At 69.1% G+C, this 50,951-nt stretch carries 44 protein-coding genes, 2 tRNA genes and 1 pseudogene (1 of these 47 cut by a window edge); 15 read left to right on the top strand and 32 right to left on the bottom strand.

The genetic code is table 11. The annotated features are described in order from the left end of the window. Positions 1-167: 167 nt before the first annotated feature. The 6 genes from ACZ5XZ_RS09935 to ACZ5XZ_RS09910 form a co-directional block, all read right to left on the bottom strand. Entirely contained in the window at positions 168-911 is a 744-nt protein-coding gene (locus ACZ5XZ_RS09935; RefSeq protein WP_468975946.1) for a class E sortase, read from the bottom strand. A gap of 25 nt (positions 912-936) precedes the next feature. Further along, entirely contained in the window at positions 937-2,373 is a 1,437-nt protein-coding gene (locus ACZ5XZ_RS09930; protein ID WP_468975943.1) for a class E sortase, read from the bottom strand. Beyond that, entirely contained in the window at positions 2,370-3,026 is a 657-nt protein-coding gene (locus tag ACZ5XZ_RS09925) for an aminodeoxychorismate/anthranilate synthase component II (protein ID WP_468975941.1), read from the bottom strand. The genes ACZ5XZ_RS09930 and ACZ5XZ_RS09925 overlap by 4 nt, the downstream gene beginning before the upstream one ends. Then, on the bottom strand, positions 3,023-3,199 hold the full coding sequence (locus tag ACZ5XZ_RS09920; RefSeq protein WP_384424213.1) for a hypothetical protein: 177 nt from the start codon (positions 3,197-3,199) through the stop codon (positions 3,023-3,025). Before ACZ5XZ_RS09920 ends, ACZ5XZ_RS09925 begins: the two co-directional genes overlap by 4 nt. Before the next feature lie 81 nt (positions 3,200-3,280). Further along, entirely contained in the window at positions 3,281-3,982 is a 702-nt protein-coding gene (locus ACZ5XZ_RS09915; protein WP_468975938.1) for a class E sortase, read from the bottom strand. A gap of 37 nt (positions 3,983-4,019) precedes the next feature. Continuing rightward, positions 4,020-4,790 carry a DUF881 domain-containing protein gene (locus tag ACZ5XZ_RS09910; protein ID WP_468975936.1) on the bottom strand — a complete coding sequence of 257 codons (771 nt, stop codon included), beginning with the start codon at positions 4,788-4,790 and terminating at the stop codon, positions 4,020-4,022. 179 nt (positions 4,791-4,969) lie between these two features. Here ACZ5XZ_RS09910 and crgA point away from each other — a divergent pair, with 179 nt between their 5' ends. Continuing rightward, the gene (gene crgA, locus ACZ5XZ_RS09905) at positions 4,970-5,224 is read left to right on the top strand and encodes a cell division protein CrgA (protein WP_384424216.1); all 255 of its coding nucleotides are present in this window, start codon (positions 4,970-4,972) and stop codon (positions 5,222-5,224) included. 236 nt (positions 5,225-5,460) lie between these two features. Here crgA and ACZ5XZ_RS09900 read toward each other — a convergent pair whose 3' ends face one another. Further along, positions 5,461-6,369 (bottom strand): rhomboid family intramembrane serine protease, encoded by a 909-nt coding sequence (locus ACZ5XZ_RS09900; RefSeq protein WP_468975934.1) that lies wholly within the window; start codon positions 6,367-6,369, stop codon positions 5,461-5,463. A 139-nt stretch (positions 6,370-6,508) separates the two neighbouring features. Further along, positions 6,509-7,036 (bottom strand): peptidylprolyl isomerase, encoded by a 528-nt coding sequence (locus ACZ5XZ_RS09895; protein WP_384424218.1) that lies wholly within the window; start codon positions 7,034-7,036, stop codon positions 6,509-6,511. A gap of 298 nt (positions 7,037-7,334) precedes the next feature. On the opposite strand from ACZ5XZ_RS09895, the gene ACZ5XZ_RS09890 reads away from it, so the two are divergent. Further along, positions 7,335-8,057, top strand: coding sequence for a DUF5324 family protein (locus tag ACZ5XZ_RS09890; RefSeq protein WP_468975931.1), 723 nt, complete (start codon positions 7,335-7,337; stop codon positions 8,055-8,057). A 183-nt stretch (positions 8,058-8,240) separates the two neighbouring features. Here the strand turns inward: ACZ5XZ_RS09890 and ACZ5XZ_RS09885 are convergent. After that, positions 8,241-8,313: transfer RNA gene (locus ACZ5XZ_RS09885), tRNA-Ala, on the bottom strand. Positions 8,314-8,440: 127 nt separating this feature from the next. Here ACZ5XZ_RS09885 and ACZ5XZ_RS09880 point away from each other — a divergent pair. Together ACZ5XZ_RS09880 and ACZ5XZ_RS09875 are read left to right on the top strand one after the other, a co-directional pair. Further along, the gene (locus ACZ5XZ_RS09880; RefSeq protein ID WP_384424220.1) at positions 8,441-8,989 is read left to right on the top strand and encodes a helix-turn-helix domain-containing protein; all 549 of its coding nucleotides are present in this window, start codon (positions 8,441-8,443) and stop codon (positions 8,987-8,989) included. Between the two features lie 48 nt (positions 8,990-9,037). Beyond that, positions 9,038-10,348 carry a serine/threonine-protein kinase gene (locus ACZ5XZ_RS09875; RefSeq protein WP_468975928.1) on the top strand — a complete coding sequence of 437 codons (1,311 nt, stop codon included), beginning with the start codon at positions 9,038-9,040 and terminating at the stop codon, positions 10,346-10,348. A 30-nt stretch (positions 10,349-10,378) separates the two neighbouring features. On the opposite strand, the gene ACZ5XZ_RS09870 is transcribed toward ACZ5XZ_RS09875, so the two are convergent. From ACZ5XZ_RS09870 to dnaA, 12 genes are all read right to left on the bottom strand, one after another. Continuing rightward, positions 10,379-11,773, bottom strand: coding sequence for a hypothetical protein (locus tag ACZ5XZ_RS09870; protein WP_468975925.1), 1,395 nt, complete (start codon positions 11,771-11,773; stop codon positions 10,379-10,381). Positions 11,774-11,805: 32 nt separating this feature from the next. Next, entirely contained in the window at positions 11,806-13,734 is a 1,929-nt protein-coding gene (locus ACZ5XZ_RS09865) for a vWA domain-containing protein (protein ID WP_468975923.1), read from the bottom strand. Positions 13,735-13,966: 232 nt separating this feature from the next. Beyond that, positions 13,967-14,101, bottom strand: a complete 135-nt coding sequence (locus ACZ5XZ_RS09860) for a DLW-39 family protein (RefSeq protein WP_003958712.1) — start codon at positions 14,099-14,101, stop codon at positions 13,967-13,969. Positions 14,102-14,290: 189 nt separating this feature from the next. After that, positions 14,291-14,364: transfer RNA gene (locus tag ACZ5XZ_RS09855), tRNA-Ile, on the bottom strand. A gap of 88 nt (positions 14,365-14,452) precedes the next feature. After that, on the bottom strand, positions 14,453-15,157 hold the full coding sequence (locus ACZ5XZ_RS09850) for a DUF3566 domain-containing protein (protein WP_468975921.1): 705 nt from the start codon (positions 15,155-15,157) through the stop codon (positions 14,453-14,455). A 15-nt stretch (positions 15,158-15,172) separates the two neighbouring features. Continuing rightward, positions 15,173-17,764: a DNA gyrase subunit A gene (gene gyrA / locus ACZ5XZ_RS09845; protein WP_468975918.1), complete on the bottom strand. Its 2,592-nt coding sequence runs from the start codon at positions 17,762-17,764 to the stop codon at positions 15,173-15,175. A gap of 50 nt (positions 17,765-17,814) precedes the next feature. Next, positions 17,815-19,869 (bottom strand): DNA topoisomerase (ATP-hydrolyzing) subunit B, encoded by a 2,055-nt coding sequence (gene gyrB / locus ACZ5XZ_RS09840; RefSeq protein ID WP_468975990.1) that lies wholly within the window; start codon positions 19,867-19,869, stop codon positions 17,815-17,817. A 297-nt stretch (positions 19,870-20,166) separates the two neighbouring features. Then, the gene (locus tag ACZ5XZ_RS09835) at positions 20,167-20,730 is read right to left on the bottom strand and encodes a DciA family protein (protein WP_468975916.1); all 564 of its coding nucleotides are present in this window, start codon (positions 20,728-20,730) and stop codon (positions 20,167-20,169) included. A 43-nt stretch (positions 20,731-20,773) separates the two neighbouring features. Further along, positions 20,774-21,910 carry a DNA replication/repair protein RecF gene (recF, locus tag ACZ5XZ_RS09830; RefSeq protein WP_468975913.1) on the bottom strand — a complete coding sequence of 379 codons (1,137 nt, stop codon included), beginning with the start codon at positions 21,908-21,910 and terminating at the stop codon, positions 20,774-20,776. A gap of 59 nt (positions 21,911-21,969) precedes the next feature. Beyond that, positions 21,970-22,848 carry a phosphogluconate dehydrogenase (NAD(+)-dependent, decarboxylating) gene (gene gnd / locus ACZ5XZ_RS09825; RefSeq protein WP_468975911.1) on the bottom strand — a complete coding sequence of 293 codons (879 nt, stop codon included), beginning with the start codon at positions 22,846-22,848 and terminating at the stop codon, positions 21,970-21,972. 172 nt (positions 22,849-23,020) lie between these two features. Next, positions 23,021-24,151, bottom strand: a complete 1,131-nt coding sequence (dnaN, locus tag ACZ5XZ_RS09820) for a DNA polymerase III subunit beta (protein ID WP_468975909.1) — start codon at positions 24,149-24,151, stop codon at positions 23,021-23,023. Between the two features lie 1,002 nt (positions 24,152-25,153). Then, the gene (gene dnaA / locus ACZ5XZ_RS09815) at positions 25,154-27,067 is read right to left on the bottom strand and encodes a chromosomal replication initiator protein DnaA (protein ID WP_468975906.1); all 1,914 of its coding nucleotides are present in this window, start codon (positions 27,065-27,067) and stop codon (positions 25,154-25,156) included. 376 nt (positions 27,068-27,443) lie between these two features. On the opposite strand from dnaA, the gene rpmH reads away from it, so the two are divergent. The 9 genes and pseudogenes from rpmH (at position 27,444) to ACZ5XZ_RS09770 (ending at position 34,293) form a co-directional block, all read left to right on the top strand. Next, entirely contained in the window at positions 27,444-27,581 is a 138-nt protein-coding gene (rpmH, locus tag ACZ5XZ_RS09810) for a 50S ribosomal protein L34 (protein ID WP_003949374.1), read from the top strand. 24 nt (positions 27,582-27,605) lie between these two features. Beyond that, positions 27,606-27,965: pseudogene (gene rnpA / locus ACZ5XZ_RS09805) on the top strand (ribonuclease P protein component); the annotation flags it as partial. Between the two features lie 95 nt (positions 27,966-28,060). Further along, complete coding sequence (gene yidD, locus ACZ5XZ_RS09800; protein WP_384424230.1) at positions 28,061-28,378, top strand: membrane protein insertion efficiency factor YidD; 318 nt, start codon at positions 28,061-28,063, stop codon at positions 28,376-28,378. 3 nt (positions 28,379-28,381) lie between these two features. After that, a complete protein-coding gene (gene yidC / locus ACZ5XZ_RS09795) occupies positions 28,382-29,509 on the top strand; it encodes a membrane protein insertase YidC (protein ID WP_468975902.1) in 1,128 nt (375 codons plus the stop codon). 14 nt (positions 29,510-29,523) lie between these two features. Next, positions 29,524-30,030, top strand: a complete 507-nt coding sequence (locus ACZ5XZ_RS09790) for a Jag family protein (RefSeq protein ID WP_033267001.1) — start codon at positions 29,524-29,526, stop codon at positions 30,028-30,030. A 136-nt stretch (positions 30,031-30,166) separates the two neighbouring features. Continuing rightward, a complete protein-coding gene (gene rsmG, locus ACZ5XZ_RS09785; protein WP_468975898.1) occupies positions 30,167-30,892 on the top strand; it encodes a 16S rRNA (guanine(527)-N(7))-methyltransferase RsmG in 726 nt (241 codons plus the stop codon). Positions 30,893-31,199: 307 nt separating this feature from the next. Continuing rightward, positions 31,200-32,270: an AAA family ATPase gene (locus tag ACZ5XZ_RS09780; protein WP_384484924.1), complete on the top strand. Its 1,071-nt coding sequence runs from the start codon at positions 31,200-31,202 to the stop codon at positions 32,268-32,270. Beyond that, a complete protein-coding gene (locus ACZ5XZ_RS09775; RefSeq protein WP_468975896.1) occupies positions 32,267-33,367 on the top strand; it encodes a ParB/RepB/Spo0J family partition protein in 1,101 nt (366 codons plus the stop codon). Before ACZ5XZ_RS09780 ends, ACZ5XZ_RS09775 begins: the two co-directional genes overlap by 4 nt. A gap of 308 nt (positions 33,368-33,675) precedes the next feature. Further along, entirely contained in the window at positions 33,676-34,293 is a 618-nt protein-coding gene (locus tag ACZ5XZ_RS09770) for a GNAT family N-acetyltransferase (protein WP_468975893.1), read from the top strand. A gap of 84 nt (positions 34,294-34,377) precedes the next feature. Here ACZ5XZ_RS09770 and trxA read toward each other — a convergent pair whose 3' ends face one another. From trxA to ACZ5XZ_RS09735, 7 genes are all read right to left on the bottom strand, one after another. Then, positions 34,378-34,704, bottom strand: a complete 327-nt coding sequence (gene trxA, locus ACZ5XZ_RS09765) for a thioredoxin (protein ID WP_384424235.1) — start codon at positions 34,702-34,704, stop codon at positions 34,378-34,380. Positions 34,705-34,751: 47 nt separating this feature from the next. Further along, positions 34,752-35,726 carry a thioredoxin-disulfide reductase gene (gene trxB / locus ACZ5XZ_RS09760; RefSeq protein WP_468975889.1) on the bottom strand — a complete coding sequence of 325 codons (975 nt, stop codon included), beginning with the start codon at positions 35,724-35,726 and terminating at the stop codon, positions 34,752-34,754. A gap of 114 nt (positions 35,727-35,840) precedes the next feature. Then, positions 35,841-36,773 carry an anti-sigma factor family protein gene (locus tag ACZ5XZ_RS09755; RefSeq protein WP_468975887.1) on the bottom strand — a complete coding sequence of 311 codons (933 nt, stop codon included), beginning with the start codon at positions 36,771-36,773 and terminating at the stop codon, positions 35,841-35,843. 2 nt (positions 36,774-36,775) lie between these two features. Continuing rightward, on the bottom strand, positions 36,776-37,453 hold the full coding sequence (gene sigM / locus ACZ5XZ_RS09750; protein ID WP_468975884.1) for an RNA polymerase sigma factor SigM: 678 nt from the start codon (positions 37,451-37,453) through the stop codon (positions 36,776-36,778). A gap of 550 nt (positions 37,454-38,003) precedes the next feature. Next, positions 38,004-39,719, bottom strand: coding sequence for a protein kinase family protein (locus tag ACZ5XZ_RS09745; RefSeq protein ID WP_468975881.1), 1,716 nt, complete (start codon positions 39,717-39,719; stop codon positions 38,004-38,006). Positions 39,720-39,826: 107 nt separating this feature from the next. Continuing rightward, complete coding sequence (murJ, locus tag ACZ5XZ_RS09740; protein ID WP_468975878.1) at positions 39,827-42,061, bottom strand: murein biosynthesis integral membrane protein MurJ; 2,235 nt, start codon at positions 42,059-42,061, stop codon at positions 39,827-39,829. Positions 42,062-42,107: 46 nt separating this feature from the next. Continuing rightward, positions 42,108-44,378, bottom strand: a complete 2,271-nt coding sequence (locus ACZ5XZ_RS09735) for a DUF6049 family protein (protein WP_468975875.1) — start codon at positions 44,376-44,378, stop codon at positions 42,108-42,110. 249 nt (positions 44,379-44,627) lie between these two features. Between ACZ5XZ_RS09735 and ACZ5XZ_RS09730 the strand changes: the two genes are divergently transcribed. Continuing rightward, entirely contained in the window at positions 44,628-46,103 is a 1,476-nt protein-coding gene (locus ACZ5XZ_RS09730) for a CCA tRNA nucleotidyltransferase (protein ID WP_468975872.1), read from the top strand. Between the two features lie 123 nt (positions 46,104-46,226). On the opposite strand, the gene ACZ5XZ_RS09725 is transcribed toward ACZ5XZ_RS09730, so the two are convergent. The 4 genes from ACZ5XZ_RS09725 to ACZ5XZ_RS09710 all read right to left on the bottom strand — a co-directional run bounded on the left by ACZ5XZ_RS09725 (position 46,227) and on the right by ACZ5XZ_RS09710 (position 50,048). Beyond that, positions 46,227-46,784 (bottom strand): LppU/SCO3897 family protein, encoded by a 558-nt coding sequence (locus ACZ5XZ_RS09725; RefSeq protein ID WP_468975870.1) that lies wholly within the window; start codon positions 46,782-46,784, stop codon positions 46,227-46,229. A gap of 116 nt (positions 46,785-46,900) precedes the next feature. Then, positions 46,901-48,160: an MFS transporter gene (locus ACZ5XZ_RS09720; protein WP_468975867.1), complete on the bottom strand. Its 1,260-nt coding sequence runs from the start codon at positions 48,158-48,160 to the stop codon at positions 46,901-46,903. 78 nt (positions 48,161-48,238) lie between these two features. Beyond that, positions 48,239-49,321, bottom strand: a complete 1,083-nt coding sequence (locus tag ACZ5XZ_RS09715) for an inositol-3-phosphate synthase (protein WP_468975865.1) — start codon at positions 49,319-49,321, stop codon at positions 48,239-48,241. Positions 49,322-49,367: 46 nt separating this feature from the next. Then, the gene (locus tag ACZ5XZ_RS09710) at positions 49,368-50,048 is read right to left on the bottom strand and encodes a PadR family transcriptional regulator (RefSeq protein WP_384424246.1); all 681 of its coding nucleotides are present in this window, start codon (positions 50,046-50,048) and stop codon (positions 49,368-49,370) included. A gap of 361 nt (positions 50,049-50,409) precedes the next feature. On the opposite strand from ACZ5XZ_RS09710, the gene ACZ5XZ_RS09705 reads away from it, so the two are divergent. Beyond that, positions 50,410-50,951 carry the 5' end (the start) of a transglycosylase domain-containing protein gene (locus ACZ5XZ_RS09705; RefSeq protein ID WP_468975862.1) on the top strand. The gene runs 2,125 nt beyond the window's last position, so 542 of the gene's 2,667 nt are visible here — the first part of the coding sequence; its start codon is at positions 50,410-50,412; the stop codon falls past the right edge of the window.

Genomic DNA, 50,951 nt, shown 5'->3' with positions numbered 1-50,951 from the left:
GACGCTCGGCTGGGAAACACCAGCCGAGCGTCTATCTAAACTGCTCACCACCACACGTCAGTGATCACGTGTTGCGACGATCCCTTGAATCCAAGTGGAGGGCGGCCGGGGCTTCCTCGTGTGTGCGCGAAGGTCCTGGCAGGCGCTTGCGGGGTTCTGCGGGCCGGTCAGCCCAGTTCCTTCGGCGGTGTGCGGTCCGCGTCGACCTTCTCCGTGCGGACCAGCTCGCCCCAGACGACGTAGCGGAAGGTCGAGGTGTAGACCGGGGTGCAGGTCGTCAGGGTGATGTAGCGGCCCGGCTTGCGCTTGCCGGACTCCTTGGGGACCTTGTTGAGGACGTCGACGTTGTACTTCGAGGTCTGGGGGAGCGTCGCGTAGACCTTGTAGACGTACCAGGTGTCCTTGGTCTCGAAGACGATCGGGTCGCCGTCCTTGAGCTTGTCGATGTTGTGGAACTTCGCGCCGTGACCGTCGCGGTGCGCGGCGAGGGTGAAGTTGCCCTTCTTGTCCTGAGGCAGCGCCGACTTGACGGGCTTGGTGTAGTAGCCGGCCACCCCCTCATTGAGGACGTCTTCGGCGGTGCTCTTCTTGACCAGCACCTCACCGTTGTTCATCGCCGGTACGTGCAGAAAGCCGATGCCGTCCTTGGTGTCCAGCTCCCCCGGCCCCTTGGGTCCGCTGCTCGCCCAGTGCTGGCGCACCTGGTCGCCCTGTTTGTGCGCCTCGCGGTCGGCGAGGACATTGGTCCACCACAGGGAGTAGGCGACGAAGAGGCCCATGATCAGGCCGGCTGTGATCAGCAGCTCGCCGATGACGCTGACGATGGCGGCAATGGTCCTGCGTACCCGGCGTCGCGGCTTGGGTGGCGGCGCGAACCGGTCGCTGTCCTCGTCGGTTCCGGTTGCAGTCACCGCGTAGTACCCCTTTTGTGTTCGCTCAGCCGGCGAGCGCTTCCGGTTTGCCCTTGCTCCGCGGCCGCTCGTCGACCATCTTGCCCCAGACGATCATCCGAAAGGTACTGGTGAACTCCGGCGTGCACGTCGTCAGGGTGAGGTAGCGCCCCGGCCCCGTGAATCCCGAGCCGGGCGGTACCGGACCGATCACGCTGGTGTTGCTCGGAGACGTCTGCGGGAGGATGCTCTCCATCTCGTACGTGTAGTACGAGCTCTGCGTCTCGACGATGATCTTGTCGCCCTTGGTGAGCTTGTTGATGTACCGGAACGGCTCACCGTGTGTGTTGCGATGGGCGGCGACCGCGAAGTTGCCCTTCTTGTCCCAGGGCATCGCCGTCTTGAGCCCGCTGCTCTTGTCGTAGTGCCCGACCATGCCGTGGTCCAGCACACTGGGCTTGTCGATGCCCTCGGCGATCGGCGCCTTCACATCCAGCTTGGGGATGTACATGATTCCGAAGCGCTCGCCGGCCGCGAGATTCTTCTTCTCCCCGCCGCCCTTGTCCCACTCGTGCTGGAGGTTGTTGGCGGCGCCGCCCGCCTCCTGCTCGGCCATCACATTCGTCCACCACAGCTGGTAGGTGACGAACAGCAGCATCAGTACGCCGAGGGTGATGAACACCTCGCCCAGCGCGCGGCTGACGATCAGGCTGGGGCTGTCCTTGGCGGCACGGGCGGCCCGTCGGGCCTCCAGCCGGGAGGTGGGAGCGGGAGCCGGTTCAGCGGCCTTCGCGGCGGCCGCTGTGGCGGTGGCGGCATCGCCGCGCCGGCCACGCCTGCCGCCTCGCTTGGCGGCCTCCTGAGCGGCCTTACGCCGGGCCGCACGGCCCCCGACTGCCGGGGTGGACACCGATGTCGATGTTTCACGTGAAACGGCCGTCTCGGTTTCACGTGAAACGGTGCCCCCGCCGCGCTTCTCGGCCTGCCGCAGTGCCATGGTCTCGTCGTCTGGCCCCTGTGGGGCGGGCACGGGAGCGGGCGTGGAGAGGGAGGCGGGGCCGAAGGGCTGCTGCGGTCCCCGTGGGGCCGGGGGAGGCGCCGGGGCCGGCCGTTGCGGCGTCTGCTGCGGCCTCTGTTGCGGCGTCTGCTGCGGCCGGAACCACGGTGAGCCCGGCAGCCCCTCCTCCGCCGGCTTGCCCCGGCGGCGCCCCCGGCCCGGTTGGTCGAGCAGACTCGGCGTGGGCGCCGGTGCGGGCGTGGACGCGGGTGCGGGCGTGGACGCGGGGGCCGGCGTGGGCGGCGGCGAGGCCCGGCCCGGGAGCGGGTCGTTCAGCGGGTCGTCGAGCTGCCCCACCGCCGCCTCGAACGCATCGGGGCGTCCGTGCGGGTCCTGCGACCCGTACGGCTCCTGCGACGCGTACGGCGCTTCCGGCTCGTACGGGTCGTAGGGTCTCCCTTCACGCTCGGGGCGCAGGGCGGTCACGCGCCGGCCTTGCCGACCACCGGGGCGAGCCCCGTCGAGCGCTCCACAGCCCCCTCATCGCCGCATTCGACGAGCCAGTTGGCCAGCATCCGGTGTCCCCACTCGGTCAGTACCGACTCGGGGTGGAACTGCACACCCTCCACCGGAAGTTCACGGTGCCGCAGGCCCATGACGATCCGTCCGCCGGGGACGTCCTCGGCCTCCGTCCAGGAGGTGACGATCAGCTCGTCGGGGACGGTGTCGGGCTCGACGGCCAGCGAGTGATAGCGGGTGGCGGTGAAGGGGGAGGGCAGACCGGAGAAGACGCCGACGCCCTCGTGGAGGACGGGCGAGGTCTTGCCGTGCAGCAGCTCGGGCGCGCGGTCCACCACGCCGCCGTAGGCGACCGCCATCGACTGCATGCCCAGGCACACGCCGAAGACCGGGACGCCGGTGTCCGCGCAGTGCCGGACCATGTCGACGCAGACGCCGGCCTGCTCGGGTGTGCCGGGACCGGGCGAGAGCAGCACCCCGTCGAAGCCGTCCTGGGCATGCCGGGGCGCGACCTCGTCGTTGCGCAGCACCTCGCACTCGGCGCCCAGTTGGTAGAGGTACTGGACGAGGTTGAAGACGAAGCTGTCGTAGTTGTCGACGACAAGAATCCGTGCGGTCATCGGACGGCTGCCATCCCTTGGTCGACCGTGACGTCATTGAAGGGCAGCAGCGGCTCCGCCCACGGAAAGACGTACTGGAAGAGCACGAAGACGATCGCCAGCACGAGCACCAGGGAAATCAGCGCCTTGACCCATGTGTTGCCCGGCAGATGCCGCCAGATCCAGCCGTACATGCTGTCGCTGTCCCCTTGCCGATGCCGATGACGATGTCGATTGCGACACCAGAGTAAAGGGCGAGGGCGGGCGCAGGGGGGTCAGCTCGTCAAAGCCGACGGCCTTCCCTGTGCCACGGGTTGGGTGGAGTCGAGGTGTGCCCAGGCGATCAGCCGGTGGCTGTGGCCCCATTCCGGCTCGCAGGTGGTCAGCGTGAGGTAGCGCCCGGGGCCGTTGAATCCGGACTTGCGAGGTACGGGGTCGATCACGCCGATGTCGCCGGGCAGCGTGGTGTAGGGCCGGTTGTCGATGCGGTAGGTGAACCAGGTCGTGCCGTCGGTCAGCACCACGGCGTCGCCGGGCCGCAGCCGCGGGAAGTCCTTGAAGGGGTCGCCGTAGGTGCGGCGGTGGCCGGCGACGGAGAAGTTGCCGACCTCGCCGAGGCGGGCGGTGCGGGCGTAGTGGCCGAGGCCCCGTGTGAGGACGTCGGTCCCGGTGCCTTCCAGTACGGGCTTGGCCCAGTCCGCGCCGAGGCGCGGGACGTACATGACGGCGAAGGAGCCGCCCGGCACATAGCGGCGGGGCCGCGGGGCCTCGGTGGGCTCGCCGGCGGCGGGCGCGGGGCGGGGCGTGGTGGCCGGCCCGGACGACCACTGGTGCCGGAGCTTGCCGATCTCGCCGTCCATGGCGCTGTCGGCCCGTACGCCGGTCCAGAAGAGCAGGTAGACCACGAAGAGGACGATCAGCGCGCCGACGGTGACACAGGTCTCGCTGAGCGTCCGCACGATCCACCGCAGCGTCATCGACCCCGCCCCTCCCCGCCGCCCCGCGGCGCGCGGGCTACGGCTTCACAGGCTGTGCGTAGTGGAGATCTACTGTGCCGGAGTAGCCGGGAAGAGTCATCGCCTCGTGCTGGTCGACTTTCCAGCCCAGTCCGTAGGCGTTGACGTACTGCAGGTAGTTCTGGATGGCGGGGGAGGCGGTCAGTGCGTTGTTCAGCGCTTCGCGGTCGCCGACGGCGGTGACCTTGTACGGCGGGGAGTAGACCCGGCCCTGGAGGATCAGGGTGTTGCCGACGCAGCGCACCGCGCTGGTGGAGATCAGCCGCTGGTCCATGACCTTGATCCCCTTGGCGCCGCCCTGCCACAGCGCGTTCACCACGGCCTGCAGGTCCTGCTGGTGGATGACCAGGTCGTTGGGCTGCGGCTCGGGAACACCGGGGATCTTGGCGGTGGCGTTCGGCGGGGCGTCGGTGAGGGTGACGGTCACGCCCTGGCCGGACAGCGCCTTGGTGCCGGCGCTCTTCTCCAGCGCCTTGAGCTTGGCGTCCTCGGCCTTGGAGCTGCCGTTGTCGCGCTGGGCGAGGGCGTCGACCTCCTCGCGCAGGGTGGCGTTGCGGTCGTCCTGGGCACCGTTTTTGTGGCTGCGTTCCTGGATGAGGTCGGACAGCCGCAACATGGAGTCGTCCGAGCGTAGATTGGTGCCACGCGCGGTGTCGAAGCTCAGCCAGAAGAGCAGCCCGGCGAGCGCGAAGACGACCATGGTGAGCAGCCGTACGGGCCGCAGTCGCAGCCGGGCGGGGCGGCCGGAGGAGTCGGCGGAATTACTCAACGTACCCTTACTCCTTACGACGCCGCGGAAGCACTACGCTAACGGACGCCCGGGAAAGGAATCCGCTCCCCATCGCGTCCACAGCCCGGCGCACACCTCGTACCTCCCCCGCGCGGACAGGTCAGCCGCTCGAGCGATGTCGAGAGTGGGGGAGCAGCACATCGACAGGAGAGTTCCTCGTGCCGAAGTCACGGATCCGCAAGAAGGACGACTTCACGCCGCCGCCGGCGAAGACCACCAACCTGAAGATGGCCTCGGGCCGCGGCTGGGTGGCGCCGCTGATGCTGGCGATGTTCCTGATCGGGCTCGTGTGGATCGTGCTGTTCTACGTGTCGGAGGGCGATCTGCCGATCGCCGCCATGGGCAACTGGAACATCGTCTGCGGTTTCGGCTTCATCGCGGTGGGCTTCGGCGTATCCACACAGTGGAAGTAGCGCAAGCCCTGCCCAAGGCCATCCACACAGTTATCCACAGCCGGGGAAAACTTCAGAAGATCTGTGGATAACCCTCTGGAGGTTGACGCCGGTGTGATCGGCGGCATCCGCTCCTGACCTCCGCCTCCCCCCGTCCTTACTGGGGAAACGCAGGTCAGGGCGGCTTGGAACACCAGTTCCGCACAGCATGCACAAGATCGGCCACGTACTGTGGACAACTTGACGGGACGGGACCCTCAGCCCACCAGCTGAAGGGTCCGTACCCACACCACCGCGCCGATCGCGAGCAGCGCCACCGCACACGTCGCGAGATGGACCGCGTTGCGACGGTCGCGCGGCGCGTGCACCATCCCGAACGCCACCGCGGCGCCCACCACCAGGCCGCCGACATGCGCCTGCCAGGCGATGTGCGGCCACAGGAACGTGAAGGCCAGGTTGAGGGCGAGCAGGATCAGCACCGGCTTCATGTCGTAGCGCATCCGCCGCATCAGCACCGCGGTCGCGCCCAGCAGCCCGAAGATCGCGCCGGACGCGCCCAGCGAGGGCTGGTTCTGCGCCGCGAGGAGGTACGACAGGGCGCTGCCGCCCAGACCGGCGAGCAGGTACAGCACGGTGAACCGCAGCCGGCCGAGCGCCGCCTCCAGCGGCGGCCCCAGCCACCACAGCGAGAGCATGTTGAAGGCCATGTGCGGGATCTGCTGATGCAGGAACATCGCGGTCAGCAGGCGGTACCACTCGCCCTCGGCGACGCCGACGAGCTGGTAGCGGCTCGGGTCGAAGGCGAGCCCCAGCAGGTCGAGTCGGCCCACCAGCTCGTCGCCGGTCGCCAGCACGGCGAGGAAGACGGCGGCGTTGATGCCCAGCAGGATCTTGGTGACCAGCCGCGGATCGGCCGCGATGGTGCCGCCGGCGATCGTGCGCGGTGCCGTCGCCCCCGGGGCGTGGCCGGTTCCGCTGCCGCCGCGTACGCAGTCCGGGCACTGGAAGCCGACCGAGGCGCTGACCATGCAGTCCGGGCAGACCGGCCGCTCGCAGCGGGTGCAGCGGATGCCGGTCGGGCGATCCGGGTGGCGGTAGCAGCCCGGCAGGCCGTCGTCGCCCCGCGCGTTCTGCGGCTCCTGTGGGCTGCCTGGCACCTGGTCCATCGGTCCCCTCGTCCTCTTGCTGGGTGCGGGGCGCGGCACACGCCCCGGAGGCGTCAAACACACCGCCCCGCCCGGAGTACGACCGGGCGGGGCGCAATGGTTCCCCCGGACCTGGCCGGGGCACAAGACGCGAGGCGGCTCAGCGGGTCTCGATGACCACGGACTCGATGACCACGTCGTTGACCGGGCGGTCGGTGCGCGGGTTGGTCTGGGTGCCGGCGATCGCGTCGACGACCTTCTTGCCCGCCTCGGTGCTGACCTCACCGAAGATGGTGTGCTTGCCGGTCAGCCACGCGGTCGGCGAGACGGTGATGAAGAACTGCGAGCCGTTGGTGCCCGGGCCGGCGTTGGCCATGGCCAGCAGGTACGGCTTGTTGAAGGCGAGGTCGGGGTGGAACTCGTCCTTGAACTCGTAGCCGGGGCCGCCGGTGCCGTTGCCCAGCGGGTCGCCGCCCTGGATCATGAAGCCGCTGATCACGCGGTGGAAGACGGTGCCGTCGTAGAGCCGGTCCGTGGACTTCTTGCCGGTCGCCGGGTGGGTCCACTCCCGCTCGCCGTTGGCGAGCTCGACGAAGTTCTTGACCGTCGTCGGTGCGTGGTTCGGCAGGAGCCGGATCTCGATGTCGCCCTGGTTCGTCTTCAGGGTGGCGTAAAGCTGCTCAGCCACGATCAACCTTCCATAAGTCTTCTCTGACGGTTCCTGATCCTCGCATGGACCGGCCCAGGGGGCGCACGACCACCACCTCTTCCCCGCCTTCGCACTGATTTCGGGCGCCGGACCGGCGTACCGCGCGATCGTCGTCGCCGACGGCCTCGGAGGGGGGCGCGCATGACCCGGATGGCCGCTCGCACATGCCGTACGGGCGCCGAGCGGGCATGATCTCCAAACGGGTGGACAGGCGACACAGCAGACATGGGGACCAGACCCCCCAGCCCCCGGAGACGCCACCGAGGAGGAGGATCCCGTGACCCGCAAGGACAGCGTGCGCGCCGCGACCAGCACGGCCAAGGACAGCGTGCGGCACGCCGCGGAGGCGGTGGCACCGTATGCCGGTACGGCCAAGGACGCCGCCGTGCACTACGCGCACGAGGCCCGTACGCGCGTGGGCCCGAAGGTGGCCGAGGCCGCCCACCAGGCCCGCTCGCAGTACGACACCCATCTGCATCCGCGCATCGAGCACGCACGCGGCACGCTGCCGCCCAAGGTGGACGCCGCGGCGACCCACGCGGCCCGCCGGACCCGCAAGGCGGCACGGCACGCGGCCGAGTACACCGCGCCGCGGCTGGAGCACGCCGTGACCAGCGCGCGGGCCGCGGCCGAGCCGGTCCGCGAGGAGGCCCTCGCCCGCGGCAGCGCCGCGCTCGCCGCGCTCCGCGGCCAGGTGACCGCCGCCGAGATCACCAAGCTGCAGAAGAAGCACAGCCGCCGCGCCAAGTGCGGCAGGGCCACCAAGCGCCTCGCCGTGCTCGGCGTCCTGGTCGGTGGCGCGATCGCCGCCTGGAAGTGGTGGGACAAGCAGGCCAACCCGGACTGGCTGGTCGAGCCGCCGGCCCCCACCGAGGTCGGCGACCGCGGGCGGCTGAGCGCAGTCGACGGCAGCGAGGGCGCGCCGCTCGACCCCGAGGTCCAGTCCAAGCAGGCCGAGGCGGAGGCCGACGAACGCCGCGGCGGAGGCAACACGGCCTGATACCCGGACGGCCGGAAACCACCGGGCCGTGCCCAGCGCCGTAGGAGGGCGGTGGGCACGGCCCGTTCGCGTACCGCCGCACCGACCCCGCGGGACGTGGGTGACAGCCCGTCAGCACGGCCCGTCGGGAATGCAAAAAGCCCCTCTGACCAGCGGTGCCGCGGATCGGAAGGGCTTTGGGAGTGGAGCCTAGGGGAGTCGAACCCCTGACATCTGCCATGCAAAGACAGCGCTCTACCAACTGAGCTAAGGCCCCTTCGCGCACCAGGGTACCCGGTGTCCGGCCGCTTTCCCGACCGGGTATCGCCGCACACCGTCGCTCTCCGTAGGATGCTTCGCGAGATTCGCGGCAGCGAAGCGACCGGGGAGACAGGGGACACGGCATGGACGCAGCACAGCAGGAAGCCACCGCGCGGGCCCGGGAGCTCCAGCGCAGTTGGTACGGGGAGCCTCTGGGTGCGCTGTTCCGCCGTCTCATCGACGACCTCGGTCTCAACCAGGCCCGGCTGGCCTCGGTGCTCGGCCTGTCCGCGCCGATGCTCTCCCAGCTGATGAGCGGGCAGCGCGCGAAGATAGGCAACCCGGCTGTGGTGCAGCGGGTCCAGGCGCTGCAGGAACTGGCCGGTCAGGTCGCGGACGGCAGCGTCAGCGCCGCCGAGGCCACCGACCGCATGGAGGAGATCAAGAAGACGGCGGGCGGCTCGGTACTGAACAACACCGCGCAGCAGACCTCGTCGACGGGGGCGACCACGGTGCGGCGCGTGGTGCGTGAGATCCAGTCGCTGCTGCGATCGGTCTCCGACGCCGGGGACATCATCGATGCGGCGAACACCCTCGCCCCCACTCACCCCGAACTGGCAGAGTTCCTCCGGGTCTACGGTGCCGGTCGTACCGCGGACGCGGTCGCCCACTACGAGGCGCACCAGAACTAGACCCGCAGCCACAGGGGACGTCGTGAGTTCAGAAGCGGACGGGGCGCAATGGGTGAGATCTTCGCCGGTCGGTACGAGCTGATCGATCCGATCGGTCGGGGCGGGGTGGGCGCGGTCTGGCGCGCCTGGGACCACCGGCGCCGCCGCTATGTCGCGGCCAAGGTGCTGCAGCAGAGCGACGCGCACACGCTGCTGCGGTTCGTCCGCGAACAGGCGCTGCGGATCGATCATCCGCATGTGCTGGCCCCGGCGAGCTGGGCGGCGAACGACGACAAGGTGCTGTTCACCATGGACCTGGTGAACGGCGGCTCGCTGGCGCATCTGATCGGCGACTACGGACCGCTGCCGCCGCGGTTCGTGTGCACGCTGCTGGACCAGCTGCTGGCCGGGCTCACCGCGGTGCACGCCGAGGGCGTGGTGCACCGCGACATCAAGCCGGCGAACATCCTGCTGGAGTCCACCGGCACCGGCCGGCCGCATCTGCGGCTGTCGGACTTCGGCATCGCGATGCGCAAGGGCGAGCCGCGCCTCACCGAGACCAACTATGTGGTGGGCACGCCCGGTTACTTCGCGCCGGAGCAGATGCTGGGTGCCGAACCGGACTTCCCGGCGGACCTGTTCGCGGTCGGTCTGGTCGCGGTGTATCTGCTCACCGGCACCAAGCCGGACGCCGAGGCCCTGGTCGGGCACTTCGCGCAGCACGGCATCCCCAGCGCGCCCGAGGGCGTGCCGGAGCCGCTGTGGCAGGTCCTGGCGTCCTTGGTGCACCCGAACCCGGACTCCCGGTTCAAGACGGCCACGGGCGCGCGCAAGGCGGTCCTTGCGGCGGTTGAGATGCTGCCGGACAGCACGATCGAGGACGAGGTCGTCGAGGTCTTCGACCACATAGGCCCGCTGCCGGCCGGGTTCGGACCGGACGGGCCCCTGGCGGCCGAGGAGCCTTTCGGGACGCCGACGTCCGGCGCCGCGGTGGGCGGCGGTGCCACCGGGCACGGCTCCATGTCGGACACCGGCAGCTTCCAGCTCGCGCCGCCGGGGCCGAGCACCCCGCCGACGCCGACACCGGCACCGGCTTCCACCCCGGCTCCCGTGCCGATGCCGGCACAGACTCCTCCCCCGCTGCCCGCGTACGAGCCCACGGCAGCCGTCCGCCCGGACTACCCCGCGACCCGTCCCTACACGGCCGGGCCGCACCCTGTCCCCGGGCCGTCTCCGTTCGGCGCGACCGTCGCCACCCCGGCCGCGGCGACGCCCGCGCCGTACAGGAAGCCGGGACCGCCCCCGAAGGTCGCGATCCCGGTGCTGATCGTCGCGCTGCTGTGCATCGCGGTCGGGGTCTGGGCGTTGGTCTCCGCCTGACACGCCGCTGCGGGGCGCCGCCGCGCCCCGCTACCAGCCCTGTGGGGGCCCGGACTGCTGGGTGTGCTGGGCCTGTTGGGCGGACTGCGTCGGCTGGTGCGGCAGCACGGGCTGTGCACCCGATCCGCCCGCAGCGCCCGGAGCCGCGGCCGCCGAACGCCGGGCCAGCAGCGTCCACGCTCCCAGCCCCACCAGCAGCACCACACCCGTGCCGATCCCGGCGTAGGCCACCGTCAGCAGCGTGCCGCTCTGTGCCGCCTCCTGCGCGGTCTGGCCCTTCCGCGCTGTCTCCTGGTCCTCGGGCGTCACGGAGAACACGCTGGTCGGCTCGGCGTAGCCGGGCCCGGCCTTGGCGGCGCCGCGGACGTCCACCCGGAGGGTGAACGGGGTGCCCTTGGGGAAGTACCGCGCGGCATCGGGGTGCAGGCTGACCTCGAGGTAGTACCACCCGGCGAACCGCATCGCACTGATCTCGCGGGACGCGTGGAAGCGGTTGCCGTAGTCGACGGGAGCGGTGAACTTTTTGGCTCCGGACGGCTTCCCGGTGAACGAAGCGAAGGTGCCGTCGCCGACCGCGCCGCGCGCCGGGTTGTAGACGGCCAGCCTGAGCGCCCTGGCGAGGAAGCCCGAGGAGGTGCCGGCGGAGGCGTTCGGCAGCTCCGCGCTCAGATTGAGCCGCTGCCCCCAGTCCACCGGTACGCGGTAGAAGCGGGTCTCGCCCGGCCTGATCCGGTCCCGCCAGACGCCGGTGGCGACCGAGCCCGCATCGTTGAAGCCGGTGCCTCCCTTGGCGCTGCGCTTGGTGGGGTCCGTACGGAAGGGCGGCGCGGCGGTGCTCCAGGTTCCCGCGCCCGGCTGGGCGGGGGTGTTGCCCTTGAGCGGGGGCTCTTCGAGGTAGTCCAACTCGACCGGCCAGGTCTCGGGTCCGGAGGTCGCTGATCCCTTGCGGGTGACCACCAGGTAGTACGGGCCCGCCTTCTGGCAGCCCGCACGGTCGGCGCCGATGCGACGGGTGGCGTAGTCGGCGACCGGATAGACCATGCCGCCGCCGTTGAAGGTCGGGCTGGCTTCGCTGTCGCAGGTGGCGCCGCTGCTGTCCTGGACGTTGAGGGTCAGCTTGTCGCCGAAGTCCTCGACCTTGGTACCGGGCTTGGGCGCGGCGGTGACCGAGAAGTACGCACTGTGCTTGGCGTCGAGCGTGACGGCGTAGTACTTCTGCTCGCCGCGCTTGAGGGTGTCGGTGTGCAGCCCGGGCTTGAGCTGCGGTGCGTCCGTGGCGCTGGCGGCGCCCGTCACGGACGTGGCGCCGTCCGCCGTCCGGTAGCCCGGGACTTCGTCGGCCGAGGCCACCCCCACCGTTCCCGGCAGCACCGTCACCGCTGCGAGCACCGCCAGCACGGCGACCACTCTGTTGCGGTGTTTCACGTGAAACACCGTCCGAGTCGTCATGCGCCCCGTCACCACGAGCCACCCCTCATCGGATCCGAATTCCCCTCTGCGGCCGCCGGCTTCCGGCGCGCCCGTACGTAGGCCAGCGCGAGACCGGCCAGCAGCAGCACGCCCACTCCACCGACGGCGAGAGCCACCACACGTCCGGTCGACCATCCTCCACCGCCGCCGTCCCCGCCGTCCGCCGAGCGCCCGGATTCGCCCGGGGAGGTGTCGGCCTTGGCCGCGGAGGCGCCGGCTTCGGGACCGGACTTCTCCTTGCCCAGCACGGCGACCCGCAGCACCACACCGATCCGCGGATTCTCCGCGATCTGGGAGGCCTTGGCGCCCAGCGTCACCGCCAGATAGAAGTCGCCCTTGTGGTGCACGGGAATCACATTGGGGTGCGTCTCATAGCGGTTGGTCCAGGAGACCGGGACCGTTCCCATGCTGAGCGCCGCCGGCCGCCCGCTGTAGGACGCCTGCCGGCTGAACTGGCCCGCACCGCTGCCGACCGGCGCGCGGAACGGCGTATAGACCTGGGTGGCTCCGTAGGAGATGTGGGAGCTGTATCCCCTGACCGTCGGCTCGTTGCCGAACTCCACGTCGTAGCGGAGTTGCTGGCCCCAGCCGACCGGAACCTTGTACCAAAGGGTCTGCGCCGGCAGGATCTTGTCCCGCCAGACCCCCGGGTGCAGCGGCTGGGCGTCGTTGAAGCCGGTGCCGCCGGCGACGTCCTTGGGGGCGCCGGTCGGCAGGGTGGCGTCCTTGCCGCCCGCGCCGTACTCCGGCTCGGACTGTGCGGGAGTGACCCCCTTCGCCAGCGGCTGTTCCACGTGAAACGTCAGCTCCATCGGCCAGCGCGCGGCGTCCGAGCCCTTGGCGGCCTCGCGCTCGACGACCAGCCAGTAGCGGCCCGCCTTGTCGCAGGTACTGGTACCGCTCTGCGAGGGGACCCGGCTCACGCCCGAGGTCAGCGGCGTGGCGCCCTCGGTCTGCCCGAACAACTCACTGGTGGAGTCGCAGGAGCTGTCGGTGCCGTAGGCGATCCGGGTGCGCAGCGTGTCGAGGGAGTCGACGGCCGCGCCGGGCTGCGGCACCACGGTCGCCGAGAAGTCGGCGGTCGAGACGGCGTCCAGATCGGTGGCGTAGTAGCGCTCTTCGTTGGGCCCGATGGAGTCCAGATACTGCCCGGGACGGATGTCGGGCGCGCCGCTCCTGGTCGCCGTACCGCGGACCTGCCGCCCCTTGAACCGGTAGCCGTCCGCGGAGAGTTGTCCGGCACGCTGGAGCTGGCGGGCGAGTGACCTGGCGTCAGGCGCATCGTAGTACTGACCGTTGCCGGCCTTGGCGATGCACTCGAGCTGGGCGCGGGCCTTGCCGGCCACCTGGAAGCCGATGGCGTCGATGTGCAGATCGACGCCGGACGCGGCGAGTTGGGCGGCGACCTTGCACGGCGGCGGGGTCTGGCAGTTGTCCTCGCCGTCGGAGATCAGCAGGATCGTGCGCTTGCCGATCGAGCCGCCGGCGCGCCGGGGGAGGTCCTCGGCCGCCTTGCGCAGGGAGAGCCCGATGGGGGTGTCGCCCTTGGGTTCGAGGCCCGCGACGGCCTTTTTGATGCCCGCACGGTCGAGGGCCGCGACCGGCTGCGCGAGCCGGGTGTCGTCGCAGCCCTTGGGCTTGTCGGCGCCGTAGACCCGCAGGCCCGTCGGATAGCCGTCGGGCAGTGCGTCGACGACCGTGCCGACGGCCTTGCGGGCGGAGGCGATCCGGGTGCTGCCGGAGCCGTCGTCGTCGGCCATCGAGCCCGACGAGTCGAGCACCATCACCATGCCGGTGCCCTCGGCGGGCGGCGCCTTGGTGGGTGTGGCCGCGATGGCCTGAAACGGTGCGGCGGTCAGGGCCAGCAACAGCCCGCCGAGCAACGCCACCGCCCCCCTGCATGGTCGGTGTGCCATGTCTTGATCCCCCTTGTGTCCTGCTGGTCACATCACAGACAGAAACTTTGCTAATGCAAGCTAATGGTGTGCTATAGCAAACTCAAGAGGATCACCGTCACGGTACCGCAACGACAATCGGCCACCCCGGTACGGCCACCGCATGCCGTCCCGCCCGTCCCCCGACATGCGAAACCCCGATCACCCAGCGGCAATCGGGGTTTCACACCAGCGTGCTGTGCGTTTATGGGTCTCAGACACCCGAACCTGCGGGCACGGAGTCGGTCGCCTCCGTCCACAGATCCTGCTCGGCGCGATCCGCCTGGATCTGGCGGTACACGAGGAGCCCGCCGATGGCGGCCAGTGCGACCAGGAGAAGCTTCTTCACCGCGCGACCTCGTCTTTCGTTGACGTAGGGGACCTATGTCGGCCGATGATACACACCGGCCGATACCGATCGGTTACCTAGCCCGCAGTCGGCAACACCTCGTCCGAGGCCTGCTTCGCGAGCCAACTTCCGCCTCCGTACAACGAATCGGCCCGGCCGGGGAGTTCCCCGGCCGGGCCGATTGTGCAGTGCGGCTACCAGGACTTGAACCTGGGGCCTCTTCCTTATCAGGGAAGCGCTCTAACCGTCTGAGCTATAGCCGCGCGTTCGCTGCACCGAAAGATTAGCGCACTTCAGAGGCGTTCCCAAAATCGGTTCCCGAGGGCCCCCGGAAGCCCTCCCGCCGGGGACTCACTCGTCCTCGGCGAGCGTGAGCTCCACACCGCCGACGAAGCCGGCCGACAGGTTGTAGATGAAGGCACCGAGGGTGGCCAGCGCGGTCGCCAGCACCACGTCGATCACCGCGATGATCGACGTGAACAGCAGCACCCGCGGCAGCGACAGGAACGACTGCAGGTCGAAGCCGCTGCCGTCACCGGAGCCGGTCGCCTCGCTGATCGTCCCGCCGACGGTGGAGAAGACCCCCATCGCGTTCATGACCATCCACAGCACCGCGACGGCCACGACCGTGCAGATGCCCAGCGCGATGGAGAGCAGGAAGCTGACCTTCATCACCGACCACGGATCGGCCCGCGCCACCCGCAGCCGGGCCTTGCGCGTCCGCGGGACCGTACGGGCGCCCGTACGCGGCCTGCGCACCGCCTGCCCGCCGTCCTGCCCACCGCCGGTGGGATACGCCTGAGGCGGCTGATACGGCTGCTGTGGGGCACCCTGGGCCGCCTCTGCCGCTCCCTGGGGACGCGGCTGCGGCTGGGACTGCGGCTGTGGTTGTCGGGTGTCGGACACGGTTCTCCCCTGGTGCGAGCCCTCGTCTCGGGGGCCGTTGTCAGAAATGGCAGAGCCACGGGCGCTGTGCTCCGTCACGGTAGCGGGTCCGGACGGGGAGCTCTTGTTGTCTCCCGGTCCACCCGCCGCAGCGCCCGTGGCTCCACTCACGACCTACTCCTTGCGCTACTCCGCCGCGAGCTCGGTCCCCTCGGCCTCCTCGGGCGCCTCGCCCGCGTCGACCTCCTCGGCTTCCCGGCCGGCCTCGGCGTTCCGCGCGATGCCGACGACGGCATCACGCTTGCCGAGGTTGATCAATTGGACGCCCATGGTGTCACGGCCGGTCTCACGGACCTCGTTGACCCGTGTGCGGATCACGCCACCGCCGAGGGTGATGGCGAGGATCTCGTCCGTCTCCTCGACGACCAGCGCGCCCACCAGCGAGCCCCGGTCCTCGACGATCTTGGCGGCCTTGATTCCCAGGCCACCGCGGCCCTGGACGCGGTACTCGTCGACCGCGGTGCGCTTGGCGTACCCGCCGTCCGTGGCGGTGAAGACGTACGTACCGGCGCGGACCACGTTCATCGACAGCAGCTCGTCGCCCTCGCGGAAGCTCATGCCCTTCACACCGGAAGTGGCCCGGCCCATCGGGCGCAGCGCCTCGTCCGTCGCCGTGAAGCGGATCGACTGCGCCTTCTTGCTGATCAGCAGCAGATCGTCGGTCTCCGACACCAGCTCGGCGCCGATCAGCTCGTCGTCGCTGCCGTCCTCCTGCTCGCGCAGGTTGATCGCGATCACACCGCCGGAGCGCGGGGAGTCGTAGTCCTTGAGCGGGGTCTTCTTCACCAGGCCGGCCTTGGTGGCGAGCACCAGATACGGCGTGGCCTCGTAGTCGCGGATCGCCAGGATCTGCGCGATCTGCTCGTCCGGCTGGAAGGCCAGGAGGTTGGCGACGTGCTGGCCGCGCGCGTCGCGCCCCGCGTCGGGCAGCTCGTAGGCCTTGGCGCGGTAGACCCGGCCCTTGTTCGTGAAGAACAGCAGCCAGTGGTGGGTGGTGGAGACGAAGAAGTGGTCGACGATGTCGTCTTCCTTGAGCTTCGTGCCCCGTACGCCCTTGCCGCCGCGCTTCTGGGAGCGGTAGTCGTCGGTCTTGGTGCGCTTCACATAGCCGCCACGGGAGATCGTGACGACGATGTCCTCCTCGGCGATCAGGTCCTCGATGGACATGTCGCCCTCGAAGGGCACCAGCTTCGAGCGCCGGTCGTCGCCGAACTTCTCGACGATCGCGGCGAGTTCCTCGCTGATGATCTGACGCTGGCGCTCCGGGGAGGCCAGGATCGCGTTGTACTCGTTGATCTTGCGCTGCAGCTCGTCGTGCTCGGCGGTGATCTTCTGGCGCTCCAGGGCGGCCAGCCGGCGCAGCTGCATCTCCAGGATCGCGTTGGCCTGGATCTCGTCGATCTCCAGCAGGCCCATCAGGCCCTCGCGGGCCACGTCGACCGTCTCACTGCGCCGGATCAGCGCGATGACCTCGTCGATGGCGTCCAGCGCCTTGAGCAGACCGCGCAGGATGTGCGCCCGCTCCTCGGCCTTGCGCAGCCGGAACTTCGTACGGCGGACGATGACCTCGACCTGGTGCGTGACCCAGTTGCGGATGAACGCGTCCAGGGAGAGCGTGCGCGGCACGCCGTCCACCAGGGCGAGCATGTTCGCACCGAAGTTGGTCTGCAGATCGGTGTGCTTGTAGAGGTTGTTCAGGACGACCTTGGCGACCGCGTCCCGCTTGAGGACGATCACCAGGCGCTGGCCGGTGCGCGAGGAGGTCTCGTCGCGGACGTCCGCGATGCCGCCGATCTTGCCGTCCTTGACCAGGTCGGCGATCTTCTGCGCGAGGTTGTCCGGGTTGACCTGGTAGGGCAGCTCGGTGACCACCAGGCACTGGCGGTTCTGGATCTCCTCCACCGCCACCACCGCACGCATCGTGATCGAGCCGCGGCCGGTGCGGTACGCCTCCTCGATGCCCTTGCGGCCCACCACCAGCGCGCCGGTGGGGAAGTCCGGGCCCTTGATCCGCTCGATCAGCGCTTCCAGCAGCTCCTCGTGGGAGGCCTCCGGGTGCTCCAGCGCCCACTGGGCGCCGGCGGCGACCTCGCGCAGGTTGTGCGGCGGGATGTTGGTGGCCATGCCGACCGCGATACCGGCCGAGCCGTTGATCAGCAGGTTGGGGAAGCGGGACGGCAGGACCGTCGGCTCCTGGTTACGGCCGTCGTAGTTGTCCTGGAAGTCGACGGTCTCCTCGTCGATGTCCCGGAGCATCTCCATGGACAGCGACTTCATCTTGCACTCGGTGTACCGCATGGCCGCGGCCGGGTCGTTGCCCGGGGAGCCGAAGTTGCCGTTGGAGTCGACCAGCGGCATCCGCATCGACCACGGCTGCGCCAGGCGCACCAGCGCGTCGTAGATCGAGGAGTCGCCGTGCGGGTGGTACGTACCCATGACGTCGCCGACGACGCGGGCGCACTTGTAGAAGCCCTTCTCGGGGCGGTACCCGCCGTCGTACATCGCGTACAGGACGCGGCGGTGGACGGGCTTGAGGCCGTCGCGGACGTCCGGCAGCGCACGCGAGACGATGACGGACATCGCGTAGTCGAGGTAGGAGCGCTGCATCTCCGTCTCGAGCCCGACGGGCTCGACGCGCATCCCGACGCCCTCGATGGCGGCGGGCGCGCCCTCGGCGGTCACGCCGTCCGGGGTCACAGGGGGGTTCTCGTCGGCCATGGTGGTTCAAAGTCCTTTCGAGCTGCGGCTGTTGTTCGGGCCGACAGGGCTCAGATGTCGAGGAAGCGGACGTCCTTGGCGTTGCGCTGGATGAACGAGCGGCGCGCCTCGACGTCCTCACCCATGAGCACCGAGAACAGGTCGTCGGCGCGGGCCGCGTCGTCCAGCGAGACCTGGCCGAGGACGCGGTGGTCGATGTCCATGGTCGTCACCCGCAGCTCCTCGGCGTTCATCTCGCCGAGACCCTTGAACCGCTGGATGGAGTCCTCGCGGATCCGCTTGCCGTTCTGCTTGCCGAGCTCGACCAGGGCGTCCCGCTCCGCGTCGGAGTAGGCGTACTCGAAGTCGTCCCGACCCCACTTGATCTTGTACAGCGGGGGGCGGGAGAGGTAGACGTGGCCGGCCTCGACCAGCGGGCGCATGAAGCGGAAGAGGAACGTGAGCAGCAGGGTGTTGATGTGCTGACCGTCGACGTCGGCGTCCGCCATCAGAATGATCTTGTGATAGCGGAGCTTCTCGATGTCGAAGTCCTCGTGCACGCCCGTGCCGAACGCCGAGATCAGCGCCTGGACCTCGTTGTTCTGCAGGATCTTGTCGACCCGTGCCTTCTCGACGTTGAGGATCTTTCCTCGGATCGGCAGGATCGCCTGGTACTCCGGGTTGCGGCCGGACTTGGCCGAGCCGCCGGCGGAGTCACCCTCGACGATGAAGATCTCGCACTGGGTGGGGTCGTTGGACTGGCAGTCGCTCAGCTTGCCCGGCAGCGACGCCGTCTCCAGCAGGCCCTTGCGGCGGGTCAGATCGCGCGCCTTACGGGCGGCCACCCGGGCGGTCGCGGCCTGGATGCCCTTGCGGACGATGTCCGCGGCCTCGTTGGGGTTGCGGTCGAGCCAGTCCGTGAGGTGCTCGTGGACGACCTTCTGCACAAAGGTCTTGGCCTCGGTGTTGCCCAGCTTCGTCTTGGTCTGGCCCTCGAACTGCGGCTCGCCGAGCTTGACCGAGATGATCGCCGTCAGACCCTCGCGGATGTCCTCGCCCGTGAGGTTGTCGTCCTTCTCGCGCAGCAGCTTCTTGTCGCGGGCGTAGCGGTTGATCAGACCCGTCAGCGCCGCGCGGAAGCCCTCTTCGTGGGTACCGCCCTCGTGGGTGTGGATGGTGTTGGCGAAGCTGTAGACACCCTCGCTGTACTGGGTGTTCCACTGCATCGCCAGCTCGACCGAGAGCAGCCGCTCCTTGTCCTCGGCCTCCACCGCGATCACCGTCGGATGCACCAGCTCGCCCTTGCGCGAGTTGAGGTACTTCACGAAGTCGACGATGCCGCCCTCGTAGTGGTAGCGGACCGAGAGCGGGTTGCCCTCCTCGTCCACATGGTCCGGGCGCTCGTCGCGCAGCGAGATCGACAGGCCCTTGTTGAGGAACGCCATCTCCTGGAAGCGCCGGGAGAGCGTCTCGAAGCTGTAGGTGGTGGTCTCGAAGATGTCCGGGTCGGCCCAGAACGTCACCGACGTACCGGCTTCCTCGGTGGCCTCGTGCTTGGCCAGCGGGGCGGTCGGCACACCCTGCTTGTACTCCTGCGTCCAGCGGTAGCCGTCCGTTTTGATCTCCACCGCGACGCGCGTCGACAGCGCGTTGACGACGGAGACGCCCACGCCGTGCAGACCACCGGAGACCGCGTAGCCGCCGCCGCCGAACTTGCCGCCGGCGTGCAGGACGGTCAGCACGACCTCGACGGCCGGCTTGTTCTCGGACGGCACGATGCCGACGGGGATGCCGCGGCCGTTGTCGACCACCCGCACGCCGCCGTCGGACAGGATCGTCACGTCGATGGTGTCGGCGTGCCCGGCCATCGCCTCGTCGACGGAGTTGTCGACGACCTCTTGCACGAGGTGGTGCAGACCGCGCTCGCCCGTCGAGCCGATGTACATGCCAGGGCGCTTGCGAACCGCGTCCAGGCCTTCGAGGACGGTGATCGCGCTGGCGTCGTACGACTTCTCCACCGAGGAGTCGCCCAGGGCGCCGGCAGGAACCCCCTCTTCAGTAGAAGCCGTGTTGTTCTCGTTGAGGTCGCCGGAGTCGGCCACGAAGCGCCCTTTCTGGCACAGCACAAGCCCTTCCGCGCCTGTGCGGGTCACCCCGGGAGGACAGGCGGGAGCGGCTGCGTCGTTCGACATGTTCCGCGAGTGGGCGGGATTGCCACCAGTCTACCGGTAGCGCTGACACTCATGGGGGTTTGCAGGCACCTGAGTCGTCATGTGCCGCCCTGAACTGGCGTCCGCCGACTCCCCATATCCGAGAAGGGGCCCCAGGACGCTCACACGGGCACTCAGCGCTTCGGACTGTCAACCGCCGGCTACCGTGAGCGGAGTCTCACCCGCCTCATGTGTTTACCGGCGCCCTGGGGCTCACCCGTAGGTATCTCCGGGGCCCTTGCTGCCCGGTGCCCGCAGCGCTCCGTACCGGCGCGCGGGGCCGCCGGGACCCAGCACCTTGATCAGCTTTACGGTGCCGTGGCCCAGGTCCTCGTTGAGCCGCGCCACCAGCGTCGGCGCCAGCAGCCGCAGCTGCGTCGCCCACGCCGTCGAGTCGCAGCCCACCGTCAGCACCCGGGCGTCCTCGTCGTACTTCTGCGGCTCGCAGTGCTGCGCCACCTCGGGCCCGACCAGCTGCGGCCAGCGCCCCATCACCCCGCCGACCGCGGCCGGGGTCTCCCAGCCGCGCTCCGTGATCAGCCGGTTGATCGCCGCCCCGAGCGGCAGCGGATCGCGGCCGTCCGCCCGCGCGCCCGAGCGCAGCCCGCCGCGCCGGGCCTGCTTCTTCTGCTGTGCGGCCGCGCCCCGCGCGCGCGCCTGCTCCTTGGCGGCCACCAGCGCCTGCCGGGCCAGATCCACACCGGACAGCTCCGGAGGCTTGGGGCGGCCGGGCTGCTCCTCGCTCACGCCGAGACCTCGCTCCGCTCGGCCTCGCATTCGCGAGGCGCGCGCCTTCTCATGGTTCGCTCGCTCCGCTCGCTCACGAGGCCACCCTCTCCACGGCGCCGTCCGCCACCGCGTAGCGCGCGCCGGTCAGCACCCCGGGCACATCGTCGTCCACCGCGGCGGTCACCAGCACCTGTTCGCCCGGGGCCACCAGCTCCGCCAGCCGCTCCCGGCGCCGCGCGTCCAGCTCGGCGAAGACGTCGTCGAGCACCAGCACCGGCTCATTGCCCTCGGCGCGCAGCAGGTCGTACGAGGCCAGCCGCAGCGCCAGCGCATACGACCAGGACTCGCCGTGACTGGCGTACCCCTTGGCCGGCAGCTGCCCCAGCCTGAGCAGCAGATCGTCCCGATGCGGGCCGACCAGCGTCACCCCGCGCTCGATCTCCCCCTTGCGGGCCTCGCCGAGCGCCGCCAGCAGCACGCCGTACAGCTCCTCGCGGGTCGAGGCGGCGGCCATCGCCTCGCCCGCCGAACCGCGGTACTCCAGCGCCAGCGGCCCACCGCCGGGCGCCAGCTGCTCATAGGCCTTGTCCGCGAGCGGCTGCAGCGCGGCGATCAGATCGAGGCGCTGCGCCAGCAGCTCGGCCCCGGCCCGCGCCAGGTGCTGGTCCCATACGTCCAGCGTCGACAGGTCCATCTGCCGCCCGCCGTGCCGTCGCGCCAGGGCCGCGGTCTTGAGCAGGGTGTTGCGCTGCTTGAGGACGCGGTCGTAGTCCGAACGCACCCCGGCCATCCGCGGCGAGCGGGCGGTGATCAGCTCGTCCAGGAACCGCCGGCGCTCCCCGGGGTCGCCCTTGACCAGCGCCAGATCCTCCGGCGCGAACAGCACCGTCCGTACGATGCCGAGCACATCACGCGGTCTGACCTGCGAGGACCGGTTGATACGTGCGCGATTGGCCCGGCCGGGGTTCAGCTCCAGCTCGATCAGCTGCTGACGCTCGCCCTGGACGACCGCGGCACGGATGACCGCCCGCTCGGCGCCCATCCGCACCAGCGGGGCGTCCGAGGAGACCCGGTGGCTGCCGAGCGTGGCCAGATAGCCGACCGCCTCGACCAGGTTGGTCTTGCCCTGGCCGTTGGGGCCCACGAAAGCCGTGACGCCCGGGTCGAGCGGGACCTCGACCCGGGCGTACGAGCGGAAGTCGGCGAGCGACAGATGCGATACGTGCATGGCGGTACGCCGACCTCCCCCGGCTTTCTGTTCCTTGCCGCTACTGCTGTTACTGCGGGTTACTTCTTGCTCTCGACCGCGTGGCCGCCGAACTGGTTGCGCAGCGCGGCGATCATCTTCATCTGCGGGGAGTCGTCCTGGCGGGAGGCGAAGCGCGCGAACAGCGAGGCCGTGATCGCGGGCAGCGGCACGGCGTTGTCGATGGCGGCCTCCACCGTCCACCGGCCCTCGCCGGAGTCCTGTGCGAAACCGCGCAGCTTGTCCAGGTGCTCGTCGTCGTCCAGCGCGTTGACGGCCAGGTCGAGCAGCCAGGAGCGGATGACCGTGCCCTCCTGCCAGGAGCGGAAGATCTCGCGGACGTCGGTGACGGAGTCGACCTTCTCCAGCAGCTCCCAGCCCTCGGCGAAGGCCTGCATCATCGCGTACTCGATGCCGTTGTGGACCATCTTCGCGAAGTGGCCGGCGCCGACCTTGCCGGCGTGCACCGAGCCGAACTCGCCCTCGGGCTTGAGGGCGTCGAAGATCGGCTGCACCTTGGCGACGTCGTCCTTCTCGCCGCCGTACATCAGCGCATAGCCGTTCTCCAGGCCCCAGACGCCACCGGAGACACCGCAGTCGACGAAGCCGATGCCCTTGGCCTTGAGCTCCTCGGCGTGCTTCTCGTCGTCGGTCCAGCGGGAGTTGCCGCCGTCCACGACGACGTCGCCCGGGGAGAGCAGCTCGGCCAGCTCGTCGATCGTGGACTGGGTGGCGGCGCCGGCCGGCACCATGACCCAGACCACCCGCGGCCCCTTGAGCTTGCCCACAAGCTCCTGGAGGCTGTTCACATCCGCCAGGTCCGGGTTGCGGTCGTAACCGACGACGGTGTGGCCTGCGCGGCGAATGCGCTCGCGCATGTTGCCGCCCATCTTGCCGAGACCGACGAGACCGAGCTCCATCAGAGACCCTCTTTGCACGTAGTCGTTGCGTGTTCGTACCCGAGTCCGAGCCTACGCCCGCAGGTCCGTGCACACCTGTGGGCTCAGCCGCTCATCAGGGGCCCTTCAGCCCGACAGCCGCACTGGTCAGAGTGCGGCCGCGCGCGAGGGCCGCCCCGCGCGCTCCCGGCCGTCAGCCCGACAGCCGCACCGGCATGATCAGGTACTTGTACGCGTCGTCAGCCTCGGCGTCCTTGGCCGGGCGGCCGCTCAGCAGCGCCGGCTTGGTGGACGTCGTGAAGGACAGCTGGGCCACCGGGGAGTCGATGGCCGACAGACCCTCCAGCAGGAAGCCGGGGTTGAAGGCGATCGAGATGTCGTCGCCGTCCAGATCCGCGTCGACCCTCTCCACAGCCTGTGCATCGTCGCTGGAGCCGGCCTCCAGGATCAGCACGCCCTGCTCGAAGCTCAGCCGGACCGGCGTGTTCCGCTCGGCCACCAGCGCCACACGCTTGACGGCCTCGACGAACGGGGCGGTCTCGATCACGGCGACGGAGTTGAACTCGGTCGGGAAGAGCGTGCGGTACTTGGGCAGGTCGCCCTCCAGCAGACGCGTCGTCGTCCGCCGGCCGGCGCCCTCGAAACCGATCAGGCCCTCGCCCTGGCCGGAGCCGGACAGCGCGAGCGTGACGGTGTCGCCGCTGCTCAGCGACTTGGCGGTGTCCAGCAGCGTCTTCGCCGGGACCAGCGCGACGGCGGAGGCGTCCGGGCTCTCCGGCTTCCACAGGAACTCGCGCACCGCGAAGCGGTAGCGGTCGGTGGAGGCCAGGGTGACGGTGTCGCCCTCGATCTCGATCCGTACGCCGGTGAGCACCGGGAGGGTGTCGTCGCGGCCGGCGGCGATGGCCACCTGGGCGGCGGCAGCGGCGAAGACCTCACCGGGGACGGTGCCGGTGGCGGTGGGCATGGTCGGCAGCGACGGGTACTCCTCCACAGGAAGGGTGTGGAGGGTGAACCGCGAGGAGCCGCAGACGACGGTCACTCGTACACCGTCGGTGGAAATCTCCACCGGGCGGTTGGGGAGCGCACGGCAGATGTCGGCGAGCAGCCGGCCGGAGACCAGGACCGTGCCCTGCTCCTCGACCTCGGCCTCCACCGAGACCCGCGCCGAGACCTCGTAGTCGAAGCCGGAGAGGCTCAGCGCGCCGTCCTCCGCCTTCAGCAGCAGGCCCGCGAGGACGGGCACCGGCGGACGGGCCGGGAGGCTCTTGGCCGCCCAGGCCACTGCCTCCGCGAGTACATCGCGCTCCACCCGGATCTTCACCGGAAACCGCCTCCTGCTGTTGCTGGCTCTCGCCCTGCTGGCCTTCTTCGTCGGCTGGGTTGCCGGAGACCAGTCTGACGCACGCCACCGACAGTCGGTGCGGCTCGGGGTCAAGTCGGCTGGACCGGTCCGGGACGCCCGGCGGCCAACTTGTGCACAGGCCCCGTTTCCGAACGAGTTCCCCGGTAGATATCCGTGGTCGTAGTAGTAGGGGCTGTGGAAACCGTGGACAACTGCCTTTGTGCAGGTCAACGCGGATTTTTTGTCCACTGCCCCTGTGGGCGGCGGCCGTGGAAAAGCCGGGGGTTCTGTGGACCGCCCGAAGTTCTGCACACCCGATGCACAGGGGAGGGGTACTTCTCCCCAGTGCCATCCCCAGCTTTACCCCCGTTCCCCACAGCCCAACCCACCACCTTGGTGTGACCGCTTTCACTCGGCGTGGTGAGGAGGGGTGTTGCGTTGCCGAACAGTGGACAGGGGTGTGGAGAAGCCGGGGATCACTGGGGACAACAGCGGCTCTCCTGTGGGCGGCCGGTGGACAAGACATCCACCGCCCTGTGGACGGATGTGCTGTCCACAGCCTGTGGAGAGCGGTTGGCCACAATTCCACACGCGGCTGACCTCCCCCGATGCTCCGTCAGAAGCCCGGCCTGTGGATCCCACAGGGATAACTTTCCTCTCCCCAGGGTGTGGACGGAAGAATCTTGCCCAATCTGTGGAGAGAGGCCGTGACCAGGCACGGAATCGAACACGGCCGGCGTGCTCCACAGGTTTGGGGACGGGTCCGGGAGGAGATCGGGAGGGCTCCGGGAGCGAGAATCGGCGGCTCCGGGCGACTGCGAAGCGGTACGGGAGCGGCACGGGAGCGCTTCGTCAGGCGCCGCTGCCCGTGCGTTCCGGGGCCGGACGCCTCGGCGCTCCCCCTCTACGCGAAGGGCGCCCCGGGAACGGGTCCCGGGGCGCCCTGGGCGCGTCTGCAGCGATGGCCGGCGGCCGGCGGCCTCAGCCGTTCTTGATGCGGTTGGTGAGTTCGGTGACCTGGTTGTAGATCGAGCGCCGCTCGGCCATCAGCGCGCGGATCTTGCGGTCGGCGTGCATGACGGTCGTGTGGTCCCGGCCGCCGAACTGCGCGCCGATCTTCGGCAGCGAGAGATCGGTGAGCTCCCGGCACAGGTACATGGCGATCTGGCGGGCGGTCACCAGCACCCGGCTGCGCGAGGAGCCGCACAGATCGTCGATGGTCAGCCCGAAGTAGTCGGCGGTGGAGGCCATGATCGCGGTCGCGGTGATCTCCGGCGCGGCATCCTCGCCCCCGGGGATCAGGTCCTTCAGCACGATCTCGGTCAGCCCCAGGTCGACGGGCTGCCGGTTGAGCGAGGCGAACGCGGTGACCCGGATCAGCGCGCCCTCCAGCTCGCGGATGTTGCGCGAGATGCGGGACGCGATGAACTCCAGCACCTCCGGCGGCGCGTTCAGCTGCTCCTGCACCGCCTTCTTGCGCAGGATCGCGATCCGGGTCTCCAGCTCGGGCGGCTGGACGTCGGTGATCAGACCCCACTCGAAGCGGTTGCGCAGCCGGTCCTCCAGGGTGACCAGCTGCTTGGGCGGCCGGTCACTGGAGAGCACGATCTGCTTGTTGGCGTTGTGCAGCGTGTTGAAGGTGTGGAAGAACTCCTCCTGCGTCGACTCCTTGCTCGCCAGGAACTGGATGTCGTCGACCAGCAGGATGTCCATGTCGCGGTAGCGCTTGCGGAACGCGTCCGCCTTGCCGTCGCGGATGGAGTTGATGAACTCGTTGGTGAACTCCTCCGAGCTCACGTACCGCACCCGGGTCCCCGGGTACAGGCTTCGCGCGTAGTGCCCGATCGCATGCAGCAGATGGGTCTTGCCGAGGCCGGACTCCCCGTAGATGAACAGGGGGTTGTACGCCTTGGCCGGGGCCTCGGCGACGGCGACCGCGGCGGCGTGCGCGAAGCGGTTCGAGGCCCCGATGACGAAGGTGTCGAAGAGGTACTTCGGGTTCAGCCGCGCGGTCGGCTCACCGGGGCCGGTAGCCGGCGCGGGCTGCGCGGCGAGCGGGCCGGGCGCACCGCTGGGTGCGGGCAGTACGGCGCCGGGACCGGAGCGGCCGTTGTGCCCGCCGGGCTGGTGCTCGGTGAGCTCGCGGCGCTGCTGTTCGTACGCGGAGCGCCCGCCGTCGGAGTGCTGCGGTGGTCCGCTGCGGTCGGGGGCCTGCGCACGGTAGTCGTTCTGGTGCTGCTGGTGCTGCTGTACGTGCGAGGGGGAGGCGTACGGGTCGCGCTCGGGGAAGCCGCCGAGGTGCTGCTGCTGCCATCCGTAGTCGTCACGCGGTCCGGGGCCGCCGGCAAGGGGGGCGGAGTGCTGCGGCCAGGAGCCGGGCTCGTGCCGGGGCTGCTGGTAGTCGGGGTAGGCGGGCCGGACGCCGGGCATGTCGTCGCCCTGGTGCCCATAGCCCTGCCGGGTGTCGTGGCGGCGCTCGTAGTCATACGCGTCGTGCTGCTGCGGTGACTGATGCGACTGCTGGTGGTGCGGGGCCTGCTGCTGCGGCGACTGGTGCTGCGCAGGCGACTGGTGCTGCTGGTGCTGCGACGGCGTGGGCGCGGCGGGAGCCGGGGGCTCCTCGGAGGAGTCGTCGACGGTGATCGCGATCCGGATCGGCCGGCCGCACTCATGGCTGAGGGCTTCCCCGATCAGCGGTGCCAGCCGGCCCTCGAGCACGCCCTTGGCGAATTCGTTGGGGACGGCGAGCAGGGCGGTGTCGGCGACCAGCGCCAGCGGCTGGGTGCGCTTGAGCCAGTCCTGGTCCTTGGGCTTGAGGCCGTCGGCTTCCGCCCGGAGGAGATGGTCGAGCACGCGGGGCCACACTGCGGCAAGATCGGCAGGTACATCAGCCACAGGGCACGCTCTCTCACAGTCCCACGAATGTGTGATTCTCAGGACGGGCGGGAAGGAATCGGGGTTCAGCCAAGGTAGTCAGGGCGGGCCTGGGGATTCAAGTTGTTGTCCACAGGCTGTGCATAGTGTGTCCTGACGGGCGGCTCCTCGTCCTGCGGAGGAGCCGGTTTGACCGGATGGCGTAGCCGCGCGTACCGTGACCAGGTCGAGTTGTCGATGGCTGCTGCCGCCTGCCTCCGATGGGCAAAGATCGCGCTCTGGTGATCGTGTAGCGGTGCACTTAGGCGTTGCGAGCTACTCGTGGGCGCACGGTGACAGCCAACGACGCCCCACATCTGTCTCAACTTGAGACAACAAGCATTCCTGGAGCCCCCGAGTGAGCAAGCGCACCTTCCAGCCGAACAACCGCCGCCGCGCGAAGACCCACGGCTTCCGTCTGCGCATGCGGACCCGCGCCGGTCGCGCGATTCTCGCGTCCCGCCGTGGCAAGGGTCGCGCCCGCCTGTCGGCCTGAGCAGCCCGAACCTAGGTCCATGACGTGCTGCCTACCGAAAATCGGCTGAGGCGGCGCGAGGACTTTGCGACCGCGGTACGCCGGGGACGCAGGGCCGGGCGCCCGCTCCTTGTCGTTCATTGTCGTAGCGGTGCAACGGACCCGCACGCAGCGGGGGAATGCCTTCCCCCGGCGCGTGCGGGTTTCGTCGTCAGCAAGGCCGTTGGCATCGCGGTCGTGCGCAACAGGGTCAAGCGCAGACTTCGCCATCTCCTGCGCGACCGGCTGGACCGGCTGCCCGCCGGTAGCCTGGTTGTCGTACGGGCCTTGCCCGGCGCGGGTGACGCGGATCACGACCAGCTGGCCCGCGACCTGGACGCCGCCCTTGAGCGGCTGCTGGGAGGGGTGCCGAAAGGCTGCAATCCCCCGGGGGCTGTGACCGACGGCGGTAGCGCCGCGGGCTCCCGGAACCCCGGCCGGGGCCCGGGAGGGAGCGCACAGTGAAGTACCCGCTGCTGCTTTTGATCAAGATCTATCAGTGGACCATCAGCCCCCTGCTGGGCCCGGTCTGCAAGTACTACCCGTCGTGCTCGCACTATGGCTATACGGCCATCGACCGGCACGGCGCGGTGAAAGGGACTGCGCTGACGGCCTGGCGCATCCTGCGCTGCAACCCGTGGTCGCTCGGTGGCGTCGACCACGTCCCTCCCCGGAAGCGTCCGGTCTGGCACCAGCGGCTGAGGAGCCGTCTGGGCGGGACTGCTGCCCATGAGCCCGCCGCCCAGCCCGAGACTCAGCCCAACGCCCAAGGAGCCTGATTCGTGGACACGATCCTGAATCCTCTCTATTACGCCGTTTCCTGGATCATCGTCCAGTTCCACTCGTTCTACAGCCTCATCTTTGACAGGAACAGTGGCGCGGCGTGGGGTCTGTCCATCGTCTCGCTGGTGGTGCTGATCCGTATCTGCCTGATCCCGCTCTTTGTGAAGCAGATCAAGTCGACGCGGAACATGCAGGCGCTCCAGCCGAAGATGAAGGCGATCCAGGAGCGCTACAAGAGCGACAAGCAGCGCCAGTCCGAAGAGATGATGAAGCTCTACAAGGAGACGGGCACCAACCCGCTCTCGAGCTGTCTCCCGATTCTGGCCCAGTCGCCCTTCTTCATCTCGCTGTACCAGGTCCTGAACCACATCGCGCAGAACAAGGTGGTCGGTGTCATCGACCAGCCGCTGCTCGAGAGTGCGCAGAAGGCCCACATCTTCGGCGCGCCGCTGGCCGCGAAGTTCATGGACAGCGCGGAGAAGATCGAGAGCCTGGGCGCCTCGGTGACCGATGTCCGCGTGGTCACGGTCATCATGATCGTCCTGATGTCGGCGTCGCAGTTCTTCACACAGCGCCAGCTGATGACCAAGAACGTCGACCTGACGGTGAAGACGCCGTTCATGCAGCAGCAGAAGATGCTGATGTACGTCTTCCCGATCATGTTCGCCGTCTTCGGTATCAACTTCCCCGTCGGTGTTCTCGTCTACTGGCTGACCACCAACGTGTGGACCATGGGCCAGCAGATGTTCGTCATCCGTCGTAACCCGACTCCGGGCAGCAAGGCCTTCGAGGAGCGCCAGGCGCGCCTGCGGGCCGCGGGCAAGCTGGTCGAGGCCCCGGCCGAGATCGCGGCGAAGCAGGCCGCCGAGGAGGCGCGGCAGAACCGCCAGCAGCCCAAGCGGCAGACGAAGGCCAAGCGGCAGACCGGTGGTGCTCCGGCCGCGGGTGGCACGCAGCGTACGCGTGCCGGGGCGGCGGGCTCTGACCAGGGCGGAGCGAAGAAGCAGTCGTTGGAGAAGAAGGACACGCAGGACGGCAAGGAGAAGGGCGGCGCCTCCGGGTCCCGCACCGCCAAGTCCGGACAGCGCAAGGGCCAGCAGCGCCCCAAGCACCCGTCGAAGAAGTAAGAAGGAGTCCTTTCGTGACGGACACGACCCCTGCCGCCGAGGGCACCGACACCCTGACCCGCCTGGAGCAGGAAGGCGAGATCGCGGCCGACTACCTCGAGGGTCTGCTGGACATCGCCGACCTCGACGGTGACATCGACATGGACGTCGAGGCCGACCGCGCCGCGGTGTCGATCATCAGCGACTCGACCAGCCGCGACCTGCAGAAGCTGGTGGGCCGTGACGGCGAGGTGCTGGAGGCGCTGCAGGAGCTGACCCGGCTGGCCGTGCACCGGGAGACCGGTGACCGCAGCCGTCTGATGCTCGACATCGCCGGCTTCCGGGCGCGCAAGCGCGAGCAGCTCACGGAGATCGGCGCGAAGGCGGCCGAGGAGGCCAAGGGCACCGGTCAGCCGGTGAAGCTCGACCCGATGACGCCGTTCGAGCGCAAGGTCGTCCACGACGCCGTGGCCGCGGCCGGGCTGCGCAGCGAGTCCGAGGGCGAGGAGCCGCAGCGCCGAGTGGTTGTCCTCCCGGCCTGACCGCTCAGCGCTTCCGTTTTTCTTTGGCCCCGTCTGCTCGCAGGCGGGGCCAAAAGTTGTCAGCGTTCTGTGTTATTCCGGGTGAGTAGGCCCGGGTTCCCGGCAGGAAAAGCAGTCCAGAGGAAGGGCGGTTCCCGTGACGGAGGAAGCAGCGGAGCTCCCTCCTGCGCCGAAGGCGGCACAGGAGGTATTCGGCGAGCGCTTTCCGGAGGCCGTGCGGTACGGCGAACTGCTCGCCGACGCGGGTGTGAAGCGAGGGCTGATCGGCCCGCGTGAGGTGCCGCGGCTGTGGGAGCGGCACCTGCTGAACTGCGCGGTGCTCTCCGAGGTGGTGCCCGAGGGCGTCTCGGTGTGCGATGTGGGTTCGGGGGCCGGGCTGCCCGGTATCCCGCTGGCGCTGGTACGCCCGGATCTGAAGATCACGCTCCTGGAGCCGCTGCTGCGGCGGACGAACTTCCTCCAGGAAGTTGTCGAGCTGCTCGGCCTCGACCATGTCACGGTCGTGCGGGGGCGAGCCGAAGAGGTCATGGGCAAGCTTCCCCAGGTGCATGTGGTGACCGCACGCGCCGTCGCGCCGCTCGACCGGCTCGCCGGCTGGGGCGTTCCGCTGCTGCGTCCTTACGGCGAGATGCTGGCGCTCAAGGGCGATGCCGCGGAGGAGGAGCTCAAGGGCGCCCGGGCGGCGCTGAGCAAGCTCGGTGTGGTGGAGACCTCGGTGGTGCAGGTGGGCGAGGGCGTGGTGGATCCGCCGACCACCGTGGTGCGGGTCGAGGTGGGCGAGAGCCCCGGCGGTGTGCGCTTCGCGGCCAAGCGGGCGAAGGCGGCCCGCGTCAGCCGGGTGTCGAGGGGGCGCCGGCGCTGACGTTCCTGTGCCGGTGCGGATCAGCCCGGCAGTGAGGCGAGGGATGTCCCGTTCCGCGAAATAGGGGAACGGGCTAATTCCGTAAACGCTATCAAAACCACCCAAGACGGAGTGTCGCGGCTTATTCGGGCGCGACGCTGGCATCGTGTTTCACGTGAAACGTCGTTCTCTGCTGCAAGGGATCATCGGTCGCGGTCGTGCGGCCGCCGCGCCGCGCGACCGTAAGCCCACAAGGGTCACGGAAGTATCCACAGATGTGGATTCGTCCACAGGAGAACGGACCTCACTGGTTCACGACACCGAAAGCATGGCAGGCTCTGAACATTGCGAGCCTGATGTCGAGGAGAGTGAATCCTTGCGGTCCGACGCCAACATCGCGGGACCGATGACCGATCCGGTCCCCGGTCCCCGTAGCGAGTCGTTCGGGGACGACGTTTCACGTGAAACGCCGCCCCCGATGGACGACACCCCGATCGGTCGTGCAGCTCAGCTGGCGGTGGAGGCACTTGGCCGCGCGGGTGAGGGGCTACCCCGGCCTGAACAGACTCGGGTCATGGTGGTTGCCAACCAGAAGGGCGGGGTGGGCAAGACCACCACCACCGTGAACCTGGCGGCCTCGCTTGCTCTGCATGGGGCACGGGTTCTGGTGATCGACCTCGACCCTCAGGGCAACGCATCGACGGCGCTGGGTATCGACCACCACTCCGAAGTGCCGTCGATCTATGACGTGCTGGTGGAGAGCAAGCCGCTCTCCGATGTGGTGCAGCCGGTCGTGGATGTGGAGGGGCTCTTCTGTGCTCCCGCCACGATCGATCTGGCCGGTGCCGAGATCGAGCTGGTCTCCCTGGTGGCACGGGAGAGCCGGCTGGACCGTGCCATCAAGGCGTACGAACAGCCGCTGGACTACATCTTCATCGACTGCCCGCCCTCGCTCGGTCTGCTGACCGTCAACGCTCTGGTCGCCGGAGCCGAGGTACTGATCCCGATTCAGTGTGAGTACTACGCGCTGGAGGGTCTGGGTCAGCTGCTGCGGAACGTCGATCTGGTGCGAGGGCATCTCAACCCCCAGCTCCATGTCTCGACGATCCTGCTCACGATGTACGACGGGCGTACCCGTCTGGCCTCGCAGGTCGCCGACGAGGTGCGTAACCACTTCGGTCACGAGGTGCTCCGTACGAGCATTCCCCGCTCGGTGCGCATCTCCGAGGCCCCCAGTTACGGGCAGACAGTGCTCACCTATGACCCGGGATCCAGCGGCTCGCTCTCCTACCTCGAAGCGGCCCGGGAGATCGCGTTGCGTGGGGTCCCCCAGACCGGGGGCCAGGGCCTCAGCGTCAACTACGAAGCACAGCACAGCATCTCGGAGGGGAATCAGTGAGCGAACGACGTAGAGGCCTGGGCCGTGGGCTCGGTGCGCTGATCCCCGCCGCACCGCAGAGCACGGACCATGTCGGGCCTGCGGTGGGACAGGGGGCGACGTCACCGACGTCCGTACCGGTGCTGGCCCCGGAGCGAGGAGTGGCGGCCGCCAAGGTGACGTCGCTGCCGGCGCACGGTGTTTCACGTGAAACGGGAGCGGCGGCCGGGACCGAGGCATCGGCAGAGGGCCTGTCGGAGGTCGTCGGCGCGCACTTCGCCGAGGTGCCGCTGGACGCGATCAAGCCCAATCCGCGCCAGCCGCGAACGGTCTTCGACGAAGATGCGCTTGCCGAGCTGATCACCTCCATCAAGGAGGTGGGTCTGCTCCAGCCGGTGGTGGTGCGTCAGACGGCGCCCGACAAGTACGAGCTCATCATGGGCGAGCGCCGCTGGCGGGCGTCCCGTGAGGCCGGACTGGAGAAGATTCCCGCCATCGTCCGGGACACCGACGATGAGAAGCTGCTCCTCGACGCGCTCCTGGAGAACCTGCACCGGGCACAGCTCAACCCGCTGGAAGAGGCTGCGGCCTACGACCAGTTGCTGAAGGACTTCAAGTGCACGCATGACGAGCTGGCCGACCGGATCGGGCGCTCGCGTCCGCAGGTCTCCAACACGCTGCGTCTGCTGAACCTCTCGCCGTCCGTGCAGAACCGGCTCGCCGCGGGCGTGCTCTCCGCGGGCCACGCCCGTGCCCTGCTCTCCGTGGAGGAACCGGAGGAGCAGGAGCACCTGGCCCACCGCATCGTGGCGGAAGGGCTGTCGGTGCGCACGGTCGAGGAGATCGTGAAGCTGATGGGCTCGGCTCCCAAGAGCGCGAGTAAGGCGAAGGGGCCGCGTGCCGGTACCCGGGTGTCCCCCGCGCTGACCGGCCTTGCCTCCCGTTTGTCCGACCGTTTCGAGACCCGGGTGAAGGTCGACCTGGGGCAGAAGAAGGGCAAGATCGTTGTCGAGTTCGCCTCGATAGAAGATCTTGAGCGCATCCTCGGCACTCTCGCCCCCGGTGAGGGACCTGTCCTGGGCCAGACGCTGGCCGAGGAGAAGGACGAGGAAGAGTGAGCTGACACCGTCGGCAGCTGGGCGGGCCGTGTTCCGGAATCCATACCGGAACACGGCCCGCCCTTTGCTCTCGCGCGCTACCGGTGCCCGTAAAGGGTGGATACGATGCGTTCGGGTATGGCACGGATCCACGTGGAGACACCTCACAGCGAGGAGAGCGCCATGCGATCGGTGAGCCGCACCGGACTGTTGGCGGCGGGGTTCGGCCTCGCAGCCGTCGTAGGCTTCGTTGGTGGTCTGCTCAGGGAGCAGGCGGCGCTGACGGCGCTTTGTGGTGCGGCAGGTGAGAGAAGTGAGGACCTGGCTTCATGGGCCGTCGGCTCGTACCGCTCACGCTGGACAACCTTCCGGATCTCCCCAAGCGCTGCCGCTCCTGTGTCTTCTGGGAGCTCGACCCCGTCAGCGGCGAGGCTGCGGTAAAGGCGGGGCGTCCCGAGCTGGAGAAGGAAGCCTGGATCTCGGCGGTACTGCTGGAGTGGGGATCCTGCGGGCGGGTCGTCTATGTCGATGAGGTGCCGGTCGGCTTCGTGATGTATGCCCCGCCGGCCTATGTGCCGCGCTCCATGGCCTTTCCCACCAGTCCGGTGTCGCCGGATGCGGTGCAGCTGCTGACGGCGTGGCTGACCCCCGGATTCCAGGGGCAGGGGCTGGGGCGAGTGATGGTCCAGACGGTTGCCAAGGACCTGATCCAGCGTGGGTTCAAGGCCATCGAGGCGTTCGGCGACGCTCGCTGGACCGAGCCGGCATGTGTACTGCCCGCAGATCATCTTCTCGCGGTGGGCTTCAAGACCGTACGGCCCCACCCCCGCTTTCCGCGGCTGCGCCTTGAGCTGCGGACCACGATCTCGTGGAAGGAAGATGTGGAGCTGGCGCTCGACCGTCTGCTGGGAGCCGTCCAGAAGGAACCCGCCCTGCGACCGCTGTAAGGCAGTCTGTTTCACGTGAAACGGAGAACGGGCCCGCCCCCTCGATGAGGGCGGGCCCGTTTCACGTGAAACCAACGGCGTGTCTCAGGCGAGGAAGTCCGCCAGGTCGCGCTCGATGGCGGCCTTCGGCTTGGCGCCGACGATGGTCTTCACGACCTCGCCGCCCTTGTAGACGTTCATCGTCGGAATCGACATGACGCCGTACTTGGCGGTGGTCGCCGGGTTCTCGTCGGTGTTCAGCTTGGCGATGACGATCTCGTCGTGCTCGGCGGCAATGGCCTCCAGGGACGGGGCGATCTGGCGGCACGGGCCGCACCAGGTGGCCCAGAAGTCCACGAGGACGGGCTTGTCGCTGTTGAGGACGACCTCTTCGAAGTTGGCGTCCGTGACGGTCACCGTGGCGCCGGCCATGGCAATCTCCTTACTGAGTGGGTGGTGGGAAAGCTGGGTGCGCGGGGTCAGGCGGAGGCGGTCTTCTCCGGCTCGGCGGTCGCCTCGCCGTCCGACAGCGCGGCGAGGAAGCGCTCGGCGTCGAGGGCGGCGGAGCAGCCCGTGCCGGCAGCGGTGATCGCCTGACGGTAGGTGTGGTCCACGACATCGCCCGCGGCGAAGACACCCTGCAGGTTGGTGCGGGTGCTGGGGGCGTCGACCTTGAGGTATCCCTCGTCGTCGAGAGTCAGCTGGCCCTTGAACAGCTCGGTCCGCGGGTCATGGCCGATCGCGATGAACAGACCCGTGACGGGGAGCTCGGAGGTCTCACCGGTCTGGACGTTGCGCAGCGTCAGACCCGAGAGCTTGTTCTCGCCGTGGATCTCGGCGACCTCGCTGTCCCACACGAACTTGATCTTCGGGTCGGCGAAGGCACGATCCTGCATCGCCTTGCTGGCGCGCAGGACGTCACGGCGGTGGACGACCGTGACCGACTTGGCGAAGCGGGAGAGGAAGGTGGCCTCTTCCATCGCGGTGTCGCCGCCGCCGATGACGGCGATGTCCTGGTCCTTGAAGAAGAACCCGTCACACGTGGCGCACCAGGAGACACCGCGGCCGGACAGCTCGTCCTCGCGGGGCAGGCCGAGCTTGCGGTGCTGGGAGCCGGTGCTGACGATGACCGTCTTGGCCCGGTGCACGTTTCCTGTGGTGTCGGTGACCGTCTTGATCTCTTCGGAGAGATCGACCGCGACGATGTCGTCCGGCACGAGTTCGGCGCCGAAGCGCTCGGCCTGGGCGCGCATGTTGTCCATGAGGTCCGGCCCCATGATGCCGTCACGGAAACCGGGGAAGTTCTCCACGTCGGTGGTGTTCATCAGCGCGCCTCCGGCGGTGACGGCACCTTCGAAGACGAGCGGCTTCAGGGACGCGCGGGCGGTGTAGAGCGCTGCGGTGTAGCCCGCGGGCCCGGAGCCGATGATGATCACGTTGCGGACGTCGCTCACGGGTGTCTTCCTTGTCTCTGCCGACTGCTTGCTGGGGCTCGGGGAACTCTCACCCCACCCAACGGATCCTACGGGGCGAGCATTCCCGGAGTGGCACAGCGCACTTCTCGTCGTTCAGTCTCGCTGGTACGAGTGCGACAGCAGGACCTTTCCGGGAGCCGGCGGCGTGGCGGAGACGCACGAGGAGGCGACGACATACGCCGAGACCCGCCGTGCATCGGTCGGATCCGGCAGAACGACGAGGAAGGCGTCCTTGCCCTGGTAGCGGGTGTGGCTGGACGCGAGCGGTGCTTCGGGGCGCCCGATGCCATGGCGGACACAGGACGGAACCGTGTCGGCACTGCCCCGCAGCGGGGTCTCGGGGAGGCCCTGAGCGCCGACGTCAGGGGACTTGTGCGAGCCCTTGGACGCCAGCAGATCGCGGACATGCGATTCAAGGCTGGCGGCTGTGAGGCCGGCCGCACCGTTCATGCTCTTCTCAGTGGTCGCGGCGGGGCGGTCGTGGTGGTGACCCTGGGTGCTGTCCATGGCGGCGTTCTGCAGCAGAAGGCCACCGAAGCTGAAGATCGCGGCAGCCGCTGCGGTGCCGAGCAGAATCCGCGGCCAGCGGCGTGAACGGGACGAGCGACCGCCTGCTGTCGGGCGGCCCGGGCCGGAGGCGCTCCGAGGCCGCCCGGCGGGCCGGGTGGACGGCGTTCCGCGACGGGGGGCCTCGGCGTCGGTTTCACGTGAAACAGCGGTCGGCGCGGTGGCTGTTTCACGTGAAACATGCCCCTTGGCGCCAGGAGCGGTGGCGTCCAGCAGCGCCTCGGCGGCGAGGGCGGCATCGATGCGTCCGGCGACATCGGCCGGCATCCGCGCCGGACCGGGGAGCGTGCCGAGCAGCCCCCGGATCTCCTCCAAGGACTCATAGACGTCCTCGCACAGCGCGCAGGCGGCGAGGTGGTCGCGCAGATCTGCGGTGCGCGAGGGGGGGAGCAGCCCGTCCGTGAGGTCGGAGATCTCAGAGACCTCCGGGTGCTCACCCGTGCCGGTCGTCGACGTCACGCTCACCCACCTCCGCCCTTCACGGCACCTGTGTCCTTCGGCCCTGCCGTCGGTGGGACGGATGTCCCCTGCGCCCGGTTCCTTCCCCGGCTCGCGGGTTCGCTACCCCCGCCGTCAGCGCGCAGATGGGTGACCAAGGGCAGGAGCCGAGCGCGGCCTCGTGCGCAGCGGCTCTTCACCGTCCCGGTCGGGATATCGAGGACGGCGGCAGCCTCCGCGACGGGATAGCCCTGCATGTCGACGAGGACGAGAGCGGCACGCTGCTCCTCCGGGAGTGTGCGCAGCGCACTCAGCAGCTCCCGGTGCAGATCCTGGCGCTCGGCGGGGGCGGCGGCGGATTCCTCGGGCTCGAGCAGCTGCTCCAGCCGCTCGGTCTCGGCGACGGGCGAGGTGCGGCGGGAAGCGGCCTTACGGGCCCGGTCCAGACAGGCGTTGACCGTGATGCGGTGCAACCAGGTCGTCACGGCGGACTGACCGCGGAAGGTGTGGGCCGCACGATAGGCGGAGACCAGGGCGTCCTGCACGGCGTCGGCGGCTTCCTCGCGGTCACCCAGGGTGCGCAGTGCCACTGCCCAGAGCCGGTCGCGGTGCCGCCGGACGATCTCCCCGAAGGCGTCGGGGTCGCCGGCGACATGGCGAGCAAGGAGGTCCTGATCACCAGATTCGTCCAGCGCACTCATCCAAACCCCCCTTGCCCAGCGGCTGAACCCTCGGAACCTTGACCTTGTCACATGGCAGCAACCTCGTACACGGCATGGTAGGCAGCCGTCGGGAGAAGTGCCAGGTATTCGTAGGCGTGCGATCTCGTCCCTGGGATTTCTGAAGGCCGTACAGGTGCTTTTCCTTCTCGGCATGGCAGCTGTACAGGTGTCGCCTTCCAGTCATCCTTGCGGTTGTTCGTTGCGCACGGTGATCCGAGGCCATTTGGCATGGCCTGCTTCGCACGGTGATGTTGGCTGAGTTTCGCGCCAAAACGGCTCGCGTGGAATGCTTCTGGAATTCCCCGCGCGGCAGCAGTCCGCGTAGCGGCCGACGGATTCCTGGCCGGACGGCACACGCCGCGGCACCTGGAGGTTCGGGGGGCAACTGCGGCAAGTACTTCGTCGTCGCCCAGGCCACCCAGGGACGCGGCTGAGCATCACACGGCACGAGGGCCTGCCGACAACTCGGCAGGCCCTCGTGCCGTAGGCGAAGGGACCGGCGGATGCGAGAAATGCGCTGCCCGCGGTTTCAGCCGGTAATTTTGATTTCCGAAAGGCCTCCACGGAACCAATCCGATTCCCCATCGCTGGGAAGTTCCGTGACGCGGATCAGTACATAGCGGGTTCGCACCGGCTGGTCGAGTTTCACATCCAGCCGGTCACCGGCCTTCTCCGGTTTGGAGAGGAGCCGTGAGAAATCGTCGAGCTTCGTCGGGGCGGCTGCGGAAGGCGCCGCTGCGCGGACTTCCACGGTCTGGCCCGGTCGATACATGCTGACCTGTATCCCGGAGATGTGCTTCGCGCGTCCGAGGTCGACGATGATGCCGCTGCCGTTTGCGCGCGACGGCAGGTTTCCGAAGTTTGCCCAGCCCTTGAACCGCCCCGTCACCCAGGCGGTACTCGGGTCGCCGTCCGTGGCATTGGGCGCCTGCCCTGCCGAGAAGGGTTCGGCCAGGGGCGAGAACTCTGTGGTGCCCGCGATCGAGAGAGGCTTGCCGCTCGGCTTCTTCGCCTGGCCGCCGCCCGTCTGCGAGTTCCCCGGGTCGTCCTCGTCGTTCTCCCGCTTCAGCAGCGTGTCCGCGAGCTGCCAGCTGCCCAGCCCCAGCGCAGCGATCAGCAGCGCGGAGACGGACCACTTCAGCGCCCGGCCGGTGCGGCTCTGCAGCGGCGCCGGAGGCGTGGCAACGGGCTGCGTCTGCCGGGCGGCCTGGCCGTTGTGCGCCGACGACTGCCGGTAGTTGCCCTGCTGGTACCCCGTGCGCTGATACGGCGGCGGCGTGGTGAACGCCGTCTCCGGAGGCCGGATACGCGGCATGGCCGCAACGGCCTTGGCCAGTTCCTCCGGGGTGGTGCAGGGCTGCTCCTGGCGGGAAGCCGTGGCGCCGTCGTTGATCAGGGCACGCATGGCCAGCTCGGAGAGCCCGCGGTGGACGCCGGCGCGCACCTGGTCGGGAGCGATCAGCCCGACGCCCTTGGGCAGGCCGGTCAGGCCGTGGGCGTCGTTCTCGTACGGCCAGCGCTGGGTCAGCGCGGCGTACAACAGCGCGCCGATCGCCTCGGTGTCCGTGCGCTGCGGGTGCTCGCAGGTGATGCCGCGCAGCGCCGCCATGACGGCAAGACCACGGATGCGGTACTGCCCGGATTCCGTGCGCAGCACCGAACCTGGGGTGATCCGCAGGTGGGAGAGGCCTTCGCGGTGTGCGGCGGCCATGGCCTGGGAGACCTGGCTGACGAGCTGGTAGGCGTCGTGCGGCTCGAGCGGTCCATTGGCGAGCACGGTGGTGAGTTCCGTGGCGTCCGGCAGCCACTCGTGGACGACGTAGACGAGGTCGTTCTCCTCGACCGCGTCCAGGACCTGGACGAACCGGGGGTCGCCGAGCAGAGCCGAGGAGCGGGCGGCGGAGAGCACCGGCCGGGCCCGCGGATGGTCGGCGGGCAGGATGTGCACGCCGACGGCCCGGCGCAGCTTCTCGTCCATTGCACGCCAGCTGCTGAATCCGTCCAGACGGGTGACGCACTCCTCGAGTCGGTAACGTCTGGCGAGCTTGTGGCCGCTGTGCAGTTCCGGTGGCTGGGCCTCGGTCGCCTGGGCACGCTGCTCATCGGTGCGTGCGGCGTCCTGTTCCCCGCCGGATACCTTTTCGGCCTTAGCACCGTCGTCCGTGGCCTTACCCGCCTTGGCGGTCAGCGGTTCCTCACCGCTCGTGTCGGCCACGTCGACGGCAGCCGTGCTCCGTTCCGCCACCGTCGTTCCTGCCTCCCCATCCGTTGCAGGCTCAATGAGCCAAGACAATTGTGCCCACAGTCCGCCACTATGCACGACACACGGTGGCAGTCGATGGTTGTGCTCAATCAACGCCCAAGCTTTGACCGGACCATGCCGACCAGGGCGTTCATTTCCTCGATGCGCATTTTGCGTGCGGCGATGTAGAACACACCCAGAAGTGCGGCGATGCCGGCGACCAGCGCGGCCAGCGAGCCGAGGAACCCGCTGCCGAGTGTCTGCATGATTGCGTACACCACGGCTCCGGAGACGATCGTGGCCGGGATGCTGGCGCCGGCCAGCCGCGCGTAGGTCCGCACGACATGAGCGGTGTCGAGATCGCCGTCCATCCGCTTGCCCAGCCGCCGCCAGGCCACACCGACGCCGATGATGTACGCCAGTCCGTAGGAGGCCGCCATGCCGACCACGGCCCAGCGGGCGGGCAGGATCAGGAAGCAGAGCCCGGAGGCCGCGGCGTTGACCGCGGCGACGATCACCGTGTTGTAGAAGGGGGTGCGGGTGTCCTCGAACGCGTAGAAGGCGCGCAGGACGACGTACTGCACCGAGAACGGGATCAGGCCCACACCGAAGGCCATCAGCATGTAGCCCATCGGGACGCCGGCGCCGGACGAGCCGTAGACCAGCGTGCACAGCGGGATGCCCAGGGAGAGGAACCCGAACGAGATCGGGACGATGGCGACCGCGGAGGTGCGCAGGCCCTGCGACATGTCGTCCCGGACGGCTCCGGTGTCACCGTCGTGGGCGGACCGTGCCAGCCGCGGCAGCAGCGCCGCCATGACGGAGACGGTGATGATCGCCTGCGGCATGTTCCAGATCAGCTGCGCGCTGGCGTACGAGATGAAGCCGGTGCCGGGGTGGCCCTGCCGGTCGGCGGTGTTGCCGGCCCAGGTGGACAGCTGGGTGACGACGAGGACGCCCGCCTGGTTGGCGAGCACGAACAGCACCGTCCACTTGGCGAGCTTGGCGGCCTTGCCCAGGCCGTGGCCGCGCCAGTCGAAGCGGAGCCGGAGCCGGAAATCGGCGTCGCGCAGGTAGGGGATCATCGCCAGTGCCTGGACGACGAGCCCGAGGAGGGTGCCGATGCCCAGGAGCCGGATGCCCTCGTCGGGGATGGTGGTGACGCCGATGTGCGAGGTCTTCGCCGTGCCGTAGACCCAGATGAACAGGCCGAAGGTGGCGATCATGACGATGTTGTTGAGGACCGGGGTCCACATCATCGCGCCGAAGCGGCCGCGGGCGTTGAGGATCTGCCCCATCACCACATGCAGACCCATGAAGAAGATCGTGGGTACGCAGTAGCGGGTGAACGCGACGGCGACCTCGTTGGCCGCGGGGTCGCGTGAGATGTCGAAGGAGACCAGCTTCACCAGCAGCGGCGCGGCGAACACCGACAGCACCGTCAGCACGCCGAGGACCACGACGACCAGGGTCAGCAGCCGGTTGGCATAGGCCTCGCCGCCGTCGTCGTCCTCCTTCATCGCACGCACCAGCTGCGGGACGAAGACGGAGTTCAGACCGCCGCCGATGGTCAGGATGAAGATCATCGTCGGGAGCTGGTAGGCGACCTGCCAGGAGTCGCCGAGCACCGCGCCGCCGAGCGCCGCGACGATCAGTGCCGAGCGGATGAAGCCCGTGAGACGGGACACCATCGTGCCGGCGGCCATCACCGCACTGGACTTGAGCAGGCCGGAGGCGCGGCCGCCGGAGGGCTTACCGGAGGACTTGCCGGCCGCCGCCACGGGGGAGGGCGCCGGCGCCGGAGCGGTCTGCTGCGGTACGGCCTCCGGAGCGGGCGCCGCGGCGGCAGCGGAGGGCGCGGTCGGCGGGCCGGCGGGTGCCGGGCGCTGCGGCTCGTAGGGCTGCTGCTGGTCACGGAAGAGATGCGCGAAGGCGTCGGGCTCCGGACGGTCGCCGGCGGCCTGGGCGCCTCGATCGTCGACGCCCATGAACTGCATCGTCGCGGCATCGTCGCTGTACTGCAGATCGTGGCCGGGGCCCTGCGGCTCGGAGGGCGCAGGCGCGGGCCACGGCTGTGCCTCGGGCGTATGGCGGCCCGCGGCCGGCTGCTGGTAGAGCGGGTGCGCGGGCTGCGCCGGAGGCGCAGGGGGGTACGCCGGGCGGTCGTAGCGCGCCTCGCTCACCGGCTCCTGGACCATCGGGTCCGGTGCGCGGTGCGGGCTGTCGCGGTAGGCGTCCTGCACAAAGGGATCATGGTCCGCTGAGGGCGGGGGCGTCGGAGGGACCGGCCCCATGGGGTCGCCATTGGCGCCCCGGCCCCGGTCACCGTCGTACGGCGCATTCATCGCTGCCCCACCTCATCCGTCGCCGGCCATCCGGCCCCGCCATATATCAACGGTCCACTTTCTCACCTGAGCCGGACGGGCCGGAGCTTTCCGAACCGGTGTCCGGCTTGGGGTCACTCGGCTGCTCGGGGGCGTCGCCGTCCGTGCCGCCGCTGTCGCCGTCCGTGCCTTCCTCGCCGTCGGGCCCGTCGCCGTCGGAGCCGTCGCCGTCCGACCCGTCCTCGGCGCGCCGGGCCGCGGCCCGCTTGCGCTGGAGGTAGATCCGCACTCCGGCGAGGACGAGCAGCAGCACACCGCCGGCGATGACGAGCATCACAGTGGCGGTGATCTCCGTGACGTTCACCTGGAACGTCATGGGGCCACCGTAGGGCTTTCCGTCCGACGTGTAGAGCTGGGCGGTCACCCACGCGCGGCCGTTGGCATTGGCCGTGGTGTTGAACTTGAACGACTGGCTGTGCCCGCCGTCGACCGTGATCTGCTGCGGCTTGCCCGCGTCCAGGCGGTTGGGCTGGGAGGAGGTCAGCTTCAGCGTCATGTCCTTGACGCCCTGGACCAGGTTGTTCTGGACGGTCACCGGAATCGTGGCGCTGCGCCCGGAGAGCGTGGCGTCCGACTTCTGGATCAGGTGGACCTTCTTGGTCAGGCCGTCGAGGTAGCTGCGCACCGAGTGACGGAACGCCGAGGCGCCGGAGGCATCGGACCGCCACTCCGTCGACATCTCGCGCATTATGGCGTTGCCGAACGGCGTCACCACCCGCTCCGGCTGCGCCAGGATCACCCGGAAGTCGTCCAGCGCGACCTGGGTGCCCTGGATCTGGCGGAAGGCCTCGGTGGGCAGCTCGTGCCGGCGCAGCGAGGACGGGTAGGCGGCGCCGCCGGGCACACGGCGGCTGGCCGCGGGGTCGGGCTTGGCCTTGGCGGCGGCGCCGAGGTGCAGCGGCGTGGTCCAGCGCCCGGACTCGTTCAGCTGACGCAGGGCGGTGGCCATGGCCTGGGCCTGGCTGACCGACGGCATCCGCTGCGGTGCGACGACGATGCTGCGCTGCCGGTCCGGTTCCTGGAGGCTGATCATCTGGGTCTGGGCGATGAACTCCTGGACCGCGCGGGTGGCGTTCCCGGCCTTCGCCATATCGCCCTCGAAAGCCTGTGAGAGCCGTGCGTCCGCGACGATGGCGGTGTTGCCGCCGCCGATGGGACGGGCCGCCGTCGGGGTGTAGGACAGCCCGCCGTTCTCCCGCAGGCTGTCGCTACGCGTGATCACGTTGTGCGCACCGGCCGAGGTGGCGACATCGACGATGGAGGAGTCGATCGCGCCGTCCACGGGCCAGGCGAAGTCCGTACGCGGCTTGACGCCGAGGATCGTGTCCACGGTCTTCTCGGCGAGGTCGGTGGCCGGGCCGAGGTGGCCGAGCGCGCTGGGCACGCCCTTGCCGTGGTGCGCGAGCGAGGCGAGGTCGGGGTCGGCGAAGGGCAGCGCCACCACCTCGTGCGAGGTGATCGCTTCCTCGAGTTCGTGCAGCCACTGCTTGGCGACCGCCTGGTTCTTGCCCATCGGGCCGTCCGGGCCGCCCACCCGGTAGGGCTTGGTCATCGCGTCGACGGTCGCGAGCAGGTCGGGATCGATGACGAAGGTCACCGGCAGGTTCTTGCCGAGCGCGACCATCTGCTGCAGCCGGCCGCCGGGGGCCAGCTCGGCGGCGAGGTCGTCGTTGCGGAAGACCGGCGTCTGCTGGGCGTCGGCGACGGTCTCGGCGGTGAGGCGGGTGGAGGAGATCAGCGGCCACAGGTAGGTGAGCTGGGTCTTCTTCTCGGCGTTGGCGGCCTGCCAGGGCAGGAACGTCCGGTCGATCCCCAGGACCTGCTCGTAGGACCCGGCCTGCGAGCGCCCGGACAGTGAGACACCGAGTTGGTACACACCGTCATCGTCGAGATCGAGGCCCTTGACCGGGACGCTGAGGGTGAAGGGGCGGCTGACGCCGGGCTCCAGCTTGTCGATCTTCTGCTGGTGGTCCTTGACCTCCTCGCCGTCCACTCCCGGCAGATAGCCGTTGCGACGCGTCGCGGCCTCGATGGCACTGCGGCTGCTGAGCGGGTCGCCGCGGTGCATTCCGACGTGGGCGTCGGTGATCGTGCTGCGGCCGTCGTTGGTCAGCGTGCCGGAGACGGTGACCGTGTCGCTCTTGGCGGGAGCGGAGGGGGACAGCGAGTCGATGGTGACGTCGACCGTGCGGGAGCCCGTCGGAGCCGCCTGCGCGGAGGGCGTGTGCGGGACCTGGAGCAGTCCTACGAGCAGGGGGACTCCAGTGAGCAGCGTCACGGTCCTTCGCAGCCATCGACCACGCGGCCGTTCAGTCACCTGGAACCCTGCCGCCTCGGCCACGCGCTCGTCCGTCCCTCGTCGTCGTCAGTGGTCGTCGGAATGTGCGTCCACGAATGGTAACGAGGCCTGCCGCACCCGAGTGCCGGGGAGTGCTCCACATGATCGCGGTGCCGACCACCGCATGACCGGCCTGTCCCCTTTATTACGTGACGCTTGGCGCCGCGCGGCCACGTACTCTGTTCTGTTGTGCCGAACGCCAACAATGACCTCCCCACCCCGCCCGCCGAGCAGAGCCCGCAGTCGACGAACGCGCTGAACCATGTGCAGCGGCGCGCCGTGAGCGAACTGCTGCGGGTCTCCCCTGTCGCGGACGACCTGGCCCGCCGATTCCAGGAGGCCGGGTTCACGCTTGCCCTGGTCGGCGGCTCGGTCCGGGACGCACTGCTGGGCCGGCTCGGCAACGACCTGGACTTCACCACCGATGCCCGCCCCGAGGACGTACTGAAGATCGTCCGGCCGTGGGCGGACGCGGTCTGGGAGGTCGGCATCGCCTTCGGCACGGTCGGCTGCAAGAAGGACTCGTTCGACATCGAGGTCACGACCTACCGTTCCGAGGCCTACGACCGCACCTCCCGCAAGCCCGAGGTGTCCTACGGCGACTCCATCGAGGACGACCTGGTCCGTCGGGACTTCACGGTGAACGCCATGGCGGTGCTGCTGCCGCAGAAGGAGTTCGTCGACCCGCACGACGGTCTGGAGGACCTGGCCGCCCGTGTCCTGCGGACGCCGGGCACGCCGGAGGAGTCGTTCTCGGACGATCCGCTGCGGATGATGCGGGCCGCCCGCTTCGCCGCCCAGCTGGACTTCGAGGTCGCCCCCGAGGTCGTCGCTGCGATGAAGGCGATGGCGGAGCGCATCGAGATCGTCTCGGCCGAGCGGGTACGGGACGAGCTGAACAAGCTGCTCCTGGCCCGGCACCCGCGGAAGGGCCTGCGGCTGTTCGTCGATTCCGGCCTGGCCGACCGGGTCCTGCCCGAGCTGCCGGCTCTGCGGCTGGAGAGTGACGAGCATCACCGGCACAAGGACGTCTACGAGCACTCGCTGACGGTGCTGGACCAGGCGATGGACCTTGAAGAGAACGGACCCGACCTGGTCCTGCGGCTGGCGGCCCTGCTGCACGACATCGGCAAGCCCAGGACGCGGCGCTTCGAGAAGGACGGCCGGGTCTCCTTCCACCACCACGAGGTGGTGGGCGCAAAGATGACCAAGAAGCGGATGACCGCGCTGAAGTACTCCAACGACATGGTCAAGGACGTCTCGCGTCTGGTGGAGCTGCATCTGCGCTTCCACGGCTATGGAACGGGAGAGTGGACGGACTCCGCGGTCCGCCGCTATGTGCGCGATGCCGGCCCCCAGCTGGAGCGGCTGCACAAGCTGACACGTTCGGACTGCACCACCCGCAACAAGCGCAAGGCCGCTGCGCTGTCGCGTGCCTACGACGGACTCGAAGAGCGCATCGCGAAGCTGCAGGAGCAGGAAGAGCTGGAGGCGATCCGGCCCGACCTGGACGGCAACGACATCATGCAGATCCTGGGCCTCCGTCCTGGGCCCGAGGTCGGCAAGGCGTACAAGCAGATGCTGGAGCTCCGACTGGAGCACGGTCCCATGGACCGGGAGGCAGCCATCGCCGCTCTGAAGGAGTGGTGGGCGACGCAGGGCTGATGTTTCACGTGAAACAGGCGGTCGGTGGGCCGCCATGTTTCACGTGAAACATGGCGCATGCGGCTGGGGCGGTGTTTCACGTGAAACACCGCCCCAAGGCCTATCCGGCGTGTTCGGTTCGCTCTACTTCGCCGGGGTCAGACAGAGCACCATGTGGGTGTCGGCGCGCTTACGACGCTGCACGGTCTTGGTGTACGCCGACTCCCCTGCAGGGCAGACGGAGGGGTCGGAGGTGTCGTTGTGCACCGCGGTCACCTTGTACTGGGCCTCCGAGATGCCGCAATCCACCACCTTGAGGCCGTCGTCGAGCGAGCTTGCGGACTTCTTCACGCAGTCACCGACCTCGGCGCTGTCCGCGTCGTCCAGGCTGGTGATCCAGAAGAACGCGAAGGCGATCAGCACGATGACGACGCCGATGCCCTTCAGGATCGCCTTGGGAGACCGGTTCTTGGCGGGACGCGGCGGCGGAACGGGAGCACCGCCCTGCATGTAGGGCTGCTGCGGTGGGGCGGGGTATCCCGGTTGCGGCTGCTGATAGCCGTACGGAGCCTGTGGCTGCTGAGGGTGGGCGTACCCGGGCTGGGGCTGACCGTAGGGAGCCTGGGGCGGCGGCGGTGCCTGCGGATACGGGTTCTGCCCGTACGGCGCCTGGCCGTATGGGTTCGGGCCTTGAGGCGGCATGGTTATGGAACTCCCCCGAAGTTTGATGTGTACAGGCTCGTGTAGGACGCCCGTAAGGTATCTGGTCCGTGCCACGGCCGCTGGGCCCGGTCGCCGGCATGCGGGGAGAGCGGCGCCTAATCGCTCCTCAAGCGCACCACTGCCGCGGCGACGAGTGCGTAGACCACGGTCACCATGAGGAGCAGAACGGTGGACCTGCCGTCCGGCGGCAGTATGAGGGCGGCAACCACGGCGGCACCGACGAAGGCGACGTTGAACAGCACGTCGTAGACGGCGAAGATCCGGCCGCGGAACGCATCGTCGACCGTCGACTGGACGACCGTGTCCGTGGAGATCTTGGTTCCCTGTGTGCCGAGACCGAGCACGAAGGCGGCGGCCAGCATCGGCCCCGGCGTGAAGAACAGGCCGAGCGCCGGCACCAGCACCGCGCCCATGGCGGCACAGCAGGCGATCCAGCCGAACGCGGTCAAGCGCGCCACCGCCCACGGGGTGACGACGGCGGCCATGAAGAAGCCCGCGCCCGACACCAAGACGGTGATTCCGAGCAGTGCCAGGCCCTCGGATTCGGTCTCGGCCCAGGAGTACCGGCACAGCATCAGCACCATCACCGTCAGCGCTCCGTAGCAGAAGCGGATGAGGGTCATCGCGGCCAGCGCACGGGCCGGGGTCCGTCGCTCGGCGAGATGACGCAACCCCTCGGCGAGACCTCGTACGGTGCTCAGCAGGGCTTCTCGCAGGTGCGGGTGGAGGTCGGTGCGATCGGGGCCGAGCAGCTGTGGCGTCATGCGCAGCGCGGTGAGCGACGAGCAGAAGTAGAGGGCCGCGGCCAGCAGCACGACCAACGCGTCCACATCCGAGCCGGCCAGCCGGACCGCGAAGGCGAGTCCGCCGCCCGCCGTCGCGGCGAGCGTGCCGGCGGTGGGGGCAAGGGAGTTGGCCATGACCAGCTGTTGTCCACCGTCGACGACCCGAGGCAGCGCGGCCGAGAGCCCGGCCAGGACGAAGCGGTTCACAGCCGTCACCGACAGGGCCGAGGCGTAGAAGAGCCAGTCGGGGACGTCCGACACGATCAGTGCGGCCGTCGCCATGGCCAGCAGTGTGCGCAGCAGATTGCCGTAGAGCAGGACCTGGCGGCGCCGCCAGCGGTCGAGCAGCACGCCGGTGAACGGCCCGAGCAGCGAGTACGGCAGCAGCAGGATCGCCATGGCGGAGGCGATCGCCGCGGGTGAGGTCTGCTTCTCGGGCGAGAAGACGACGTAGGTGGCCAGCGCGACCTGGAAGACCCCGTCGGCCGCCTGGGACAGAAGCCGTGCGGCAAGAAGCGAACGGAAGTCACGTAGCCGGAGTAATACGCGGAGGTCGCGCACAGCATGCATGAGGCACAGCCTCACACAGCCCGCAGGCCCCCGGATGGAATACCCGGAGGCCTGCGGAGGAAGGTCGCGGAGGGCGCGTCAGCGCTCGACCTCACCGCTGATGAACTTCTCGACGTTCTCCCGCGCCTCGTCATCGAAGTACTGCACCGGCGGCGACTTCATGAAGTACGAGGACGCGGAGAGGATCGGGCCACCGATGCCCCGGTCCTTGGCGATCTTCGCGGCGCGCAGCGCGTCGATGATGACGCCCGCGGAGTTGGGGGAGTCCCAGACCTCGAGCTTGTACTCGAGGTTCAGCGGGACGTCGCCGAAGGCGCGGCCCTCGAGGCGGACGTAGGCCCACTTGCGGTCGTCCAGCCACGCCACGAAGTCCGAGGGACCGATGTGGACGTTGTCCTCGCCCAGCTCACGGTCCCGGATCTGGGAGGTGACGGCCTGCGTCTTGGAGATCTTCTTGGACTCCAGGCGCTCGCGCTCGAGCATGTTCTTGAAGTCCATGTTGCCGCCGACGTTCAGCTGCATCGTGCGGTCCAGGACGACGCCCCGGTCCTCGAAGAGCTTGGCCATCACGCGGTGCGTGATCGTGGCGCCGACCTGCGACTTGATGTCGTCACCGACGATCGGGACACCGGCCTCGGTGAACTTGTCCGCCCACTCCTTGGTGCCGGCGATGAAGACCGGGAGGGCGTTGACGAACGCGACCTTGGCGTCGATGGCGCACTGGGCGTAGTACTTCGCGGCGTCCTCGGAGCCGACAGGGAGGTAGCAGACCAGGACGTCGACCTGCTTGTCCTTGAGGACCTGGACGATGTCGACCGGGGCCTCGGGGGACTCCTCGATGGTCTGGCGGTAGTACTTGCCCAGGCCGTCGAGGGTGTGGCCGCGCTGGACCTGCACGCCGGCGTTCGGCACGTCGCAGATCTTGATGGTGTTGTTCTCGCTGGCGCCGATGGCGTCCGCGAGGTCGAGGCCGACCTTCTTGGCGTCTACGTCGAAGGCCGCCACGAACTCGATGTCACGCACGTGGTAGTCGCCGAACTGCACGTGCATGAGGCCGGGCACGCGGCTCTTCGGGTCGGCGTCCTTGTAGTACTCGACGCCCTGTACCAGCGAGGCGGCGCAGTTGCCCACGCCGACGATGGCTACGCGAACCGAACCCATTCCGGTTGCTCCCTGTGTTCTCGATGAGGACCTGCACAGCAGAGCCTCATGTGGTGGTGTCATCGGACGGATCCGGCCGGGAACCACCCCGGTGCCGGGGCAGGCCGCCCGTATCTCCTGACTGGTTCTTCATGTCATGCGCTGCGGGACCCGGTGCGCGCTGATCGCGCCCGGCGCGCTCACTCTCGATGAGCTCGTTCAACCAACGGACTTCGCGCTCCACGGATTCCATGCCGTGGCGTTGCAGTTCGAGGGTGTAGTCGTCCAGCCGCTCGCGGGACCTGGCCAAGGAGGTGCGCATCTTCTCAAGGCGCTCCTCCAGCCGGCTGCGGCGGCCTTCCAGCACCCGCATCCGCACGTCCCGCGACGTCTGGCCGAAGAATGCGAAGCGGACGCCGAAGTGCTCGTCCTCCCACGCATCCGGTCCGGAGTGGGCGAGCAACTCCTCGAAGTGCTCTTTGCCCGATGCGGTCAATCGGTAGACGATCTTGGCTCGGCGCCCTGTCAGAGCCGCGGCGGGAACGCCCTCCGGAGCGTCGTCCGTCTCCTCGGCGATCCAGCCGCTCGCGACCAGCGCCTTGAGGCACGGGTAGAGGGTGCCATAGCTGAACGCACGGAACACCCCGAGCGAGGTGTTGAGCCGTTTTCGCAGCTCGTAGCCGTGCATCGGGGACTCGCGGAGCAGGCCGAGGACGGCGAACTCGAGGATGCCGGAACGTCTGGTCATCCTCCGCCTCCTCGGCCCGATGCGTTCTTTATCTCGTGCTGATGTATCGACTCGATACATCCAGACGATAGAACGGGCATCGGAGGGGGACAAGGGGGGAGGTGGTGAACGGCGTCACATCACCGATTCGTGCGAGGCAACCTGACTGATTTGGAGTGAATTTCAACACTGGGCAGGTTTTGGCCGTGCGTAGTCTGTGCGGCATGCAGACTGCCGGGAACCGTGGGCCGATATCTGGCGTCCCCGTCCTCGGTGTATTGCGGCTCGTGCCTTTGGCGTGGGCCGTGCATCGGGGGGACCTGAAGACAACTGCCGCCTTCAGGCGACGAGATAGCGCGCCTGCCCGAGGAGTATTCGTTCCATGAGCGAGCACCGTCGCAAACCGCCACAGCCGCAGAGTGGCGGACGTGCCGCGGCCCGACGCGCCGCACAAGAGTCATCGGGGCGCCGTGGCGCCCGATCGCGTGGCTCCGCTGCCGGTCCATCCCCTTACGGTGACCCTTCCGGGCATGAGTCGCGGACGGGCGGTCGGGCCGAGGCCCGCAGGGCTGCCCAGCGCGGCGGCCGCCGTAGGGGGGCCGACGCCTCGATGGCGGGCTCCGGTGCCGGCGGCCATGGCGGTGGAGGCCGCCGTGGCGGTGGTGGCGGCGGCCCCGAGGGCGGCCGCGGCCGCGGGCGTGGCGACGGGCGACCCGCCAAGCGGCGTCTGATCGACTACCCGCGCGCCAACAAGGTCGGCTGGCGGCGCTTTGTGCCGTCGTGGAAGCAGGTCACCAGCCTGTGCGTCGGATTCGCCGGTCTGATCGTGGGCGTATCCGGCGTCGCGCTGGCCCTGGTGAGCGTGCCGAACGAGAGCGACGCCGCCAAGTCGCAGAACAACGTCTACCTCTGGGCCAATGGCGA

The organism is Streptomyces sp. NPDC033270, from assembly GCF_055576575.1.
The sequence above is the reverse complement of the archived record's forward strand: the minus strand, read 5'-3'. Positions and strand labels throughout refer to the sequence as shown.

Bases quoted from the DNA above. Each gene is read 5' to 3' on its own strand.
- ACZ5XZ_RS09925 (WP_468975941.1), bottom strand. From the start codon at position 3,026: ATGACCGCACGGATTCTTGTCGTCGACAACTACGACAGCTTCGTCTTC.
- ACZ5XZ_RS09920 (WP_384424213.1), bottom strand. From the start codon at position 3,199: ATGTACGGCTGGATCTGGCGGCATCTGCCGGGCAACACATGGGTCAAG.
- ACZ5XZ_RS09915 (WP_468975938.1), bottom strand. From the start codon at position 3,982: ATGACGCTGCGGTGGATCGTGCGGACGCTCAGCGAGACCTGTGTCACC.
- ACZ5XZ_RS09900 (WP_468975934.1), bottom strand. From the start codon at position 6,369: ATGGACCAGGTGCCAGGCAGCCCACAGGAGCCGCAGAACGCGCGGGGC.
- ACZ5XZ_RS09880 (WP_384424220.1), top strand. From the start codon at position 8,441: ATGGACGCAGCACAGCAGGAAGCCACCGCGCGGGCCCGGGAGCTCCAG.
- ACZ5XZ_RS09875 (WP_468975928.1), top strand. From the start codon at position 9,038: ATGGGTGAGATCTTCGCCGGTCGGTACGAGCTGATCGATCCGATCGGT.
- ACZ5XZ_RS09865 (WP_468975923.1), bottom strand. From the start codon at position 13,734: ATGGCACACCGACCATGCAGGGGGGCGGTGGCGTTGCTCGGCGGGCTG.
- gyrA (WP_468975918.1), bottom strand. From the start codon at position 17,764: ATGGCCGACGAGAACCCCCCTGTGACCCCGGACGGCGTGACCGCCGAG.
- ACZ5XZ_RS09835 (WP_468975916.1), bottom strand. From the start codon at position 20,730: ATGCGAGGCCGAGCGGAGCGAGGTCTCGGCGTGAGCGAGGAGCAGCCC.
- recF (WP_468975913.1), bottom strand. From the start codon at position 21,910: ATGCACGTATCGCATCTGTCGCTCGCCGACTTCCGCTCGTACGCCCGG.
- gnd (WP_468975911.1), bottom strand. From the start codon at position 22,848: ATGGAGCTCGGTCTCGTCGGTCTCGGCAAGATGGGCGGCAACATGCGC.
- ACZ5XZ_RS09780 (WP_384484924.1), top strand. From the start codon at position 31,200: ATGGCAGGCTCTGAACATTGCGAGCCTGATGTCGAGGAGAGTGAATCC.
- ACZ5XZ_RS09770 (WP_468975893.1), top strand. From the start codon at position 33,676: ATGGGCCGTCGGCTCGTACCGCTCACGCTGGACAACCTTCCGGATCTC.
- trxA (WP_384424235.1), bottom strand. From the start codon at position 34,704: ATGGCCGGCGCCACGGTGACCGTCACGGACGCCAACTTCGAAGAGGTC.
- sigM (WP_468975884.1), bottom strand. From the start codon at position 37,453: ATGAGTGCGCTGGACGAATCTGGTGATCAGGACCTCCTTGCTCGCCAT.
- murJ (WP_468975878.1), bottom strand. From the start codon at position 42,061: ATGAATGCGCCGTACGACGGTGACCGGGGCCGGGGCGCCAATGGCGAC.
- ACZ5XZ_RS09725 (WP_468975870.1), bottom strand. From the start codon at position 46,784: ATGCCGCCTCAAGGCCCGAACCCATACGGCCAGGCGCCGTACGGGCAG.
- ACZ5XZ_RS09720 (WP_468975867.1), bottom strand. From the start codon at position 48,160: ATGCATGCTGTGCGCGACCTCCGCGTATTACTCCGGCTACGTGACTTC.
- ACZ5XZ_RS09715 (WP_468975865.1), bottom strand. From the start codon at position 49,321: ATGGGTTCGGTTCGCGTAGCCATCGTCGGCGTGGGCAACTGCGCCGCC.
- ACZ5XZ_RS09710 (WP_384424246.1), bottom strand. From the start codon at position 50,048: ATGACCAGACGTTCCGGCATCCTCGAGTTCGCCGTCCTCGGCCTGCTC.